The following is a 56361-nucleotide window of genomic DNA, read 5'->3' on the forward strand; positions in this document are numbered from 1 at the left end:
GCCTCAGGCGCTGCCCCCGCAGCATCAGCGAGACATCGACATGGCGGCCATCGATGTCGTGTCCGTTGGCACCGAAGATGGCATCGACCTCATCGCGGCGCTGCGGGTAGCAGGCGCGGAACACGGCGATGCCGAGCCGCCGCACTGCGCGGCGGAAGGCGCCGAGGGGGCTGTGGCGGGATTCAAAGCCGCGCGTGACCAGCAGGCGCAGTTCGGTGGGCAGCAATGCCTGCGTGTCGAGCAGGCTTTGCAGGACCTCTGCTTCCATCTGGACGTGGTTGGAGGGCCAGCGTGGGGCGACAAGCAGCCCGTGGTGGTTGCCGCGTTGCAGGGTCAACATGCGTGAAGCTTCGCATGCCGGAATGCCGTCGGGTAGTGCCGGCCGCTGGCCGGCAGATCCGGATGCCGGCCATCAGCCGGCACTACCATCTTCGGGTCAGATGTCGCGGTATTGGATCTGCAAGGCCAGCACGCGCAGACCGTCGGCATTGCTGGACAGGATGCGCTCTTCGCCGACACCTTTCTGCCGCTTCAACTGGAATCCTTGAGTGGCAGGCAGCTGCGCGGCGATGCTGTCCATGCGCTGCAGTGCATCGGGGCCGCTGCAGTCGAAGTGGCCCCAGTAGGCGCCATTGCGGTGGACCTGCAATCGATAGTTCATCGTGGTGTCTCCGGAAGATCGTGAAGCCAGTGGTCGAACATCGCCGTGGCGGCCGCAGCCAGGGGGGCGCCATAGCGGCGTGCCTGGGTGCGCAGGTCATTGGGATTGATGCCGGCCTGGGCCAGCTCCAGCGTGTGGCCAATCAGCCAGCGCTCGAACTGGCGGGCATCCAGTTCCGGATGGCATTGCAGTGCCAGTGCGTGGTGGCCGATGGCAAAGGCCTGGTGGCGGCAGGCCGGCGTGCTGGCCAGGCGGCGGGCATTGACTGGAAGTTCGAACGCTTCGCCGTGCCAGTGCAGCACCGGAATGCCCTGCAGTGCCTGCAGCGGTGAGCGCTGGCCCTCATCGGTGAGCAGCAGCGGCGCGAAACCGATCTCCTTGCCGCCACTGGGCGCGACGCTGGCGCCCAGCGCACGTGCCATCAGCTGTGCGCCGAGGCAGATGCCAAGGGTGGGGCGCTGCTGCTGCAACCGCCGCTGCAGCAGCGCGATGCTGTCGTTGAGGAACGGGTAGAGATCGACATCATTGACGCTGATCGGCCCCCCCAGCACCACCAGCAGGTCAGCTACTCCGGCCGGGTCGAGCGCGTCTACACCGGCCTGCAGCACCTGTAGTTGCCAGCCCTGGGCCAGCAGCAGCGGTTGCAGGGTGCCAAGGTCTTCGAAACCAACGTGTTGCAGGACAACCGCGTGTTTCATGCCGGAACTCCACTGTTGGGCCAGTAGAAGCTGTCCGGGGTGGCGCGGGCGCCGAAAATGGCCTGGCCGACGCGGACCACGGTGGCACCTTCCTCGATGGCCACTTCGAAATCACCGGACATGCCCATCGACAGCTGCGACAGGTCAAGGCCGGGCGGGGCGGTGCGTTGCAGCTGGTCGCGCAGTTCGCGCAGGCGCACGAAGCAGGCGCGCACGCGCTCGACGTCGGGGGTGAAGATGGCCAGGGTCATCAGGCCGCGCACGTGCAGGCGATCGAAGGCCGGCAGCTGCTGCACGAAGGCCTCGACCGCGTCGGGTTCCAGTCCGTACTTGCTCGGCTCGGCCGAGGTGTTGACCTGCACGAACACATCCAGCGTGCGGTCTTCCAGTTGCAGGCGCTGCTGCAGGGCCTCGGCCACGCGCAGGCTGTCCAGCGCCTGGAACTCGCTGGCAAAGCGCGCCACGTAGCGCGCCTTGTTGGTCTGCAGATGGCCGATCACCGACCAGTGCACGCCCAGGTCGGCCATCGTTTCGGCCTTGCGTTGTGCTTCCTGCACCTTGTTCTCGCCCAGTTCGTGGCAGCCTGCGGCCACCGCCATGCGGATGCGGGCGTCATCGACGGTCTTGCTGACCGGCAGCAGGCGCACGCTGGCCGGGTCCCGGCCAACGCGGGCGCAGGCATCGGCGATGCGTTGGCGCACCGTGACCAGGTTGGCGGCGATCTGTTCAACGGACTGGGCGACGGGCCAGTCGGCAGCGGCAAGGGGCATGCGGGCACCTCCAATGCAGGATGGCCAGGGTGGGATACACTGGCACAGGACAAGAAATATTTTGGCATAGGACAAAATGAAAATCACCGGACATAGCGCCGAGTCGATCTTCGACAGCATCCGTGATGGCATCGGCAAGGGCCGCCTGCCGGCCGGCAGCGTGCTGCCGCCGGTGCGTGAACTGGCCGAGCAGCTGGGCGTGAACCGCAATACGGTGGCCGCTGCCTACAAGCGCCTGGATGCGGCGGGCCTGGCCAGCACGGCGGGCCGCCGTGGCACGGTGGTGCGCGGTTTGCCGCCGACATTGGCGCGCGAGGGCAGTACGCCGGGGCTGGCGCTGCAGGACCTGGCCGGTGGAAATCCGGATCCGCGCCTGCTGCCGAACCTGCGTCTGGCCCCGGCCGCACCACGGCTGTATGGCGTGGGCACGGTCGACCCGAGGTTGCAGGCGCTGGCGCGCGCCTCGCTGGATGCGGACTGCCCGGAGGGCTATGCGTTGGAGCTGACCCATGGCGCAGTTGATGGCATCGAGCGCCTGCTGGCGGCGTGGTTGCTGCCAGGAGACCGCATCGCGGTGGAGGATCCATGCTTCCTCGGCAGCCTCAATGTGCTCAATGCTGTGGGCCACGCGCCGTTGCCGGTGGCGGTGGACGCGCATGGCATGCAGGTCGGTTCGCTGCGGCAGGCGCTGGAGGCGGGCGCACGTGCGGTGCTGCTGACCCCGCGTGCGCACAACCCGACCGGGGCCAGCCTGGATGCGAAGCGGGCGCGAGCGTTGCGGCAGTTGCTGGCGGCCTATCCGCAGGTGGCGGTGCTGATCGACGATCATTACGCACTGCTCTCGCAGCAGGCCTACCACTCGGCACTGCCGCTGGATGGCCGGCGCTGGGCGCTGCTGCGTTCGTTGTCCAAGCCACTGGGTCCGGACCTGCGGCTGGCCTGGCTGGGCTGCGATGAGGAGACCGCATCGCGGTTGCGGCTGCGATTGGCGTCCGGCACCGGCTGGGTCAGCCACCTGCTGCAGGATGCAGCGACTTCGGTGCTGGCGTCGGCGACGCAGCGGGCGAAGATCGCTTCGGCGGGGGAGCGCTATCAGCAGCGGCTGCAGTCGCTGCAGGAACTGCTGCGCGCGCGTGGCATGCTGACGCCGCTGCCGATGGAAGGATTGAACCTGTGGCTGCCGTTGCAGGCCGACAGCCATCCGCAGGTGCTGGCGCTGGCTTCGCGCGGATGGCATGTGCGCGCGGGCGAAGTGTTCGCGGTGGCGGCGCCGGGGCATGGTCTGCGCATCACCTGCGCCGCACTGGGGGCGGCGCAGGTGCGGCAATTGGCCGATGACCTGGCGGCGGTGTGCGGGGTATAGCGTCGAGCAGGGCCCGACGCTACAGAAGCAGATCAGGGCGCGGCGTTGGCACCGGGGCGGACGTAGTAGGACTGGCCACTGTCATCGACAAACATCAGCTCCGGCTTGCCCTGCCAGGACGTGAGCATGGCACCGGTGTTGTTCTGGTGCTTGACCATCAGGCTGGCGCCGCGGTCCGGGTTGGCGACGACCTTGAATACTTCGGTTGTGCCGGTGGCGTCGTCCAGGGTCAGCAGCGCTTCGCCACCCCGGTCGCTGGTGCCATAGCCACCACGTTCGGAACCGTCCGGGCCGAGCAGGATCAGGCCGGACAGCGCGGTGGCGCGTGGTCCCTGGGGGCGGCCTTGGCTGAGCGGATCAGGAACCGGTGCGCCGAGGATCACCCGCGGTTGGCCATTGCCATCGTGGATGACCAGGCCGCGTGCCTCGATGATGCGCTGTGGCGATTGGCTGCGATGCAGGCTCCAGGCGGTCCAGCCGGAAACAAGCAGGGCAAGGGTCGAGACCACCAGGGTGGTCAACAGCAGTGCACGGGGCATCGGATCGTCCTTCCTTGGATGTGCCGACGATAGCGGATGCAAAAGGGGATGGATAGAGCCGGCCGGGTAGAGTCGACTGTTAGTCGACTTGCGCGCGTCAGCGCGGGAATTTCCGCGACCTGATCGAACAGCAGTCGACTAACAGTCGACTCTACCCAATCGCCATCACCCGAACGCCATCACCCAGTAGCCATCACCCAGTAGCCGTTACGTCGTCCTTCCCGGTATCAGTGGAAATCGCGACTGTGGCTGCGCAGTCCCTGCAGCAGTTCATCCAGGCAGTGCATGCGCTGCACGATGACGTGCTGCACGCCATCGACGCGTTCCAGGCGGCCATCGATCTGCATCAGCTGGGTATCGACCAGCACCCGGTGCTGGCGATCAGCCAGGTGCCGCCAGACCACGGCGTTGACCATGCCGGTCTCGTCCTCGAGCGTGAGGAAGGTGACGCCACTGGCGGTCTGCGGGCGCTGGCGCATGCGCACCAGGCCGGCGATGCGCACGCGCCGGCCATGGCCGTGGGCCGCCAGTTGTGCGGCATCCAGGCAGCCACGGCTGCGCAGTTGCGCACGCAGGAACGAGATCGGGTGGCGGCCCAGCGTGGTGCCGGTGCTGCGGTAATCGGCCTGCATGTCTTCCCAGGCGCTGGGCAGGGGCAGCGCCACGCGGGCTTCGGCGGTGGCGCGGGCCTGGTCGAACAGCGGCAGCCGGTTCTCCACGCCGGAGATATCCCAGCGTGCACGATGGCGATGGCCGCTGAGCCCACGCAGCGCCCCGGCATCGGCCAGCAGGCCCTGCTGGCGGCGGTCCAGGGCGGTGCGCTGGCACAGGTCACCCACATCGTCGAACGGGCGCCGCGCACGTTCGCGCATGATGGCCTGCACGGCGGGCTCGTTGCAGCCATCGACCAGGCGCAGGCCGAGCCGGATCGCGGCCGGCCCCTTGCTGAAATCCAGCGTGCAGTCCCAGTCGCTGTGGCGCACGTCCACCGGCAACACGCGGATGCCATGCCGGCGCGCATCCTGCAGCAGCTGGTCGGGGCTGTAGAAACCCAATGGCTGGCTGTTGATCAGGCTGGCGGTGAACGCGGCCGGGTGATGGCACTTCAGCCAGCAACTGTTATAGGTCAGCAGGGCGAAGCTGGCGGCGTGACTTTCCGGAAAACCGTAGTCACCGAAGCCCTTGATCTGTTCGAACAGGTGCTCGCCGTACTCGCGGCTGAAGCCGTTCTTCAGCATGCCGGCCAGCAGCTTCTCGCGATGCGGTTCCAGGCCGCCACGGCGCTTCCACGCCGCCATCGAGCGGCGCAGGGCATCGGCCTGACCCGGCGTGTAGCCGGCCGCTTCCACCGCCAACTGCATGACCTGTTCCTGGAACAGTGGCACGCCGAGGGTGCGCGCGAACACGCGTTCCAGCCGCGCTGGATAGAGTGGATTGTCTGGATCGTTCAACGCGTCAGGACCCTGCTCGCGCAGGATCCTTCGCCGTTCCAGGTAGGGGTGCACCATGTCACCCTGGATCGGGCCAGGGCGCACGATCGCCACTTCGATCACCAGGTCGTAGAAGGTGCGCGGCTGCAGGCGCGGCAGCATCGCCATCTGCGCGCGCGACTCGATCTGGAATACGCCGATGGTGTCGGCGGCGCAGATCATGTCGTAGGTCTTCGTATCCTTGGGAGGAATCGCATCCATGCGTCCTTCGTGCAGGCCATGCTGCTGCAGCATCGCCAGGCACTTGCGGATGGCGGTGAGCATGCCCAGTGCCAGGCAGTCGACCTTCATCAGGCCGGTGGCATCCAGGTCGTCCTTGTCCCATTGGATGACGGTGCGGTCGGCCATCGCCGCGTTTTCCACCGGTACCAGCGTCGACAGCGGGTGCTCGGAGATCACGAAACCGCCCGGATGCTGCGACAGGTGGCGCGGGAAGTCGATCAGCTCGGCGGTCAGTGCCAGCAGCCGCCGCATCAACGGCGTGTCCGGATCGAAACCACGTTCGCGCAGGGTCTCCGGCAGCGGTACGTGGCCGCCCCAGTGGTCCATCGCCGCGCCCAGTTCGTTCACCTGGTCCATGGGTAGGCCAAGCGCACGGGCCACGTCGCGGATCGCGCTGCGGCCGCGGTAGCTGATCGCCACCGCGGTCAGCGCAGCACGTTCGCGGCCATAGCGCTTGAACACGTACTGCAGCACCTCCTCGCGACGCTCGTGCTCGAAATCGATATCGATATCCGGTGGCTCGTCACGCTCGGCGGAGATGAAACGCTCGAACAGCAGATTGCTGCGCGCCGGGTCGATCTCGGTCACGCCCAGCACGAAGCACACCGCCGAGTTGGCAGCCGAGCCACGGCCCTGGCAGAGGATGCCCTGGCTGCGCGCGAAGCGCACGATGTCCTGCACGGTGAGGAAGTAGGAGGCGTAGTTCTTCTGCTTGATCAGCGCAAGTTCGTGTTCTATCTGCGTGCGTTGTGCTGGTTTGATGCCGTCTTTCCAGCGCCACGGGATGCCGCGCTCGACCAGCACGCGCAGCCAGCTGTCCGGATCATGCCCTTCGGGCACCAGCTCACGCGGATAGGTGTACTGCAGCTGCTCCAGCGTGAAGTGGCAGCGCTCGGCGATGCGCAGGGTCTCGGCCAACAGTTCGGTGGGATACAGTTGGGCCAGCGCGCTGCGCGGGCGCAGGTGGCGTTCGCCGTTGGGGAACAGGCGCCAACCGGCTTCGGCCACGCTGCAGCGGTGGCGGATCGCGGTCAGCGTGTCCTGCAGGGCACGGCGGCGACGCACGTGCATGTGTACATCGCCACTGGCCACCAGTGGCAGGCGATGGCGTTCGCCGAAGGCCTGCAGCTGCTGCAGGCGGCGTGTGTCGTCGTGTTCGTGGTGCAGTTCCACCGCCAGCCACAGGCGATCATCGAAGCCGGCGCGCAGCAGTTCCAGGTCGGTGGCGGCCGGTTGCCGGTCCAGCCACAGGCACAGTAGGCTGTCGGGCAGGCCGAGCAGGTCCTCGCGCAGGCAACGGTACTCGCCTTTGGCCGCGCGCCGCCGGCAGGTGGTGATCAATTGGCACAGCCCGGCATAGGCGGCCTGATCGGTACACAGCAGTACCAGTTTCGGCCCATCCTCGACCTGGAATTCTGCGCCGACGATCAGCGCCACGCCATGCGTCTTCGCGGCCTGCCAGGCGCGCACGATGCCGGCCAGCGAGCATTCGTCGGTGATCGCCAGCGCGCGGTAGCCCTGGCCGGCAGCGCGCGCGAACAACTCTTCGGCGATCGAAGCACCGCGCTGGAAACTGAAGGCCGACAGACAGTGCAGTTCGGCGTAGCCGGGCAGTCCGCTGTGCATGGCGGCTCAACCGAACCAGCCGTGCAGCATCCACGGTGCATGCGGATCGTTGCGCTCACGGAACGCCCAGCCGCGCTGGCCGTGTGCGGTTTCCACCACGTAGTAGTCGCGCCGTGCATCGGCCTGGTCCCACCAGCCTGATTCGATCCGCTCCGGCCCGGCGATGATGCGCAGGCGCGGATCACGCAGCGGTTGCGGCGTGTCCAACAGCCAGCCGGGACGCAGCGGCCAGCAAGCCGGTGGCTTGGCCGGCGGCTGGCTGCCACTGGCGCGTTCAGGGCGATGGTCGGCCTGCACCGCCAGCGGCTGCACGGCGTCATCGCCCAGCCGCGCGCGCAGGCGCTCGCGCAGCTGGTTCCAGGGCATCGCCTGCGCCGGCCGGGTATCGAACAGGTCGCGCGCGGCGGGCACGAACGGCGGCAGCTGCTCGGCCTGCAGGCGCAGTGCACGGCTGCCGGTGGGCAGGGCGAAGGCCTCCATGCGGTTTCGCGCGATCTCGAACAGCAGTGCGGGATCGCGTTCGGGGGCCAGCAGGCCGATGGTCAGTACACTGGCCGGCAACAGGTCATGCTCGAAATGCAGGTCGAAGCGTTGCACGCCGCCATCGCGCGAGCACAGGAAGGCGGCCAGGTCCAGCAACAGGCGGCGCAGCGGGAACAACAGGGCCTGGCTGGATTCGATCTCGTACTCGAATTCGATGCGCGCATCGAAACGGTCCGGTGGCTGGTAGTAGCGCAGTGGCGCGGTGGGCAGGCCACGCAATGCATCCAGCTGCTGCAGCACCTCGGGCGCAAAGCGCCGGGCCAGGCTGTCGCGCGGCAGCTCGAGCACCGCGCCCAGCGTGCGCAGGCCGGAGCGGCCCAGTACGGTCACCGCTTCGCTGGGCAGGCCACAGCGCGGCAGGGGCAGCTGTGCCAGTGCCGCCGGCAGCTGCTGCGCATCGATGCCGAGGCCATCGTGGACGTTGGCCAGCACGCGCGCGGCATGCGCGGTGGGTGCGGCCACCAGGCGATGGCGGAAACCCAGTTCATGCAGTTCGTTGCGCAGGCGCTTTTCGATCGTCAGCCAGTCGCCGAACAGGGCGCGGCTGGCGCCGATCTCCAGCACCAGCGCATGTGGGAAATCGAGGCTGACCTGCGAGCTGTAGGCGTAGGCCCAGCTGGCCAGCAGCTGCCGGGTGTGCTGTTCGGTGTTCGGGTCGTAGTCGTGCAGGTGCATGTCCCGCACCAGCACCTGCGCGGCTGACAGCAGCATGCCCGGGCGCAGGCCCACCGCGCGCGCGGCCGGACTGACCGCGCGCAGCACGCGGCGCTGCGTAGGCCCCTGTAACAGCACCAGTGGCCGCTGCGGGTCCGGCTGCAGGCGCAGCACGCTGTCCAGCGCCAGCTGCGGCAACAACAGGCAGGCCCAGTGCATGGCGCGGCCTCAGTGGGCGATGGCCAGCGGCAACGGCTGCGCCGGCGGCAGGCCGCCACGGCACTTCAGCACCTGCACCTGGCCGTGGTCGAGCTGCAGGCGCAGGCTGGCCGGGGATGGATTGCGCGCTGCCTGCGCCTCGCGGAACACGAAGCCCAGGCACTGGCCGCTGTCGGCAGCCACCTGCAGGCGGCGCAGTGAGCGGTCGTCGGCCTGGTGTGGCCAGCACAGTACCGCCGCGCAGGCGGCCGAGCGCAGGCACTGTTCGGCAGCCCACAACGCCTGCTTCGGCGCGGCGTGGATGATCTGCAGCTGGGCCAGGTCCAGCCCGGCTGCAGCCCAGGCCGGGGCATGCGGGCGGTAGGGCGGGGCGACCAGCACGATCGGGCGGTCGCGCTGGCTCAGCTTCGCCAGCGCCGGCCAGACCAGGGCCAGCTCGCCCACGCCGGGCGCGACCTGCAGCACCTCGCACAGCCCGCTGGCCGGCCAGCCACCGCCGGGCAGGCGTGCGTCCAGTGCCGGGTGACCGCTGGCCAGGTGGTCGCTGGCCGGTCCCTGGCGAGCCGGGCCGCGCCACAGCTGGCGGCCGTCAAGCAGCCGGTCGAGGGCGACGACGGCACCCATCAGCCGGTCCTCCAGGGGAGGCGCCGGGTGGGCTGGAAGCGGCAGGAACGGGCGGAAACGGCGGGCATGGCGCGAGTATCGACGGGCCGGTATCAGGGGCTGAGACCGCACATGCTACTCGCCTTGTGAGTAGAATTACTAATGAAATCGGAGGATCGGATTTCAGGTTGCTGAAGGGGGGAGGGGTGCCGATCAAGGTCGGCACCCACCCGGCATGGCCCGGCGCTACCCGGGTATGCCCCCGGTTACGGGCGGACCGGCAACGCGACCGGGCGCAGCGGTGCGGCATCGCCGCCGCGGATCTTCAGCGGGCCGCCGATGAAGGCGAACTCGTAGACCTTGTCGCGGGCCAGTTCGTCCAGCGCCACCAGCTCGATGATCGGCGCACCCTGCTGGGCCAGCAGGTAGGTGTGCAGCGGCACGTAGTCGTCGGACACCTCCGAGGGGAAGGTCTCGAAGCTGAGGTTGTCGGCACCGACGATCATCGCGCCGCTGTCCTCGACCAGGAAGCGGGCCGCGTCCAGGCCCATGCCCGGCGGGTTGGCCATGTACGCCTTGGGCTGCTCGAACAGGCGCATGCGGCCGGTGCGGATCAGCACCACGTCGCCCTGCTGCAGTTTCACCTTCTGGCGTGCCAGCGCATCCTTCAGGTCCTGGCGGGTGACGCGGTAGCTGTCCGGCAGCATGTCCACGCCCTTGGCGCCGGCCACGTCGATCAGCACGCCGCGCGCGATCAGCGGCGGGAATTTCTCGATGCCGGTGACATTCCAGCCACGGTCACCGAGGTGCTTGTCGGCCTCGAAGCCGTTCCAGATCTTCCCGTGGATGCCGAAGTGGTTCAGCGCATCGATGTGGGTGCCGGTGTGGCTGTACATCGAGAACGCGGTGCCGGTATAGCTGCGGGTGAGGTTCATGGTCTCGCCCACGCCCATCGGATCATCCATCACTGTGCCGCGCGGGGTGTGGGTCATCCAGAACTGGTAGTGCGGGTCGCCGGCGTCCTGCCAGCTGGGCATGCCAACGTAGTACTCGGTGGCCAGGTCATAGGCCTTGCCGCCGCTGACCCGCGACAGGATCGCCGCGCGCGAGGCTTCGGTGATCAGGTTGAGGCGGCCGATCTCATCCTTCGGCCCCCAGGGGCTGGTACCGACCTGCTGGCCGGAGGGAACGCGTTCGTGTGCGGAAACGGCGGTGGAAGCGCCAGCACTGGCCAGCAGCAGGGCCAGTGCGGTGGCCAGGGTACGTGGTGTCATGGGAAATCTCCTTGCAGGGTGGGGGATGGCGCGGCTCAGGCCGCGACCAGAGGCGCCAGGGCCTGGCGCAGTTGTGGCAGCGGCAGGGTCTGCAGGCGCAGGCCGTTGCCGCTGATCACGGTGGGAATGGAACGGATGCCGAGGGCGGCGGCTTCGGCGCGATCGGCCTGCACGCGCTGGCGCGCTGCGTCGCTGTGCATGTGGTCAGCGAAGGCGCCACGTGGATGCCCCAGCGATTCAGCGATATCGAGCAGTACTTCGGCATCGCCGATGTTGCGGTGCTGGTGCAGGTGTGCCCACTGCACGGCATCGAACATCGCGCCATGGGCGTCGTTGCCGCCAATCAAGCCTGCGGCCTGGCAGGCCAGTGCGCCCAGCCAGCCGGAGGGATACTCGAAGTCCTGTGCACGCATGCCCTCGATATCGATGCGCGCGGTGTCTTCATGCGCTGCACAGTCGGTCCAGTGGCGCAGGATGATCGCCTTGGCGCGCGCCATCGAGCCGAACACCTCGATCATCTGCGCGCGCGAGTCCTGCAGCACGAAGCTGCGGTGGCGCACCTGGATGCCGAGTTCGGCCGAGACCTGCTGCAGGCGGGGCGCCAGCACGAAGCACCAGCCGCAGACCACGTCGTGGAAGAAATCGACCACCGGCGCGGCGGTGGCGGGGGAAGGAACGGAAGACATCTGCCTGCCATCGGTGAGAGGGGAGGCGGCAGAGTAGGCAGCGCGGCGCGTCTGAAACAGCGCGCCGCGGGCAGCTCAGTTTTCGCTGGCGGTTACGAATCCAGGCCCGCGCAGCCGGGCAGCTCGGCGTGCAGGAAATCGATGAAGGCACGCACCTTGGGCTGCAGGTGGCGCGAGGTGGGGTAGACCGCATGCACGAAACGTGGCGGATAGCGGTGGTCGGGCAGCACCTGCTGCAGTTCGCCACGGGCCAGTGCCGGTGCCGCCAGGAACGAGGGCAGGGCGCCGATGCCCATGCCGGCCACCAGCAGGTCGCGCAGCAGCAGGCTGTTGTTGACGGTCACGCGCGCCGGCAGGGTGATGGTGACCTGGCCATCGGGGCCGAGCAGCGGCCAGCTGCCGGGTGAATCGGACAGGCTGTAGGCCAGCACGCTGTGCGCCTGCAGATCGTCCACCGCCTGCGGTGCCGGATGCTGCTGCAGGTAGGACGGGGCTGCACACAGTACCTGCTGCAGCGAGGCCAGGCGCCGCGCCACCAATCGCGAGTCGTCCAGCTCGGCACGCAGCCGCAGCGATACATCGAAGCCATCGCCGACCGCATCGAGCAGACGGTCTTCCATCACCAGGTCCAGCGACAGCTGCGGATGCTGCTGCAGGAAACGTGGCAGCAGCGGTGACAGCGTGCTCAGCGCGAACGACTGCGGCGCATTGACGCGCAGGCGCCCGGCCACCTCACCACGCTGTTCGGCGATGCCACGTTCCAATGCGTCCAGCTCGTCGAGCAGGCGGCAGCATTCGCGGTAGTACGCATGGCCGGTTTCGGTCAGGCTCATCCGCCGCGTGGTCCGCTGCAGCAGTACCACGCCCAGATGGGTTTCCAGCGTGCGCAGCTGCTTGCTCAGCCCGGCCGGCGACATCCCCAGGTCTTCGGCGGCACGGGCGAGCCCGCCACGTTCGACGATGCGGCGAAAGGCGCGCATCAGGTTGAAGGAGTCCATGCCGGTCCCAGGCGCGATGAGAGCGTCATTGTAGATCCACGCAATGCGTGGATGCAGGAAATGCGGTGTCGACCAGGATCGGCATCTGCCAGCGGCACGCGATTGCGCCGTTTGTTCAAGCCGGCAGCCCACACGCAGCGCCAGCATGCAGGCCCCTCACTTCCCGGGTTGCCCATGAAACACTGGATCCTGCGCCTGTATGCCCCGTTGTTCCTGCTTGGTTTTGTTTCCGCCGCCATCGCCTGGGTGGGTCACCGCCACGGTGAGCCGCTGTGGCTGCTGGCCCTGCTGGCGGTCGCCATCGCGGGCTCGTTCGCCGCCGAGCGTGCCTGGCCGTATGACCCGGCGTTCAACCATGACCATGGCGACAGCGTGCGGGACACCCTGCATGCGCTGGTCAACGAAGGCCTGAACCTGCTGTCGATCGCCGCAGTGCCGCTGCTGGCGGCGATCATCCCGTGGCAGGTGTGGCCCGTGCAGTGGCCATTCGCGGTGCAGGTGCTGGTTGCCATCATCGCTGCCGATCTCGGCATCACCCTGGTGCACTACGCAAGCCATCGCATTGGCTGGTTGTGGCGCCTGCATGCCGTGCATCACAGCGTGACCCGCATGTATGGCTTCAACGGGCTGATGAAACACCCACTGCACCAGGCTGCCGAAGCGGTGGGCGGTGTACTGCCGCTGCTGCTGTTGGGCCTGCCGATGCCGGTGGCTGCGGTGCTGGCCTTCGCCATTGCCATCCAGCTGCTGCTGCAGCACTCCAACGTGGACATGCGTCCCGGCGTGCTGGGCCGGGTGATGGCGTGGGCACCGCTGCACCGTTTCCATCACATGCGTTACGGCACCGCCGGCGACGTCAACTTCGGCCTGTTCCTGACCGTCTGGGATCACCTGCTGGGGACCGCCTTCGATGCGCCGGGCTATCGGCTGCGGCAGCACGACCTCGGCATCGGCAGCCAACCGGATTATCCGCGCGATTACTCCGGGCAGCTGCTGGCGCCTTTCCGCGAACTGCCGCATGGCGAGGTGCCGGAATTGCCCGAAGGCCTGCGCAGGCGCGGATGATCGGCCGTGTCAGGCGGCGTGCAGCTGCAGGCCCTGCAGCTGTGCGGCACCGATGCCGAACATGCGGCGCAGGCTGCGCGAGAGATGGGCCAGGTCGGCGAAGCCGGCGGCATGTGCGCTGTCGGTCAGGCTGTGCCCCTGCAGGTGGTGCGCGAGCGCGGAACGCAAGCGCCGCCACAGCACCCAGCCGCGCAGGGTCACCGCCAGGTCGGACTGGAAGCGCCGGTGCAGCTGGCTGGTCGACAGATGCGCCGCCTCGGCGATGTCGGCGGCCGGCACCGGGCCGGGCAGGTGCTGGCTGATGCGGATCAGCGCGGCCTGCACGCGCCGGTCCAATGGCTGCGCGCGGCTCAATCGCGGCAGCCAGTCCTGCAGTTCCATTGCAGTACCGGGCAGCACGTGCAAGTGCTGCTGGATCTGTTCGAGGTCGGCATGCGCCGGCTCAAGAAACACCGTGCAGCCCGCCTCCGGCGCCGACAGGATCGCGTGCGGCTGGAACGAAGGCAGCCACAGCCGCTGGCCCTGCTGGTGCACGCCGTCGATCTCGACGTGCCAGGGCGTACCGTCGCTCAGCAGCAGTTGATGGGCGTAGTGCGCGTGCGCAGCGCTGTCACCGGCATGACCGTGCAGCACGGCGGCGTGCGCATCCAGCAGCAACGTGCCATTCCAGGGCAGGGCGGGGGAGGACATGGAGGGATTGTAGATCCACGCCATGCGTGGATGAATCTCAATCGAAATCGATTATTTCGAGAGTTGAACGAAGAGCAGCCGAGCATGGGCTCGGCTCTACAGCAGGCCGTGCGGGGAATTGTCGAMGGCGGGGTGGGTCCGGTTGCGGGGGCGTGAGCGCCATGGGCCCGAGGCATGCCTCGGGCGGGTTGGGCAGGACGCCCAACCCCGGTCTTGCCGTGTGCGCAGGACAGCGCACACGAGCAAGCGGCGACCGAGCTTACATGGGTGAGGGCGCTTTGCTTGCGAAGCACTGCTTCGCAAGCGCCCGAACGCCCAGCCGCCAGCGGCTGGGCCGGGCCCCGTAGGGGTACTTGCAGCGTCCCCCGCAGCCGGGCCCATCCCGCCATCCCACGGATAGCCGCCTTTGCTTTTGAGGTTGCCGGCCMGCGGCCGGCACTACCGCGGGTGCGGGGCGCCGCCCGGCCGCGCCGTCACCGCCCGTGTGGATCCGGCCGGTGATGCACGTACTCGACCACCGTGCCATCGGGATGCACCGCATTGAATGCCGCCCCGGTTGGCACCACCTGCAACGGGAAGATGATTTCAGCGCCAGCGGCCACCAGCTTGTCGTGATAGGGCCGAACATCGTCGACCAGCAGCGTGCCGGTGGTCGAGGTGAACGGCGCCAATGCCGCCGCGCTGCCTTCGATCAGCAGGAACGCGCCAACCATCGCCAGGCGCAGCCCGGCTTCGGGAAACGGGAATCCCGCATCGGCCACCACGCCCTGCAGCTGCTCGTAGAAGGCCACGCTGCGCTCCAGCTCGCCCGGTGCCACGAACACCCGGATCAACACGCGCGGCGCGCGCTGGCTGGACGTATCGCAGCGGTCGCGCCAGAGATGGTCGAAGTCGCGGTGTACGGTCATGGATTCGCTTCGTGGCCAGGGATCTGCATTATCGGCACGCTTTCGCGGCCCGCTGATGACCGCCGGTGATGGCCTGATAACCGGCGGCCAGGTTGCCCCTGTGACTTAGGTCCTGTTGACAGTGGTTAACGCCTTCGCACAATCTTCACAGGATTGGGTCGCCCTGCGCGGCCCGGGCAGGCAGGTTGTCACGCCGGGAGGAGGGTCCCAGGCGCAGACCGGCCCGCCCTTCGGCCTGCGGGACGTTGCCTGGCAACCCTTGCGCGGCATGTACGCTGCACCCTTCGGCGGCACTTTCCCTGGACCGATTGCCTTGGCAACGGAATTACGCCTGCCGATGAAAACGTTTACAAAGCCGCTTGCGCTGTCCCTGGCCCTGTCTGCCGTACTGGCCGCTCCAGCCTGGGCCGACCCCGCCGCGTTCACCGTACTGACCCTGGAACAGGCGCCCAACGCCGAGGCGATGCCGGCCCTGGCTGCGCAGCTGAAGAGCCTGAAGGTGGACGCGGTGAGCGTGCGCCAGGTGCAGCGTGGCATCGGCCAGGTGGATCCGCTGCAGGTGCTGGCCGATGGCCTGGGCTATGAGTACCGCTTCATTGCCGCGGGCAAGGACGACGGCCAGACCCAACGCGGCCAGGCCGTGCTGACCCGGTTGCCGATCGCCGCCGAATCCGGTCCGGACCAGCCGGGCCTGAACTACCTGCGGCTGGACGATGGGCGGCACACGGTGGCGGTCTACACCGATGCCGGTGCGGGTGCCTCCCGGTTGCCGTCGCTGGTCACGCGTTCACGGCTGGGTGCACCAGCAGTGCTGCTTGGCGCGGTGGCCGGCGAATCGGCCAAGGCTGCAGGTTTCGATCCGGCGCGTGTGGCGCTGGAAGCAGATGCCAGCTATTTCAGCGACGGCTTCCAGGCCGCCAGCAGTGCACCGTTCAAGGTGGAAGGCAGCACCCTGCGCGCCACGCTGCTGACCCTGGCCTATGCCGCCGGCAAGCACGGCGACACGCCGTGGATGGACACCACCCTCAACGCCGACGCGCGTGCTGCGCTGCTGCTGAAGGCGATGACCGAGGACGAGAAGTTCCAGATGCTGCACAGCTACTTCGGGCTGGGCAAGGATGGCGGGCCGCTGCCGGAAGGTGCGGTCGGTTCGGCTGGCTTCGTGCCGGGCGTGGCGCGCCTGGGCATTCCGTCGCAGCAGTCGGCCGATGCCGGCGTCGGCGTGACCAATCCGGGGGGCATCCGCCCGGGCGACTTCGCCACGGCGATGCCGTCGGGCCCGTCCACCGCATCGAGCTGGAATCCGCAGGTCGCCTTCGCGGGTGGCGCGACCATGGGCCGCGAGGCCTGGCAGCAGCGCTTCAACATCCTGCTGTCGGGCAGCGTCAACCTGCAGCGCGACCCGCGCAACGGCCGTAATTTCGAGTACGCCGGCGAAGACCCGCTGCTGGCCGGTTCGATGGTCGGCGCGCTGATCCAGGGCGTGCAGAGCCAGCATGTGATCTCCTCGATGAAGCACTTCGCGCTGAACGACATGGAGACCCGGCGCAACTTCCACGACGTGCGCATCGGCGAACAGGCCATGCACGAGTCCGACCTGCTGGCCTTCGAGATCGCGCTGGACGCCGGCCGCCCGGGCGTGGCGATGTGCTCGTACAACAAGATCAACGGTACCTACGGCTGCGAGAACGGCTACCTGATGAACCAGGTGCTGAAGCAGGAATGGAAGTTCCCCGGTTTCGTGATGTCCGACTGGGGCGGCGTGCACAGCGGTTCCAAGGCAGCGCTGGCCGGCCTGGACCAGCAGTCGGCCGGTGAAGTGTTCGACGCGGCGGTGTTCTTCGACGAGCCGTTGCGCCTGGCCGTGCATGGTGGCGTGGTGCCGCAGGCGCGCCTGAACGACATGGTCGCGCGCATCCTGCGTACGATGTTCCTGCACGGCAACTTCGACAACCCGCCGCAGCATCAGAAGGTGGATGCCGAGGCCGGCTTCGCCGTCGCCCAGCGCACGGTGGAAGAGGGCAGCGTGCTGCTGCGCAATGAAGGCAACCTGCTGCCGCTGGCCGACAGCGTGAAGCGCATCGTCATCATTGGCGGCCATGCCGACAAGGGCGTGATCGGCGGCGGCGGTTCGTCGATGGTGGGCGTGACCGCCAAGGGCACCAACGCGGTGCCGGGCGTGCTGCCGACCACCTGGCCGGGCCCGGTGATCTTCCACCCGTCCTCGCCGCTGGAATCGCTGCGTGCAGCGCGCCCGGACGCGACTATCGAGTATGTGGACGGCAGCAATGCCGCCGCGGCCGCCAAGGCTGCCGCGCAGGCGGATGTGGCCATCGTGTTCGCCACCCAGTGGGCGGCCGAATCGGTGGACCTGCCGGACATGCAGCTGCCGGACAACCAGGATGCGCTGATCTCTGCGGTGGCCAAGGCCAATCCGAAGACCGTGCTGGTGCTGGAAACCAACGGCCCGGTGCGCACGCCGTGGCTGGCGCAGGTGCCGGCGATGCTGCAGGCGTGGTACCCGGGCATCCGTGGTGGTGAAGGCATTGCCGCGCTGCTGACCGGCCAGGTCAACCCGTCCGGCCGCCTGCCGGTGACCTGGGTGGTGGATGAATCGCAGCTGCCGCGCCCGCACATCGACGGTCTCGGCTTCAAGCCGGCCAAGCCGTTCGGTGATGTGTTCGATTTCGATATCGAAGGCGCCAACGTCGGCTACAAGTGGATGGCGGCCAAGGGCCTGACCCCGACCTTCGCCTTCGGTCATGGCCTCTCCTACACCTCGTTCGCCTATGACAACCTGAAGGTGAGCGTGGAAGGTTCGCGTCTGGTCGCCAGCGTGGACATCCGCAACACCGGCAAGCGCGCCGGTGCCGACGTGGCCCAGCTGTACCTGAAGCTGCCGGCCGGCAGCACCACGCCGATCCGCTTGATCGGCTATGACAAGGTGAACCTGCAGCCGGGCGAACAGCGCCGTATCCGCATCGAAGCCGAGCCGAAGACCCTGGCCCACTACGATGCGCAGGCCCGCCAGTGGAAGATCGACGGTGGCACCTACCAGGTGCAGCTGTCGCGCAACGCGGCCGAACCGCTGCAGAGCGTGGACGTGCAGTTGGTGGAGCAGGTGCTGCGCTGATGCTTGAAGACACGGCCCGCACAGGGCCATGTCTGAAAAAGGGGACGGAGGGGATTAAGTCGTTTATGCACAAACGACTTAATCCCCTCCGTCCCCTTTTTCATTTGCCAAACCACCCGCGCAGGAAATCGATCAGCTGGCGCACCTTCGGTGAGGGCTGCGTGCTGTGCGGATACACCGCGTACACGCTCTGCTGCGGGAAGCGGTGCTGGCGAAGCACCGGTCGTAGGCGACCCAGGGCTAGGTCGTCCTCGATCAGCCAGCGTGGCAGCACGGTGACCCCGGCGCCGGCCACGGCGAACGCGCGCAGGCTGCTGGCGCCATCCACGCGTACCGCCGCGTTGCCCGGGTTGGTGGCGAACAAGGCGTCACTTCCATCCGGTGCGATCACGGGCACATCGGCTAGGCGCGGGTAGCCCAGACGGGGCAGGGAACCCAGCTGCACGGGGTCATCGGCAGCATCTGCAGAAGGCAGGCGTGCCAGCAGCGCGGGCGCAGCCACCGCGCACAACGGGTGGTGCTCCAGTTCACTGGCATGCAGGCCCGAGTCCGGCAGGCGGCCGAGGCGGATCGCCAGGTCGAAGCGTTCGGGAATCAGGTCCGCGGGTGCCGGAGAGGTTGAAAGGTGCAGCTGCAGGGCCGGGTGCCGCGCGCGGAACGCCTCCAGCGCAGGAATCAGGCGCAGGTGTGCGTACTCCGGCGTAGTTGTAAGGCGCAGCACGCCCTGCAGCTGGTGCTGGTCGCGGCGCGCGGCGTCGATGGCCGCCTGTGCAGCATCCAGCGCCTGCACGCAGTGCCGCAGGAACTGCTCGCCGGCTTCGGTCAGGGCCAGGTGGCGGGTACTGCGCAGCAGCAGGGTCACACCCAGCTCCTGCTCCAACCGCTTCAGGTTGAAGCTGACCACCGCGCGGCTGAGGCCGAGGCGATCGGCGGCAGCGGTCAGGCTGCCAGCCTCGACCACGGCGCGGAAGATGTCGAAGCGATCGAGGCTGACCATGGCAATCCATTGTCAAAGCAGGTTTGACAGTGTTGCAGCCGCCGTCGTGTTTTTCCAACAAGGCCCGCACGGCATGCTGCCCGCTTCCCCGCTGGAGCGCCGCCGATGCCGTCCCCCCGCCTGCGCCATGAGGTGATCTTCCTGCTGGTGTTTGCTCTGGACCTGGTCAACATGTTCATCGCCACGGTGGCCTATCCGGCACTGGCGGCGGAACTGCACGCAGACGTCAGTACCCTGGCCTGGGTAGGCACCGCCTACATGCTGGGCCTGAGCGTGGTGATTCCGCTGGCGCCGTGGCTGGCCGCGCGCTGTGGCGAGCGTCGCCTGATGCTGGTGGCGTTGCTGTGGTTCGCGGTTGCCGCTGTGCTGGCCGGCGCTGCGCCGGGTATCGGCTGGCTGCTGGGCTGGCGCCTGCTGCAGGGATTGGCCGGTGGCCTGCTGATTCCAGTGGCGCAGGCCGCGGCCTACCGCCAGTGCATGCCCGCCCAACGTGGCGCACTGACCCGGCGTATCCTGCTGGTGGCGCTGCTGGTGCCGGCCCTGGCGCCGGCACTGGGTGGCCTGCTGGTGCAGTGGCTGTCCTGGCGCGGTGTGCTCTGGGCCAGCCTGCCGTTGGCGGCGGTGGCGATCGGCCTGGTGCTGGCCTGGATGCCCGCCGATGGTGAGCGCAGTGCGCCGCACCTGCAGGCCTATGCGCTCTGCACGGCGATGATGGCGCTGGGCGCACTGCTGCTGGCACTCACGTGGTTGGGTGAGCCTGGCCATCGGGCCGCCGGTACGGTACTGCTGCTGATCGCATCGCTGCTGGCAGCGGCCCACCTGTGGCATGCTCGGCGGCAGGCGCACCCGTTGCTGCGCTGGTCGCTGTTGTCCCATCGCGGCCTGCGCCTGGCGATGCTGATCTATCTGGCCGTACCCGGTGTATTCATCGGCAGCCAGCTGGTCAGCACCCTGCAGCTGCACCAGGCCGGTTTCAGCGCGGCACGCATCGGCGCGCTGATGCTGCCATGGGCGCTGGCCTCGGCGATGGCGATCACGGCCAGCAAACACCTGCTGGCCCGCTTCGGCCCGGGCACGGTACTGCGCGTGGGCATGCTGCTTCAGGCCGGCGGCCTGCTGTTGATGGCGCTGCTGCCGCAGCCGGCTTTTACCTTGGCTGCATTGTTGTTCGCACTGATGGGCGCCGGCGGCAGCCTGTGCAGCAGCACCGCGCAGACGTTGGCCTTCGATGGTGTCGAGGGCGAGGCGCTGGGCGACGCCAGCGCGCTATGGAACCTCAATCGCCAGCTCAGCTTCTGCCTTGGCACTGCCGCCATCGCGCTGCTGCTGGCACTGGCCATGCAATGGCTTCCGGCCCACGCCACCCGCGTGGCGTTGGGGCTGGCTGCCGTGCTGACCCTGCTGCCGATGGCGCTGCTGCGCCGCCCGCAATCGATCTCTCTTTCCCAACCCGAGACAATGCAATGACGATGACCGCAGAGAACGAGTTCCATGATCTGATCGCCAAGCTGCAGGCCTGGTTCCGCGCAGAAGTGGCAACCAGCACGCAGGATGCGTTGATGGATCATTTCTGCACCGACTTCAGCATGGTGGGCATTGCCGGGCAGCGCCTGGACCGCGAGGCCCTGGCCGGCATGTTTGCCAGTGGCCATGGTGCCAGGCCGGGCCTGCGTATCGAGATCGAGGCCCTGCAGTTCATCCAGGTACCGCCTCCGCTGGCGATGCTGCGCTACCGTGAGGGGCAGGCCGTTGCTGAGGGTGTGATGGCCTGGCGTGAGGCACTTGCTGTGCTGCGGCAGGAAGATGGCCGTTGGCGCTGGCTGGCCTTGCACGAAGTGCCGGTAGCCTGATCGGTAGTGCCGACCGCTGGCCGGCAACGCCGTATAGCCCAGGAGACGGGTGAAGTTGCCGGCCAGCGGCCGGCACTATCCGATGCAGCGGCACCGGCTTGCACATGTGCCATCAGTCCTGCCTGCATCCACCGCAGAATGCAAAGCCTGCACACACCTCATGGCTCAAGGCAGGAGTAGGCTTGAGCCTTTCCTGTCGGGAGGGGTTGTCCATGCGTGTGCGCGCCGTTGCTGTAGCTATCGCTCTTTGCCTGTCCAGCAGCGTGCTGGCCGCCGATACACCGCCGATGACCCCGGATATCAGCGGCAAACCCTTCGTTGCACCGGATGTCGGCCGCGACTACGACAAGCGCGTGGTGATGGTGCCGATGCGCGACGGCACCAAGCTGTACACGGTGATCGTGGTTCCCAAGGGCGCCCGCAATGCGCCGATCCTGCTGACCCGCACCCCCTACGATGCCGCCGGCCGTGCCAACCGCAGTGATTCGCCGCGCATGCGTGACCTGCTGCCGCAGGGCGACGAGGTGTTCGTCGACAGCGGCTACATCCGAGTGTTCCAGGACATCCGTGGCAAGTACGGTTCCGAGGGCGATTACGTGATGACCCGGCCCTTGCGCGGGCCGTTGAACAACACCAGGGTCGACCATTCCACCGACGCCTGGGACACCATCGACTGGCTGGTGAAGAACGTGCCGGAGAGCAACGGCAAGGTCGGCATGCTGGGCTCGTCCTATGAAGGCTTCACCGTGGTGATGGCGCTGACCGATCCGCATCCGGCGCTGAAGGTGGCCGCGCCGCAGAGCCCGATGGTCGATGGCTGGATGGGCGACGACTGGCTCAACTACGGCGCGTTCCGCCAGGTCAATTTCAACTACTTCGCGATGCAGACCGAGAAGCGCGGCAAGGGCACACCGCTGCCCAGTCTCGGCTACGACGACTACAGCACCTTCCTGCGCATCGGGTCGGCCGGCGACTACGCGCGATTCACCGGCGTGGACCAGCTGACCTGGTGGAAGAAACTGGTGGAGCACCCGGCCTATGACGGCTTCTGGCAGGGCCAGGCGCTGGACGCGGTGATGGCGAAGACGCCATTGAAGGTGCCGACCATGTGGCTGCAGGGTCTGTGGGACCAGGAGGACATGTGGGGTGCCAACCACGCCTACCAGGCGATGGAAGGGCGCGATAGCGGCAACAACCACAACTACCTGGTGATGGGCCCGTGGCGGCACAGCCAGGTGAACTACAGTGGTGCCGAATTGGGCGCGCTGAAATTCGACGGCGACACCGCGCTGCAGTTCCGCCGCGATGTGCTCAAGCCGTTCTTCGACCAGTATCTGGTGGACGGCGCGCCGAAGGCGGACACACCGCCGGTGCTGATCTACAACACCGGCGAGAACCACTGGGATCGCCTGAAGGGTTGGCCGCGCAGCTGCGACAAGGGCTGTGCTGCCAGCAGCAGGCCGCTGTACCTCCGTGCTGGCGGCAAGCTGGCGTTCCAGGCGCCAGCGGCGGGCGAGGGCGACTTCGAGGAATACGTGTCCGACCCGGCCAAGCCGGTGCCGTTCGTGCCGCGCCCGGTGCGCTTCGGTGACCGTGACATGTGGACCACCTGGCTGGTCAAGGACCAGCGCTTCGTCGATGGCCGCCCCGACGTGCTGACCTTCATCACCGAACCGCTGACCGCGCCGTTGCGCATCGGCGGTGCGCCGGTGGTGCATCTGCAGGCCTCGACCAGTGGCACCGACAGCGACTGGGTGGTGAAGCTGATCGATGTGTATCCGGAGCAGGAAGCCTCGACGCCGGAGATGGGTGGCTACGAGCTGCCGGTGTCGCTGGCGATCTTCCGCGGCCGCTATCGCGAGAGCTTCAGTGATCCGAAGCCGCTGGCGGCGAACCAGGTGCTGCCGTACCGCTTCGACCTGCCCAACGCCAATCACACCTTCCAGAAGGGCCACCGCGTGATGGTGCAGGTGCAGTCCAGCCTGTTCCCGCTGTACGACCGCAATCCGCAGACCTACGTGCCGAACATTTACCTGGCCAAGCCGGGCGATTACCAGAAAGCCACGCAGCGGGTGTGGCACAGCGCTGCGCAGGCCAGCTACATCGATCTGCCGGTGTATTGAAGCGCCCAGGGTGACGCTGGGCCATGCCCGGCGGCGGTGGTAGTGCCGGCCGCTGGCCGGCATCCGCGATGGCGTAAGAGCGTGTCGACCAAGGTCGACACCTACCAGGGCACCAGCCTTCAGCCCACCTTTGAAGGGCCGGTGCGCCAGCGGCTGGGCACAAGGCCGAAGCGCTTGCGGAACGCTGCGGCGAAATTGCTGGGGTGGCGGTAGCCACTGGCGGCAGCGGCCTGTTCGACCGTCCAGCCGTCCTCGCGCAGGCCCTGTTCGGCGTGGCGCATGCGCTGCTCGTGCAGGTAGTCGAATACCGAGCTGCCGTACTGCTGGGCGAAATGGCGCCGCAGCGAGCTCGGGCTCATGCAGGCCAACTGGGCCAGCTCGACCAGACTGTGGGCATGGCTCGGGTCATCATGCAGGTAGGCACGTACGCGCTCCAGCCGCTCGCGCTGGCCCGCACGCAGCGTCCGAACGTGGTCGGTCTGCAGATCCTCGGCCTGCAGGCCTACGGCCAGGAGCTGCAGGGCCACGCCCTCACGCCACAGTGCGTCGATGCCATCCTGCCAGGGACTCTCGAACAACTGGCCCAGCACCGGCAGCAGGGTATGCGGAATCGCCCAGTGACGGCATTCCAGGTGCGCATTGAGCGCGGTCTCCAGCTGCGGCAGCTGGAACAGGTCCGGGTCGATCTGGCCCGGGACCATTACGCTGACGCCACGCATGCGCGTTTCGCCGGGATGCGCGCCCGTCATCTCAACCTGCTCGCGGTGGTGCGCGGTCATCGCGGTGCCGGCGCGCAGAGTGAAACCACCGCGCCGCGGAACGCGGACATCGACCTGCCCCTGCAGCATTACTCGGATGGCCAGCCCGGGGCTCTGCTGGGCGGTCGCGACGTAAGGAAAACGATTGTGGACATCAGACGCGATCAGGCTCATGCCGCCACGCAGGAACTGTTCATTGACTTCGCCGTGGCCGGCCCACTGGTCGTCACGCAGGTGTTCCGGGTCGGCGCGGTAATCAAAGCCGTGGCGCTGGCCGAAGCGGCGGTAATCGGCAAAAGTGAAGTATCGGGACATTGCTCGGCACGTGCGCAGGAGGTGGACGCTGGCAGTACCTCAGCCATGCGCTCTGCATCGCAGATGCTGCAGTTCCGGTCGTGGCCTGTTCAGACCCGCTGCGATGCGGTAGCGGCGGCACGCTGGATGGCTGGGGAAATGCCAGATTGGAATGAGTGTGTCGAAGAATCTGTAAACGTTTCCCATTGTCGCCTTGATTCACCCGCATTTGATTTCGAGATGGTCAAAACGATTGATCATTACGGCCAAGTTGAAATAGCCGTGGAACATACGGCGGCGTTTTGCGTGCATATCCGTACGCAATTCCATACATCAACCGGCGTTGAGGTTTTATGGGTGGAACGATTGTTCATGGACACGCTGTCTGCCGCACCATCACGTGCGAACGCGTAGCGTGAAGGGTTGGTGGCGACAGGCCGCATCGATACCCCACAGATGGAGAGCGCAGATGATCGATTACCAGCTCACTGGCAAGACCGCGATCGTGACCGGCGGCGTATCCGGCATCGGCCTTGCCGTGGCGCAGACCCTGGCGGCTTCCGGTGCACGCGTTTCGGTCTGGGACCTGAAGCAGGACGCAGTGGACAAGACGGTGGCGCAGTTGCAGGGCAGCGGCGTCCAGGCGATCGGGATCGCGCTGGATGTCACCGACGAGGCGGCCGTCGATGCGGCGGTGCAACGTACGGTGAAGGAGCTGGGCGGCGTGCATGTCGCGGTCAACAACGCGGGCATCAGCGGACCGGCGGCCAGCAGTGGTGACTATCCGATTGACGGCTGGCAGCGCGTGATCGACGTCAATCTGACCAGTGTGTTCCTATGCCAGCGCGCGCAGATCCAGGCGATGCGTGCGGCGGGCACGGGTGGCAGCATCATCAACATGGCCTCGATCCTGGGCCAGGTGGGGTATGCCGGGTCCACGGCCTATGTGGCGGCCAAGCACGGCGTGGTCGGGCTGACCCAGACCGCAGCCTGGGAGCATGCGGGCGACGGCATCCGTGTCAATGCGGTCGGCCCGGGCTTCATCAGCACGCCGCTGCTGGAGAAGATGGACCCGAAAGTACGTGCCACGCTGGAAGGCCGCCACGCCTTGAAGCGGCTGGGCACGGCCGAGGAAGTAGCGGCACTGGTGGCCTGGCTGGCCAGCGACGACGCCTCATTCGCGACCGGCGCGTACTACGCCATCGATGGTGGCTACCTGGCGCAATGAGCAGATGCGGTCGGTAGATCCATGCCATGCGTAGATGAGGGCGTGCGGTGAAGAAGGCGTGCCATCGCCTTCACCCCCGTCCCACGATCGCCGCGCGACGCTTCGGAAAATTCCCGGAGCCTGCCCATGGAACTCACCCAGGATGTCTCGATCCTGCTGCGCGTAGCTGCAGCAATGCTGTTCGGTGGCGTGCTTGGCGTCGAACGCGAAATGGGCAAGCACGCAGCCGGCCTGCGTACGCACATGCTGATTGCCGGAGCGGCGGCGTTGATCGTCGGCTTGGGCGATTCGGTGGCTGAGCATTTCCAGCAGGAGCGCTACCGCGATCTGTTGCAGGTCGACCCGGTACGTCTGATCGAGGCCGTTGTGGCCTGCGTTGGCTTTGTTGCCGCCGGCACCATTCTGCGCGGCTCGCGCGAGGACCAGGTCAGCGGGTTGACCACGGCCAGCTCGCTGATCATGGCCGCAGCGATCGGCATCGCCGTGGGCATCGGCAAGTACGTGATTGCGATTGGCGTCAGCGTGCTGTGCGTGCTGGTGCTGGCGGTGATGCGGCGGCTGGAGAAGCGGATTTCGTAGGAAGTCTCGAGTAACCGGCCGGCGGCCGGCACTACCATGGTGACTTTAATGGTCGGACCAATGTGACGTCTAGCCCTATGGTCTAATAGGCTCTCCGCCGGAGTTGCGGTTGAATCCGCTGCACGTGGGCTGATCGGAATCATTATTGGTAAGACCAATAATCGACAGCCACGGCGATCCACCGCCTGCGGTGGGGCACCTTCCGCATCCAGTCGAGAGTCTTCATGCAGCCCTGGCAACACCTGTACGACCCCGCCGGCAACCTGTGGTTGTCCAGCCTGATCGCGCTGCTGCCGATCGCGTTCTTCTTCGTTGCCCTGGCCGTGCTGCGCATGAAGGGCTGGCTGGCCGGCACGATCACCGTGGCCATAGCGCTCGGCGTGGCGCTGCTGTTCTACCGCATGCCGCTGACCCAGGCGCTGGGGGCGGCCGGCTTCGGCTTCGTCTATGGGCTGTGGCCGATCGCCTGGATCATCATCGGCGCGGTGTTCCTGTACAAGGTCTCGGTCAAGACCGGGCAGTTCGACATCATCCGCGCCTCGATCCTGTCGGTCACCGAAGATCAGCGCCTGCAGATGCTGATGGTCGGCTTCGCCTTCGGTGCCTTCCTGGAAGGTGCGGCCGGTTTCGGCGCACCGGTTGCGATCACCGCAGCACTGCTGGTTGGGCTGGGCTTCAAGCCGCTGTACGCGGCCGGACTGTGCCTGATCGTCAACACCGCGCCGGTGGCGTTCGGTGCGATGGGCATTCCGATCATCGTGGCCGGGCAGGTCACCGGCCTGGATGCGTTCGAGATCGGCCAGATGGCCGGTCGCCAGCTGCCCTTCCTCACCATCATCGTGCTGTTCTGGATCATGGCGATCATGGACGGTTGGCGCGGCATCAAGGAAACCTGGCCGGCGGTGCTGGTGGCGGGTGGCTCGTTCGCCATCGCGCAGTACCTCACCTCCAACTTCATCGGCCCGGAACTGCCCGACATCACCGCCTCGCTGGCGTCGCTGGTGTGCCTGACCCTGTTCCTGCGCCACTGGAAGCCGGTGCGGATCTTCCGCTTCGACACCGAAACCAGTGCCGAGGCTGCCGCACAGGCATTGGAAGCGCCGCGCTACAGCGTCGGACAGATCGCCAAGGCGTGGTCGCCGTTCCTGATCCTCACTGCAATGGTCACCCTGTGGAGCATCAAGCCGTTCAAGTCGCTGTTTGCGGCGGGCGGCCCGCTGGAAAGCTGGGTGCTGAAGATCCCGGTGCCGGGGCTGGACCAGATGGTGCAGAAGATGCCGCCGATCGTGGATGCGCCGCTCAGCTATGAAGCGATCTACAAGTTCGACTGGTTCTCGGCCACCGGCACTTCGATCATCCTGGCTGCGGTGATCGCCATCATCGCCCTGCGCATGCCGGCCCGTTCGGCGCTGCAGACCTTCGGCGAGACCGTGCGTGAGCTGCGCACGCCGATCTATTCGATCGGCATGGTGCTGGCGTTCGCCTTCATTGCCAACTACTCGGGCCTGTCGGCCACGTTGGCCCTGGCGCTGGCACATACCGGCGATGCGTTCCCGTTCTTCTCGCCCTTCCTGGGCTGGCTTGGCGTATTCCTGACCGGTTCGGACACCTCGTCCAACGCGCTGTTCTCGGCGCTGCAGGCCACCACCGCGCAGCAGATCGGCGTGTCGGACGTGCTGCTGGTGGCGGCCAATACAACCGGCGGGGTGACCGGCAAGATGATCTCGCCGCAGTCGATCGCCATTGCCTGCGCAGCGGTTGGCCTGGCCGGCAAGGAGTCGGACCTGTTCCGTTTCACGGTCAAGCACAGCCTGATCTTCACCACGATGGTCGGCCTGATCACCCTGGCCCAGGCCTACTGGCTGACCTGGATGATTCCCTGAGCCATGCCAGGCCGACTGACCCTTCGTTGCGTGCTTCGGGCCACAATGGCGGCATGAGCACGCAACGCATTTCGGACAAGGTGGCCGCGCAGCTGCGCGGCCTGGTGCAGGAACAACGGCTGCAGCCGGGCGACCGGCTGCCGGCCGAGCGCACGCTGGCGGTGCAGCTGGGGGTCTCGCGCACGGCGCTGCGCGAGGCCATCGCGCAACTGGCCAGCCAGGGCCTATTGACCGCACGCGTGGGTGGCGGCACCTACGTGGCCGAACCGGCGGCACGGGCGCGGCAGGCGCTGGATGAGCCGCTGGCGCCCTACCTGCCGCTGTTCCAGGGCGACCCGGAATACCGCTTCGACGTGCTGGAAATCCGCCACGCGCTGGAGGGCGCCACCGCCTGGCACGCGGCGCTGCGTGCTACCGATGAGGATCGCACGCGCATCGCGCAGGCGTTCCAGACCATGATGGACGCGCACGGCAAGGACGACCCCACCGGCGAAGCGGAGGCCGACGCGGCCTTCCACCTGTCCATTGCCGAGGCCTCGCACAATCTGGTGCTGCTGCAGGTGATGCGAGGCTTGTTCGAACTGCTGCAGACCAACATCTCGCAGAGCCGCGAGAAGCTCTATACCTCGGCGAGGACCTTCTCGCCGCTGTCCGACCAGCACCGCGAGATGATGGATGCGGTGCTGGCCGGTGACCCGGAACGCGCGCGCGCCGCCGCGCATGCCCACCTCGAGTTCGTGCACACCACGCTGCGCACCCTCGATGACAACGAGGCCCGGCGTGCGCGGGCCTCGCGTCTACCTTCCCCACACGGTTGACCCCATGATCATCTCCGCCTCCACCGATTACCGTGCCGCAGCGCAACGCCGGCTGCCGCCGTTCCTGTTCCACTACATCGATGGCGGCGCGTATGCCGAGCACACGCTGAAGCGCAACGTTTCCGACCTGTCCGACATCGCGCTGCGCCAGCGCATCCTGCGCAACATGTCCGACCTGAGCCTGGAAACCGAGCTGTTCGGTGAAAAGCTGGCGATGCCGGTGGCGCTGGCGCCGGTCGGCCTGACCGGCATGTACGCGCGTCGCGGTGAAGTACAGGCGGCGCGTGCGGCCGACGGCCGCGGCATTCCGTTCACCTTGTCCACCGTCTCGGTGTGCCCGATCGAGGAAGTGGCACCGGCCATCCAGCGGCCGATGTGGTTCCAGCTGTACGTGCTGCGCGACCGTGGTTTCATGCGCAATGCACTGGAGCGGGCGCAGGCCGCCGGTGTGACCACCCTGGTGTTCACCGTGGACATGCCGGTGCCGGGCGCGCGCTACCGTGATGCGCACTCCGGCATGAGCGGCCCGAACGCCTCGCTGCGCCGCATCGGCCAGGCCATCACCCATCCCCACTGGGCGTGGGATGTGGGCCTGTTCGGGCGCCCGCATGACCTGGGCAACATCTCCACCTATCGTGGCAACCCGACCGGGCTGGAGGACTACATCGGCTGGCTGGGCAGCAACTTCGATCCGTCCATTTCATGGAAGGACCTGGAATGGATCCGTGAGTTCTGGAAAGGCCCGATGGTGATCAAGGGCATCCTCGACCCGGACGACGCCCGCGATGCGGTGAAGTTCGGCGCCGATGGCATCGTGGTGTCCAACCATGGTGGCCGCCAGCTGGACGGCGTGCTGTCCACTGCCCGCGCATTGCCGGCGATTGCCGATGCGGTGCAGGGCGATCTGAAGATCCTGGCCGATTCGGGTATCCGCACCGGGCTGGACGTGGTGCGCATGCTGGCGCTGGGCGCCGACACCGTGCTGCTGGGCCGTGCCTTCGTCTATGCGCTGGCCGCGCAGGGCGAGGCGGGCGTGGCCAACCTGCTGGACCTGATCGCCAAGGAAATGCGCGTGGCGATGACGCTGACCGGCGCACGCCGCATCGCTGACATCGGCCGCGATTCGCTGGTCAGCCTGCCATGAGTGGCCACGATGCCGTGCTGGCGGAGTTGCGCGATGCGGTCGGCAGCCGCCATGTACTGACCGGCGACAAGGCCACCCGCCGTTTCCGCCGTGGCTACCGTTTCGGCGACGGCCCGGTGCTGGCGGTGGTGCGCCCGGGTACGCTGCTGGAGCTGTGGCGTGTTCTGCAGGCGGCGGTGCAGGGCGGGGCAGCGATCATCCTGCAGGCGGCCAACACCGGCCTGACCGGTGGCTCGACCCCGGATGGCAACGACTATGGGCGTCCGATCGTGCTGGTCAGCACGCTGCGCCTGACCGGCATCCAGCTGTTGAACGAGGGCCGCCAGGTGCTGTGCCTTCCCGGTGCAACGCTGGACCGCCTGGAGCAGACGCTGGCACCACTGGGCCGCGAACCGCATTCGGTGATCGGCTCGTCCTGCATCGGTGCGTCGGTACTCGGTGGCATCTGCAACAACTCCGGCGGCGCGCTGGTGCGCCGTGGCCCGGCCTACACCGAGCTGGCACTGTATGCGCAGGTCGATGCGCAGGGCCAGCTGCAGCTGGTCAACCATCTGGGCATCGCGCTGGGTGATACGCCTGAGCAGATCCTGCAGCGCCTGCAGGCGGGTGACTACCGTGCTGCCGACGTTGGGGACGGCGATGGCCGCGCCGCCTCCGATCCACGCTACGCCGAGGAAGTGCGCCGGGTCGATGCTGATACGCCGGCACGCTTCAATGCCGACCCCAGCCGTCACTTCGAGGCAGCGGGATCTGCCGGCAAGCTGGCAGTGTTCGCGGTGCGCCTGGACACCTTCGAAAAGGAGGCCGCCGAGGTCTTCTACATCGGCAGCAACCACACCGACAGCCTGACCGCGATCCGGCGCCAACTGCTGACCGGCTTCGAACGCCTGCCGATTGCCGGCGAGTATATCCACCGCGATGCCTATGACATCGGCGAACGCTACGGCAAGGACAGCTTCCTGTTGATCGACCGCCTTGGCACCGCCCGCGTGCCGGCCGCCTTCGCACTGAAGAGCCGCGTTGATGGCTGGTTCGAGCGGCTGGGCCTGCGCGGCGTGACCGACCGGGTGATGCAGGTGCTGACCGGCCTGCTGCCCTCGCACCTGCCCAAGCGCATGGGCGAGTTCCGCCAGCGCTACGAGCATCATCTGCTGCTGAAGGTCTCCGCGCAGGACGCAGCGGACACCGAGGCGTGGCTGCGCGGCTTCTTTGCCGACCATGAGGGCGGCTACTTCCACTGCACGGCCGATGAGGGTCGCAAGGCCTTCCTGCATCGCTTCGCCGTGGCCGGCGCCGCGGTGCGCTACCGCGAGGTACACCGCGACCAGGTGCAGGACATCGTGGCGCTGGACATCGCCCTGCGCCGCGATGATGCCGACTGGTTCGAGCAGTTGCCGGCCGATATCGATGGCCGCCTGCTGCACAAGCTGTATTACGGGCACTTCCTGTGCCACGTGTTCCACCAGGACTACATCGCGCGCAAGGGCGAAGACCCGATGGCGATCGAGCACGCAATGTGGGCCTTGCTGGACCAGCGTGGCGCCGAGTATCCGGCCGAGCACAACGTCGGCCACCTGTATCCGGCCAAGCCGGCGCTGGCCGGGTTCTACCGGCAGCTGGATCCGAGCAACACCTTCAATCCCGGCATCGGCCAGACATCGAAGGCCAAGGGTTGGGGGGGCTGCGACTGCGTTGGACATTGAGCTTTGCGGAAGAGCCATGCTCGGCTGCTGTCTGACGAATGGCACGGCAGAGCAGGCTCGACTCCATGCGGGCAGCGGTTACCATCGGGGTTCCACATGGAGGAGTCTCGCCGATGCCCATCACTGTTGCGCGCAGCCTGTTGTGTACCGCATGGCTGGCCACGCCGTTTCTGGCGCTGGCGCAGACCTCGATCCTGCCACAGCAGCGTGACGCGGCCGGCAATGTGCTGGAGCCGCTGGGTCAGGTGCTCGATGCAACCGGTGTGCGCAACTGCACCGCCGATGGCGCATGGTGCGTACGCGTGCAGCCGGTGGCCAACGATGGTGACCGGCCCACGACGCTGGAAGTGCTGGAACGGGTGCCGGGCGAGGACACGCCGCACAGCTATCGCGTCAGCATCGACGCGCCGTCGGAGACCGAACTGTCGCTATGGCCGTGGATCGTGCGGCTCGCGCCGGGCGTGGGCGCGGATGCGCCCGTGCAGGATCCGCATCAGCGCGCACGGCAGAACGTGCTGGTGGGTGGCATCGTCAAATTCAGCACCATGTACTCCGGCGGTGGCGCCGATGCGTCCACCCTGCAGCTGGCGCGTGTGCGCCACCTGGAGGACGACATCCAGGTTGATGATGACGTGCTGACCGTGCCGTGGCTGGGCAACGCGATGATCCGCGCCTGCTTCAGCGAGCAGGACATCAAGCTGCGCGCCGGTGCCTGCCACGATGAGTATGGGTTCTCGGCGAAGCTGGGGCTGGAGACGGCGGCCGAGGGGATGCCGGTACTGCGTTACCAGACCGTGGCCACGCGGTTTCCGGCCGGTGTCTCGCGCTTCGAGGATTCGCTGGCCAAAGGGCCGCTGAAGAAGAAGGACCTGCGCACCGAGCAGGACCCAGCGTGCAGCTACACGCGGCTGTTTCGTTTCAGTGATGGGGTGTTCCACCCCGACCAGGCGCTGCCGGATTGCGCGGGGTATACCGAACCCTGAACCCTGTAGAGCCGAGCCTACGCTCGGCTGGCTTTCCGTGTGGCCTGGCCGGAGAGCAGCCGAGCGTAGGCTCGGCTCTACAGAAACCTGTGGCGGTGCTTATTCGCAGCGGGTTGCGGTGATGATGTTGTCCTTGTCCACGTACACGCGCAGGCGGTCCTGGCGGATGTCCTTGGTGGTGATGGTGCTGGGGCCGATCGGGTTGACCAGGCCGGCACCGCTTTCGCTGGACAGTCGGCGGATGTTGGGTTCATTGGCTGGCTGGCCGATCGCCCAGCCCAGCTGGCTGGCATTACAGCGGCCCGTGCCCTTCACCTCCGGGCCTGGCGTGCTGACACAGGCGGCCAACAACAGGGGCGAGGCGAGGGCGGCCAGGGCAAGGCGGGTGGGACGGTATCGGTTCATGGTTGCAACTCCTGAGGGCATGATGGCGCCACGATAGCATCGCGCCCGTGGCGACGGCATGCGCTGGATCAAGCCGTGTCGTTCAGCGTGTGCAGGCATTGTCGGGATCGAAGTGTTCCGGACCGCGGTAGCGGGCGGCAGCCCGCTCGAAGTGCAGTGCAATCGTTTCCCGGCCGCCCGGACAGTCACGCGATGCCTCCAGCGCCGGCCACGCCGGATGCGGTGCCGGAGGTGCGGCCAGCGTGGTGAACCGTCCCTCCAGCAGGCGCGCATAGGTTCCGTCCGGGCACTGCGCCAGCACCAGTTTATGGGTGACGTCGATGTCACCGTAGCTGCTGCCGAAGTGGGTGAGGATCGCGTCGGCGCGACCATCGTTGTTGAGGTCGGGCGTAGCGTCGAGCATGGTCTGCCCGCTGCCTTACGCGCAGCCGTCGCCGACGCCAGGTGCGCAGGCGCTTACATGCCTGCCGTCCGCGAACCGCAACTCGATACGTTCCTCGATGTCGGCCGCGCAGGCGCGTTGCAGTGGACTGGGCGGCGGCGTGCGCGCGATGGCAGCGTTTGCGGCAGCCGAAAGCACCAGCAGGAGCACGGGCGGATGCAGGCGCTGGCACCATGGCGCGGTCATGGTGAACTCCCGCGCTTGATCGCTTCCCATACGCTGTCGATGTGCGCACGCAACGGCGCCGCAGCTGATGCCAGCGCAGGATCGTTCTGACGCTCGCCGCCGAAAGGTTCATCGCCTTCCACGTGTACCAGCGATTCGCCACGTACTTCGTAGTACTGCTCGCCCTGGCGAAGCCCGATGCGCAGCTGCTGCGGGTCAATGCCGCCGCCACAGACGCTGTGGCTGGCCAGCGTCAACTCGGCTCGGCCGTCGTTGTCCAGGTCGGTGGCTGTCACCTGATCCAGGAAATAGCCGGCCTCCAGATCCAGGCCTTCGCATTGAACCGGATCTTCGACGCTCCAGCGCGAAACCCAAGGACTCGCCTCATCGGTGCGCCGGAACAGCTCTGCACGCAGCGTGATCTGATCCAGCGGTCCTGCGTCGCCCTGCGCCGGCAATGCCTGTGCGCTGCGCGAAAGCAGCAGCAGGCCCGGGCCGTCTACGTCCTTGAAAGCCAGTTGCTTCAGCAGTGTGCCAGGGTAGAGCTCTTTCAGTTCCGCTTCGGGCAGCGATGGCATGGTCATGAATGCCGATGGCACGTGATGCGAACCACAGCCGGCCGCAGTCAGTATGAGTACGAACAGCAGCGTGAAACGAGAGGAACCTGTCTGCGAAACCGCGGGTTCAACGCGCATCATCACGTCCCGGGCCAAACTCGATCTCATACGGGGTGCTGTCATAACGACGATCATCGACGCCGAAGTAGGTGCTGGCATGGATGAATCGGGCATCCCTGCGGCTTGCGGTGCAGAGATTGATACCACGGTTGCAGTCGATGCGCAGCCGATCATTGCTCAGCTGCGCGATGTCCCCGACACGTGTATTGCTGTCCACTTTCACGCCACTGACCGCGACAGTGCCCGTGTAGTCCTTACCCGGACGAACGCCTTCACCGGGCGCAATGTAGGCCAGCGCGTCCTCAGGCAGGCCCTTCAGGGTGACGGCGACGGTGCGGACCGTCAGATCCTTTGGGTAGTTCGTATAGACACGGATGCCCAGGTCGTCCCAGACAACGATGTCCGAGGCATCCGAAAGCGCGTTGCGGTGCGTGGAGCCAAGTACCTTTTCCCAGGCGGCAAGATCCTGCTTGAACGTCAGGCGATGTCCTTTGTACTCGACGTAGTCTTCGTTGAACGCCAGGTCCGCCGCAGCACTGGTTCCACCACGCGCAGGGTCTGCCGTCCGTGCATCGCTGCACGCGCCAAGAACGAGAACAAGGAGTGAGGCGAGCAGATGTCTTCTGATCATTTCTTTGGCTTCACCTGGTTCTTCTCCCCAAGCAGATCGCCGTAGCAGGTCCGCCTGTCGAAGGGATCCTCGTGCCACTGACGACTGCGCACTATGGTCTTGATCGTACTTGATGAATTTCAATGAGCCGGGTTGCTGCCAGGGCCGAATTCGATGACATAGGGGGTGCTGTCGTACCGTCGGTCATCCACTCCGAAATACATCTTCATCTGGATGAACTTTTCATCGTTCCTGCTTGCGCCACAGATGCTTATGCCGCGGCTGCAATCAATGCGTAGCTGTCCTCCGCTCAGGTGTGCGATGTCGCCTACGCGAGTGCCCTTGTTTACGCGGACACCGTTGACCAGAACGGAGTAGGCATAGTCTTGGCGAGGTCGAACGCCTTCGCCTGGTGGGATGTAGGACAGCGAATCCTCGGGTTCTCCGCGAAGGGTGACTGATGCTGTGACCACACGTTGATTCCTGGGATGGTTGGTGTAGACACGGATGCCCAGATCGTCCCAGACCACAATGCCAGGGTCATCGGGAAACGCGGTGCGATGGTTGGGGCCAAGCACGTTGATCCAGTTGGACAGGTCCTGAGTGAAATCCAGGCGCTGTCCGTTGTACTTGACGTAGTCATCCTGGAAAGCCAAAGGGGCTGCATTGCTTTCGCCTGAGCCCGGGGCATGCTTGGCATCGCAGGCAGCAAATGCAAGCACAGAAAACGAAATCAGGAGGATTCTCGATGGCACCGCAGCGTACATCAGTTGGTCTCGCGGCTGACTTCGATGGTGTACGGGAGGCGATCGTATCGCCTTTCGTCAGCCCTGAAGTAGATGGAGCAGCCACGAGTAGTGCCATCAACCCGATTTCTGATGCATGTGCCGATGCCCTCGCTGCAGTGAATCTCAAACATCGTGCATCGGGCGGCCGGGATGTCGCAGATCTTCATGTCGCCGTTGAATTGCCCGCTGTCGATGATGAGGCCGAGTGGTCACTGCTTGTGAAGGTGGTTCCGTGCCTCCTCAATCTGGAGCGTCGTCTTTCTCGATGTTGAGTTTGTATATGTAGCTGCTGTAGCGCTTATCGTCCACGGAGAAATAGAAGGAGTAATCCAGCTTCGCCTGATCTGTCCTGTTCGCGCTACAGAGGGCAATTCCCTGGCTGCAGTGTACTTCCAGTAAACCTCCGCTCAGTCGGGGTATGTCATCAACCTGCGTCGTATTGTTCACAGGAGTGCCCGAGAACGAGACCGCACCCGAAAAAGTCTTGCGTGGCTGAATTCCTTCTCCTGGAGGTTCATAGCCGCCAGATGACCTGGGAGGGACACGGAGGACGAATGAGACTGAGTTGACGCGATGTTCTTTCGTTGGGCCCGTGTAGGCAGCGATCCCCAGTTCATCCCAGATCATCATGATCGGTAACTCAGGATCGGCGAAGCGATAGTCGCTACCAAGGACGGCAATCCATGCCTTGACGGGGGCGCCAAGTTCAACGCGCTGTGAGCCGATGAGGATCGAGCCATTCTCGAAAATGGCCGCTGGCTTCTGCTTCGGCTGCTCATCTTGAGGTGCGGCGTTACATGCGGCAAAGAGCGATGAAAGCGCTATCGCCAGAAAACGTCGTGAGTTGGTCGCGAAGAGAGCCGTCGCCGTACGCTGGGGCTCAGCGGGTGCCATCACGTCCTGGACCAAACTCGATCTCATAAGGGATGCTGTCATATCGACGATCGTCGACGCCGAAGTACGTGCTGACATCCTTGAACCGGTCATCCTTGCGGCTTGCCGTGCAGAGATCAATGCCGCGGCTGCAGTCGATGCGCAGCCGATCATTGCTCAGACGCGCGATGTCCCCGACCCGAGTATTCTTGTCCACTTTCACCGCACTGACCGAGACAGCTCCCTTGTAGTCGGCGCGGGGACGAACGCCTTCCCCCGGTGCGATGTAGGCCAGCGAGTCCTCCGGCAGGCCCTTCAGGGTGACGGCGACGGTGCGGACCGTCAGGTCCTTGGGGTAGTTCGTATAGACGCGGATGCCCAGATCGTCCCAGACAACGATGTCCGATGCCTCCGAAAGCGCGTTGCGGTGCGTGGGTCCAAGTACCTTTTCCCATGCGGCAAGGTCCTGTTTGAAGGTCAGGCGTTTCCCTTTGTACTCGACGTAGTCTTCGTTGAGCGCGAGATGCGGCGCTGCATTGGCCTCGCCACGCGCGGGAGCTGCCGTCTGGGCATCGCTGCACGCGCCGAAGCCAAGGACGAGAAGCGAGGCAAGAAAGAGATTCCTGATCATTTCTTTGGCTTCACCTGATTCTTTTCACCAAACAGATCTTCGTAGAACTTGGTGATGTAGTCCCAACTCTTGGATCCATAGCGACCCACCCGGCGAATTTCCTCCAGAGCGTGCTTGCCGTGTTCCTCATGCAAGTGCTCAAGCTCGGTCGCTGACGCAGCACGCCGGATGTCGGCAGGGTGCTTTTTCGCCCAGGCGCCCACCAGTCCATCCTGCCAGGAGGTGTCTTGCGGGTGCACCAGGTAGGACTTTGCGATCGTGGCCGGACTGGTCGTGGGCATTCCTCGCCAGTGCTTGTACATGGCAGCTCCCACTTGTTGCACCGCGCTGCTGGCCAGGGTGGCAGCGAGCGTATGCAAGGGGTGCACATCGTGATCCTTGGCGAGCTGGGAGTGGCTGGGGTCCGTAGATCCATTCTTGTTCGGATCAGAGTCGAACATGGTCTGGGCATCGTCAACGCTGTTGCCCACCAGCAACAGCAGTTGCTGGTACACGAAGTTGTATGAGTTCAGCACAAGGCGCATCGGGGCGCTGGCAATCCAGCCAGCACGTTCAAGATACTCATGGCCTGGAATGCTTGCGATGCGATCACGAAGTTTGAGGAACTTCTCGAAGGCTTCGTAGTATCTCTTGTCACTGTGTTCCGACAGCAGTATCAGCATGATCTTCTCGCCATCCGAGCGATCACCGGGCTTGCTGGCTTTGAATTCCCAGCTTTCAATGCCAAAGACCTTGTGTGCGATGGGTTCGGCCAGGCTGGCGATCACATCGGTGGAGCCGAACATGCCGGTGACGACTGGGTACGAATGCTTGCAGGTTGCCGCTGCAGTCCAGGGCAGCACCTTGCCATGCCCGAGCTTTCGAAGGCTCAGTTCGCAGAAATTGGAATGGGCGAAGTAATCCTCAAGCACATGAAGTGCCGAACCGAAATGACGCATGCCATCAGGTGTCATTCCCAATGACATGGCCTTGCGAAGCTCGACCTCCATGAATTCGCTGGAACGGATGATGTAGCGCTTCATCGATCGGTCTGGGTCGATCTTGAGCAGATCGCTGCCAGGCGTAACCCATGGCTCGAAGTCCGGATCGATGGTTCTGGGGTCCGGAGGCGACGGCTTGATGTTCTTGGGATTGTCGATGTGTTCGCTGGGACGATACACGCCCAATCGTTCAGTGGTTACGCCGTAGTTGCGATAGTTTCCTCGACGCAGTTCGTAGAACTCGCTGCCAGCCAGGACGTCGACAACCTTTGTCAATGCAGATCGGGAGATGTGCTTTCCAAGATCCTTTGGGAGATTCGGCGGACGCACGATCTTCGGATCCAGCAGCTGCGAGTAGTCGCGCAGCCAGTTGCCGAAATAGATCGCGTTCATTTCAGCGCGGCTGAAGCCGACCTTGCCCAGCACCGCCTCAATCGATCGATGCCCAAACGACTCGTTGGGTCGCTTGTCATGGTTCTGGCCATCACCCGCACTGAACCCCTCGTAGCGCCCATCCTCGCTCTTGTTGGTTTCCTGGGCCACGGGCCCCTGTTGCTTCAGTGCAGCCTGTACTTCCGCATAGTTCACCTTCAACGCACCGTTGAACTCGGGCGAGGTGTACTGCGCATACTCGGTTTCGTGCGTGCCTTCCAGGTCGAAGAACGCCAGGCGATAGGCGAGTGCAGTGCCTTCTTCCTTGCCGCTGTCCGCAGCGAGGGTCGGCTTGCCGTTCGCATCCTTCTCCGCCAGATCATTGCGCAGCACGTTGTCGACGTGGTGCCCGAACTCATGCAGCAGCACCGCCAGCAGTTCGCGTGACGCCTCGATGGTCGTCGCCGCGCGGTCTGCCGCCATGCTGTTCACGCGGATGATGCGCTTGCTGTTGTCGTAGTCGGCCGGGTAGGGCGCGCCTGCCATCACCTTGTGTTCGGGCGCCTGCAGGCTGCCATTCTTCAGTGCGTCCTGCAGCTTCATGTAGGTCCGCGCCGGAACATCGAAGCCGAAGGTCGGCGCCATCATCATGACGAACTCGACCGGTGTGGACTGCTCGGCGATGCTGCGCAGCTGGTCGTAGGCGAACGTGCTTTCGAAGGTGCGGCCCGGATCAGGCTTGATCGTGAAAGCGGGCAGCGGCGGCAGGCTGGCCGGGGTGCTGCCTCCCCCCATGAACGGATGTTCGCCCGCCTTGACCTTGAACTCGCCGGGGCAGCTGAAGGTGATGTTGCCGCCCTCCAGCGTGATCGCACTGCTGCCGGCCTGCAGCACCACCTTGGTCTGCGCCAGCACGTCGATGCGGTCGTCGGTGGCGGTGATGGTCAACGCCTGATCGCTCAGCAGTTCCAGCTCGCCGTCGTGGGCCTGCAGGCTGACCGGGCCCTGCGCGGCGATCACCCGCAGCGGACCGCTCTGCGCGAACAGCGAGACATGCTCGCCGGACACCGTGGCGATGGTCTCGCCAGCGCTGACGTGCAGGTCCTGCTGCACCGTCATCTGCAGGTTCTGCCCGGCGTAGGCCACCGCGCTGGCCGGGGTGGTCCAGGCCACATGGTGCGGTGCCTCGGCCAGCAGCAGTGGCGTGCCCAGCCGTTCCACCGGCTGATCGCCGGGGCTGCGGCCATCACTGCCGGGCTTCATCGCACTCTGCCCGTTCACCTCACCCTGGAAGCGCCCCTGCGCCTTCGGGTCGATCTGCTCGCGCAGCTGCTTGGTGCGCTCGAACTCGGCCAGCCCCGGCACCTGCTGCTGGGCCAGGGTCTGCTGCATCTGTTCCAGGCTGCGCTCGGCGCCCTTCAGCTGGGCCACCACGCTGGCGTTGTCCATCACCGTGGATGCCGCGCGCTCCTGCAGGCTGGCCGACAGCAGCAGGCCTTCGCCGGCATGCACGTTGCCCCAGCCCTGGGTGGCCAGTTCAAAGCCCTCGCCACGCAGCGCGCCACGGGCGGTGTCCTGGTGCGCGATCAGGTAGCCCAGCTCCAGCCGGCTGTCGGCCAGCGAGCTGTGCAGGCGCGTGCGCAGCTGCCCGGGCGTGTCGTCGATCACCCATTGCTGGGTGCCGCTACCGTCATGGGCCTGGGTGTGCAGGCCGCTGAGTACGCCGGGGTGGCGTGCGTTCTCGTCGATGCCGCCGCCGAAGGGCGGAGCGACTTCGCCGTTGTAGAGCTGGCCGGTGATGCGCGGCTGGTCGATGTCGCCGTGCAGGAATTCCACCAGTACTTCGCTGCCCACGCGGGGCAGGAAGGCCGTGCCCCAGTTGGGGCCGGCCACCCACTCGGCTACCGGCACCCAGCTGCCACTGGTGTGGTCGCCGGGAGCGTGTCCGGGCTGGGCGCTGCCGGTGTCGGTCAGGCCGCCGGGATTGGGCCTGCTGCCGCGCTGCCAGCCGAACTGGATGCGTACCTGGTGCTCGCGGTTGGGAGTCACGGCGGTGTTGGCAATGCCCACCACGCGCGCGGTCTGCGGGCCATGCAGGGTCGGCCGGTCCTGCGGCAGGGCGCGCAGCGGCACCCCGGCGCCGGTGGCCAGGAAACTGTTGCGGTAGGCGCCGCGCTCCAGTGCGGGGCTGCCCAGCAGTTCGGCGATGCCCTGGTCCAGGTTGTTCAGCGCCACGTGCTGCACCGCCAGCAGCTGGAAGGCCTGGCCTTCGTGCTGCGGGTGCTGGGCCAGGGTGAAGGTGCTGCCGGCGGCCAGCTGGCGTTCGCTGCCGCTGCCGCTGTAGAGCACCTGACCCACGCGCAGCGCGTCCAGCCGCGCCTGTGCTTCGGCATCGGCCCAGCCGGCCTGGGTGAAGCGCCCGGCGCGCGGCTGCACGTAGACTTCCAAGGCGGGCAGGGTGCCGGCATCGGYGCTGGAGTGCGCGGCCACGGCAGCAACCTGCTCGCTGTGCCAGCTGGCCACGGTGCTGGCGTTGGGCACCAGCTGCTGGCGTTCGGCAAAAGCGGTGATGCCGTCATTGGCCTCGGCCATGTCGGCGCGATGGAAGCGCACGCGGCCGGCGTCGGGCAGCTCGGCGCCCGGCTCGAACACCACCAGCGTGTGCGCGGCCTCATCGCCCTGCGCCTGCTCGATGCGCCAGGCCAGGCCAGCCTCGGCCAGCAGGCGGGTGATGAAGGCCCAGTCGGTCTCGCGGTACTGGGTGGTGATCGCACGCGCCGGCAGTGCGGCCTGCACGTCGAAGCGGAACAGCGCCTGCGGGTAGTCGGCGAAGATCTGCTCGCAGATCGCGCGGGTGTCCAGGTCCTGGAAGATCACCGCGTTGCGGCGCAGGCGCAGCAGCGCGGTCCACGGCTCCAGGATCAGCCGGTAGCGGGCCAGGCCGCCATCGCTGCCCAGCTGCGCAGCCTCGGTACACAGCCCGTGCCACTGGCGCAGCGAACCGTCGGCCTGGCGCAGCTGCAGGGTCAGCGGCTGTTCCAGCCACGGCTCCAGGTCCAGGAACGCGTCGGTGGACAGGCAGTCGATCTGCAGCCGGTTGTCGCCGCAGACTGATTCAATGCCTTCGAAGCGCTCGACCACCAGGCCCGCATCGGGGCCCTTCAGCTGGATCAGGCGGTCGCGGTGCGACAGCGAGGCGAGGGAAGCGAGCAGTGCGGAGCTTGGGATGTCCATATCATCAGGCTCATGGCAGGGTGATCGTGATGTGGGCGGTGCGCTCGGGCATCTGCACCACGTCGTTGTAGGCGGCCAGTTGCTGCTGCGTCTCGTGGCCGAGGTAGGTGCGCATGCCGAAGAAGGCGACGATGCCGAAGCAGCCCACCACCACCGCAGGCAGCCACAGCGGCACCACGCGGCGCAGGCTGTGGCGTACGTTGTCCGGCGGCAGTGCGTGCGGCGCGAAGCCGTGGCGCTTGCCCTTCAGGTAGACGATTTCATCGCCCAGCCGCGCGGTCAGGTAGCCCAGCTTTTCGGTGCCTTCCAGCCGGTACTTGCCTTCGAAACCCATCAGCAGGCAGTAGTGGTAGACCTCCAGCGAGGGCAGGCGCGCCGCACCCTGGCGGCGCAGCTCCTCCAGCCGGTCGAAGAAGTGCTCGCCGGCCAGGTGCTCACCGAACAGGCGCAGCTGCAGCGGGTTGCGCTCCCAGGTTTCGTGCAGCGGCGACGGCTGCGACAGGATCGCCTCGTCCACTGCGGCGCAGAAGGCGTATTTTGCGGCGTACACATCTTCCGATGCCACGCCCAGGCGCATCGCGTTGCGCTCCACGCCATCGAGGAACTTCTGCACGGTCTGCACGAAGCCTTCGGCATCGTGCGGCAGCTGGCCGCGCTTGAGCAGCAGCAGCAGGTAGAAGCCGTCGGACATCAGGTCCTGCAGGCTCTGTGGATTGGCCGCCTGCGGGGTGGGATTGACCATCGCGCCGTTGGCGGTCAGCGATGGCATCGGGCCCGGAGTCGGGGGCAGGGGAGAGTTCATCATGAGGTCACCGCCACAAGTTCCATCTTCAGCTCGGCAATGCCGGCCGGCACGTAGATCATCACTGACTGCGCCTTGAGCATGCGCTCATACAGCGCACCGCGCGCATCCAGTTCGAAGTAGTGACTGCCCGGGCGTACCGGAATCGCCGCCGGTACCTGCGCGGCATGGGTCAGCTTCACGCCTGGCAACGCGGACAGCACGCACTTCTCGACATCGTCCGGCGCACCCACCTTGAAGCGGACCGGCACGCTCTGGATCAGCTCCTGCGCCGGCAGCGATGCCGATACCGACAGGTAGAACGAGGCATTGCCATCGATGCGCTGCGAGTCCAGCCGGCCCAGGTGGTAGGACGGCTTGATCTCGTTGAGCGCGATCTTGAAGTACCGCGTGGAGATGACCGTATCGAGCAGGGCGCGCACGATCTCCAGCAGCTTGCGGAACGAGGCCTCGGGCTGATCGTGGCGATACACCGGCAGGTCGCCCAGCTGGTAGGCGTTGGAGAACGTCAGCAGCGAGCCGGCCATGCGCAGCAGCTCCTGGTGCAGGCGCTCGGGATGCAGCTGCGGATGATGCAGCAGGTGCGCCAGCGCGCTGAACGAGCTGTTGATGGTGTGCAGCAGCCAGAACGATGCGATGTCGCCGGAGCGGAATTCGATGATGTTCTGCGATGTCTGGCGGTGCAGGCCATACAGCGCGTCGACCTTGGCCTGCAGTGCATCGAGCACGGCACGGAGTTCACGATGCAGGAACGGTGATGCCTGCAGCTGTGCACAGGGGGGAATGAACTCGTCATCCAGCTCGAAACCGCCACTGGACGTACGGCGAACGCGCGCCACCGGCACTGTTGCATAGGCGTCGCGCGGCTGATCGTCGGTGAGCAGCTTCACCGCCTTGCTGAGAAAGGCCAGTTCGGCTTCCACTGCATCGGTGAACAGATCCTGGGTGTCGCGGTTGGCCTGCCGGTAGCGGGCCAGCACGGTGCCCTCGGCATCAGCGCAGTTGGCCCCGTCGTCGCGCAGCAGCGGCAGCGCCAGGTAGACCACCGTGGATTGCACGCCAGGGGGCAGATCCTGCAGCGAAACCGCGTCGGGCAGGCTGTCGTGAGCCGGCGCGTCGTAAGTCTCGCCATCGGGAAACACCGCGGACAGGTCGAGTGGGCGCAAAGTGCCACCCGACAGCGCATGCGGATCGAACCGCACCCGGCGTGCACCCCAGGCGTAGGGATGCAGCGTCTGCGAAAGATCCTGCAGCCGCGCTTCATGGTAGGCGTCCTGACGCTGGAAATGCTGGGGGCGCAGGAACAATCCTTCACCCCAGAGAACCTTCGACATCCTGCTTACATAAGCCACGTTCAATCCTTGGAAATAGCTCGAAAATATCGCCCGCGAGGGCTGATCCCGCCACTGTCGCGTTCTGCTCCGGCGAGCGCCCCTGTCCAGCAATGTGAAAATGTGAGGTGCATCCCACATCCGGCGCGCGGGGCAAGCGTTGCGTCCGGGGATACTATCGCATCGGCGAAAACGAGTGCCAGAATTCCGGCGCGACGTTACTTCGCACCTGCACAGCGGATGGAGGCAAGACTGCCGGGATCGCCGGAAATACGTGTCAGCAGGGCCTTGCTGTCACTGGTCAACGCACAGGCATGGACGCCGATGGTGACGCCGTCCTGCGGAAGCGTCTTGCCCTTGGTGTCGAATGCCAGCCGCCAGCGGTTCTCCGCCGGTGCGCGGAACAGGGCGACCACGCCGAGCACTGCACTTCCTTCACTCAGCTGCTCGGACAATTCCTGCCGGGCACCGGGGGTGAGTATCACTTCGTTGACCGACAACAGGTCCGCACCGAGCGCTGCCTGCTCGCCGGCCTGGTCCAGGAAGGCGTTGAAGGGGGCCTGTTCGAAGCGCTGCAGGCTGCGCAGGTGGTAGATCTTGATCACCGCGGCCGTGGCGCGCTTGTCGTTTCCGGCATTGAGGTTGCTGCCGGCGTACAGGCGCAGTGGAACCGCTGGCGGAGTTGCGGGCTTCTCCTCGCGGATGCCAACGGCCTGCAGCGTCTTGTCCATCGCTTTACCCAGCTTGCTGTCGCTGGCGCATCCGGCCAGTGAGCTGGAGATAATCAGGGAGAAAATAGTGACGGAGATCACGCGTTGGAATCGGAAGAGTTGCGCATTCATGTGTAGTCGGCGGGCTCGCGGTGCGGGGGTGAAAGTTACGCGTACAAGGGTTTCTGCTCGCGAATATCACATCGGGATGTGAAGAAGATGTCTAACGAATTCGCCACATTCTTGACGAAATTCACTATACCGAGGCGTATTCGCGAATGTACACTGCCGCCGACAGGGGCAGGAATCCCGTGTGTTGTATCGGCGGAGATTCGGCTTCCTTTAGGAACTAATTTCGACGAGGGATCACTATGGAAGTGAAGGCAATGGGGAAGGCTGTGTACCGGCCGATGTTCGCGCTGATGTTGCTGTCGGGCCTGGCGGCCTGCTCATCGACGCCGAAGAAGGCCGAGGTCGTGCCGTTCGAAACGACGCTCAGCGAAGCAGAGGCGCAGGTCACCACCGGTGGCGCCGATGCCGCGATCAGTGCGTTCGAACTGGCGGCCAAGGCCGACCCGACACGCAAGGAGCCGTGGGTGCGCATCGCACAGCTGCAGTTCGACCAGGGCCAGTACGCCCGTGCGATCGTGGCTGCCGAGGAGGTTCTGCAGCGTGATCCGAATGATCTCGTTGCCGATGGCGTGATCACCGTGGCCGGCTTCCGTGTCGCCAACCAGTCGCTGACCCGCCTGCAGGGCCGCGGTGCACTGGCTTCGGACACCGCACGCAAGGAAGCGCAGACCCTGGCCACCACCCTGCGCAACACCATGGGTGACGCCATCCTCGATCCCACGCCCAAGCCCAAGGCGACGCGCACCCGCAGCCGTGGCAGCCGCGCCGCTGCACAGCCGGTCGCGCAGCCCGCCGCACAGCCGGCCAAGCCCGCCGCCCGTTCGAACAACTCCGATCCGTTCCAGAACATCGGCAACTGATCCGGAGCCGGCCCCAGTCAGGAGACACTCATGGCCAAGAAGGAAAGCATTCAGAAGCGGCTGCAGAAGATCCGCCCGCCGCGCGTCCAGCTCACCTACGACGTGGAGAAGGGTGACGCGATCGAGCAGAAGGAACTGCCGTTCGTGGTCGGCGTGATGGGCGATTTCAGTGGCAATCCGGAGCAGCCGCTGCCGAAGGTCAAGGATCGCAAGTTCGTCAATGTCGATCTGGACAACTTCGATGAAGTGATGGAAGGCGTAGCGCCTCGCGCGGTCTATCGCGTGCCGAACAAGATCAGCGACGACGGTGGCGAGTTCGGAGTCGAGCTGAAGTTCAATTCCATCGACGACTTCCGCCCCGAGGCGGTGGTGCAGCAGATCGAGCCGCTGCGGCGCCTGCTCGAATCGCGCACCAAGCTGGCTGATCTCCGCAACAAGCTGGCCGGTAACGAGAAGCTGGAAGATCTGTTGACCGATGTGCTCAACAACACCGAGCAGCTGAAGAAGCTCGGCGTGACCAAGGAGGACTGATCGATGTCAGCCGAAGCCAGCCAACTGGCCACCCAGGCCGCCGTTGCCGAAGAGGTGGGCCTGCTCGACCAGATCGTTGAGAAGAGCAAGGTCGCCAAGTCGCAGACCGAACATGATCGTGCCAAGGACATCATTGCCGCGCTGGCGAAGGAAGTCCTGGACGGTACCGTGGTGGTCTCCGACAACCTCAACCTCACCCTTGATGCACGCATCGCCGAGATCGACCGGATCATTTCCGAGCAGCTCAGCGCGGTCATGCATGCGGAAGCCTTCCAGAAGCTGGAAGGCAGCTGGCGGGGCCTGCACTACCTGTGCCAGCAGACCTCCACCGGCCCGAACATGAAGATCAAGGTCTTCAATTCGCCGCAGAAGGATCTGGTCAAGGACTTCAAGTCGGCCATCGATTTCGACCAGAGCGCGCTGTTCAAGAAGGTCTATGAAGAGGAATTCGGCACCTTCGGTGGTGCGCCGTTCGGCGCCCTGATCGGTGACTATTTCCTTGGCCGCCAGCCGGAGGACATGTACTTCATCGAGCAGATGTCGCACGTCGCCGCTGCCGCGCACGCGCCGTTCATCTCCGCCGCCAGCGAAGGCATGTTCGGCCTGGAGACGTTCACCGACCTGGGCAAGCCGCGCGACCTGGCCAAGGTGTTCGACACGGTCGAGTACGCCAAGTGGAAGTCGTTCCGCGAGAGCGAGGACAGCCGCTACGTCGGCCTGACCATGCCGCGCTTCCTGGGGCGCCTGCCGTACAACCCGAAGGACGGCACCACTGTCGAGGGTTTCAACTTCGTCGAAGAGATCGAAGCGGCCGACCACAGCAAGTTCCTGTGGTGCAACACCGCCTACGCGATGGGCGCCCGGCTGACCCAGGCGTTCGAGAGCTTTGGCTGGTGTGCAGCGATCCGCGGCGTGGAAGGTGGCGGCCTGGTCGAGGATCTGCCGACCCATACCTTCCGTACCGACGACGGCGAAGTGGCGCTGAAGTGCCCGACCGAGGTGGCCATCACCGACCGTCGTGAGAAGGAACTCAGTGACCTCGGCTTCATGCCGCTGGTGCACTGCAAGAATACCGACTACGCCGCGTTCTTCGGCGCACAGTCGGCACAGAAGCCGAAGAAGTACAACACCGATTCGGCCAATGCCAACGCGATCCTGTCTGCCCAGCTGCAGTACATCTTCGCGGTCTCGCGTATCGCCCATTACCTCAAGGCGATGATGCGCGAGAAGATCGGCAGCTTCGCTTCGGCGGGCAACGTCGAGGAATTCCTGAACCGTTGGATCGCCCAGTACGTGTTGCTGGACGACAACGCTTCGCAGGAAGCCAAGGCGCAGTTCCCGCTGCGTGAAGCCTCTGTGCAGGTTTCGGAGGTGCCGGGCAAGCCCGGTGTCTACCGCGCGGTGGCCTTCATCAGGCCGCATTTCCAGCTCGATGAGCTGTCTGTTTCGTTGCGTCTGGTCGCCGAACTGCCGGCGTCCGCGAAAAAGTCGTAACGATTTGCTGTAACTGAAGCGTCCAGGGGAGTCCGCTCCCCGGATTGCAGTGACGCTTATTTCAAGAGGGCGTAGCCCCCCTTAACCGCCAGGCCCGCGCCTGGCACATCAAATCTCACGGAAGAACGGAATTTAGGAGACCAGATATGCAGCACGCTTTCCTCTCGATTGACACCATCAAGGGCGAGTCGCACGACGACAAGCACAAGGACTGGATCGAAATCCAGTCGTTCTCGCAGGATCTGTTGCAGCCGCGTTCGGCCACCGCGTCGACCTCCGGCGGCACCACCGCAGCCCGCGTGAACCTGTCCCCGATCGAAATCACCAAGTCGATCGACCTCGCCTCCACGGCCCTCAACCAGGCCGCCTCCAACGGCACCACCTTCCCGAAGGCGCAGATCCAGTTCATGCGCGCCGACAAGGACGGCAACGCGATCAATTACTACACGGTCGAGCTGCTGAACGTGCTGGTCCACCGCGTCACCACGACCGTGGACAAGGAAGGCATGCCGCAGGAAGTTGTTCAGTTGAGCTTCGGCGCCATCAAGTGGACTTACCAGCAGCAGAAGCCGGAAGGCGGAGTTGGTGGCAAGACCGTGGCGCAGTGGAGCGCAACCAAGAACATCCCGAACTACACCGTGTGATGTTGTGTCGCTGCGATGGCGCCTCGTGCGCCATCGCAGTCTGATCGCCGGGCAGGGCCAGGAACGGCCTTGCCTTTGCTGCACCGCTGCCGCCCGCACGGATGCCGAACCTGAGTGGATCGACCAATGAAGGGACTCGAACCCAGCCTGCTGGAAAAACTGTTCGACGACGCCCCCAAGCAACCGGGCGCCGGGCCGGTATTCAAGTCCGTCTCGCTGGAGCAGTACAAGGAATCCATCGCCCGCGACCTGGAGGGGCTGTTGAACTCGCGCGCCGCGTTCCAGGAAGGCGACATGAAGGAATTCCCCAATTGCCGGCAATCGCTGCTGACCTACGGGTTGGCGGACTTCTCCGCGATGAGCCTGGCCAACGCCTACGATCGTGCCGCCATCTGCCGCTCGCTGGAGCAGGCCGTGGCGCGCCATGAGCGCCGCCTGCGCAACGTCAACGTCCATCTGGACGCGGGCAACCAGTTCGCCGGTGGGCTGCATTTCACCATCCATGCGCTGCTCGACCTGGAGCCTGCACGCGAGCCGGTCAGCTTCGACGCGATGCTGCAACCCTCGACCCTGCAGTACCAGGTCACCCGCGCACGCCGCACGCAGGCCGCCTGATGCAGGACCTGCTGCCTTACTACGAACGCGAGCTTGGCTACCTTCGCCGTTACGGGCGCGAGTTCGCCGAGCGCTACCCGAAGATTGCCGGTCGCCTGCAGCTCTCCGCCGAGGGCAGCCAGGACCCGCATGTCGAGCGCCTGATCGAGGCCTTCGCGCTGCTCAGTGCGCGCGTGTCCAAGCGCATCGAAGATGACTATCCCGAATTCACCGACGCGCTGCTGGACGTGCTTTATCCGCACTACCTGCGGCCGTTCCCGTCCTGTTCGATTGCCCATTTCGACCTGGAAGGGGTGGCATCCAAGCTGAGTGCGCCGGTGCGCGTGCCACGCGGCACCGCCCTGCAGAGCCGGCCGGTGCGTGGCGTACCGTGCGAGTTCCGCACTGCCTACGACGTCGTGCTCGCGCCGATCGGCGTGCAGCAGGTGGTCTACCGCAGTGTGGCGGATGCACCGATGGCCACGACGCTGCCGGCCGGAACCGGTGGCCAGATCTCGATGGGGTTCCAGCTGCTGTCCGATCAGCTGGGTTTCCACCAGTTGGGAACCGATCACCTGCGCCTGTTCCTCGATGGCGAGCCCTCGGTGCGCGCGGCCCTGCGTGATGCGCTGATGCTGGGGGTGAAGGCGGCATACGTCGAGTCCGACGGGGATGGCCGCTGGCGCCGCCTCGACAAGGTGCCGTTGAGCGCGGTCGGGTTTGCCGATGACGAGGCGCTGATCGATTTCCCGGCGCGTTCGCATCCTGCCTATCGCCTGCTGACCGAGCTGTTCGCCTATCCGGAGAAGTTCGGCTTCGTCGACCTGCACCTGCCCTCGGTGACGGCAGGTGCCAGCCGCCGTTTCACCCTGCATCTGGTGCTGCAGGCGCACGGCCAGGACCGTGGCAACACGATGGTGCTGGACGAGCTGGGTGTGCACAACGTGCGGTTGGGCTGCACGCCCATCGTCAATCTGTTCCGCACCAGTGGCGAGCCGATCCGTGTCACCCATCGTACGGTGAACTACCCGGTGCTGGCCGATGCCCGCCGCGCGTTCGCCTATGAAGTGCACTCAATCGATTCGGTGCATCGCATCCGGCAGACCCCGCAGGGTGAACTGATCCAGGCCTTCCGCCCGTTCTATTCGCTGCATCACGGGGAAGACCCCGAGCGCACCGGTCAGTACTGGGTGGCGCGCCGTGACGAGGACGTGGCGCGGCAGAGCCCGGGCTTCGAGACCGAGATCAGCTTCGTCGACCTGTCGTTCAACCCGGTGCTGCCGCAGACCGATACGGTCAGCCTGGAGCTGACCTGCAACAACCGGGACCTGCCCAACCAGCTGGCCTTCGGTGTGGCGGGCGGTGACCTGAGCATCGAAGGTGGCAGCCCGGCCAAGGCGATCAGCCTGCTGCGCAAGCCGACCAAGCCGCTGCGTTTCCGTCACGGCCGCAACGCCCAGTGGCGCCTGATCTCGCACCTGTCGTTGAACCAGTTGTCGCTGACCGCCAGCGGCCTGCCTGCGCTGAAGGAGATGCTGCGCCTGTACGACCTGTCCGGCAGCAACGTCTCGGCGCGGCAGATCGACGGCATCCTCGAGCTGCAGCAGACGCCGGTGACCACCTGGATGCACGGCCGCCAGTTCGCCTCGGTGGTGCGCGGCCTGGAGATCCGCCTGACGATCAATGAAGCCCATTTCGTGGGCACCGGTGTGGCCGCCTTCGCCCAGGTGATGGACCACTTCTTCGCACTCTACGTGCATGCCAACAGCTTTACCCGACTGGTGCTGGTTTCCGGCGACAGCGGGGAGGAGATCGTCCGATGCCCAGCGCGCAGCGGCGAATCGATCCTGGCGTAGCCCAGCAGCTGCTCACCGAACCGCACCGCTTCCAGTTCTTCCAGGCGGTGCGGTTGCTTGAGCAGGTGTTCCAGCGGCAGGGCGTCAAGCCCGGCCAGGCCGTGCCGATGCGCGTGCGGTTCCGCAACTCGCTGTCGCTCGGATTCCCGGCCACCGAATTGTCGGCCGAGGGCGAAGTGTATTCGCTCAAGGGCGAGCGGCTGCAGGATCGCGAGGCCATCGAACAGGCCCTGCATGGCGAGGAGCTGGCCGAAGTCCACCTGACCCCGCAGTTCATGGGCCTGCTCGGCACCGCCGGCGCCTTGCCGCTGCACTACACCGAAACCCTGCAGCTTCGGGAGTTGTACCAGCGCGACCGTACTGCACGCGCGTTTCTGGACATCTTCTCCACCCGCGCGGTGTCGCTGCACTACGCCGCCTGGAAGAAGCACAGGCTGGCGCTGCAGTACGAGCTGGACCGTCGCGAGCGCTTCCTGCCGCTGGTGCTGTCGCTGCTCGGCATGGGCATGAGCGAGCTGCGCGACCGCCTGCACGAAGGCGAGGGCGAGATCTTCGACCAGGCCGTGGCCTATTACGCGGGCGCGGTGCGCCAGCGACCGGTGTCGGCGGCGCTGATGCAGCGCGTGCTGTCGGACTACTTCCAGGTGCCGCTGCACCTGGAGCAGTTCGTGGGCGCGTGGTACCGGGTCCCGACCGGGCAGGCCACGCGGCTGGGCCAGGCCAATGCCGTGCTGGGCGCCAGCGCGTTGGCCGGCGATCGCGTCTGGCAGCGCGACCTGCGCCTGCGACTGCGCATCGGCCCGCTGCGCCGCGACCAGTTCGACGCCTTCCTGCCGGGCGGCAGTGCGGCCGAAGCGCTGTCCAAGTGGTTGTCGCTGCTGACCGGCGGCATCCTCGAATACGAAGTGCGCCTGGTCCTGCGCGCGGAAGATGTGGAGGGCAGTTCACTCGGCATGGGCGGCGGTGTGCGCCTGGGCTGGGACAGCTACCTGTGCACCGCGCCACAGGCGACCCCGCGTGAGGACACCACGTATGGCATCCACACGCTGCAATGACATCGTGCCGGTGGTGTTGGTGCCGCCGGCCCCCGAACGGTTCCAGCAAGGAGTGCGCGTTTCCGCATGAGCATCAACCTCAAAACCCTGATCAGCAAGCTGGACGACACCTGCCGCCAGGCGGCCGAGCGCGCTGCGAACCTGTGCATGGCGCGCGGCAACTACGAGGTCGACCTGGAGCACCTGTTCCTGGCGCTGCTCGAGCAGCCGCAGAGCGATTTCGTGTTGATCGCACGGCGCAGCGGCATCCTGCCCGAGTCGCTGGAGCGCGATCTCAATGATGAGATCAGCCAGTTCAAGACCGGCAACAGCCGCACGCCGGTGTTCTCCCAGCACATTCCGAAGCTGTTCGAGCACGCCTGGCTGATCGCCTCGCTGGACTCGGAAACCACCCGCATCCGCAGTGGCCACCTGCTGCTGGCGCTGCTGACCGAGCCCGATCTGGCCCAGCTGGCCTATCGTGGCTCGAAGCTGTTCGTGCGCTTCAAGCGCGATGAGCTCAAGCACGACTTCGCCAAGCTCACCGAGGGCTCGCAGGAAGCAGTCCAGACCGTGCGTTTCGCCGATGCTTCGGCCGGCGGTGAAGCCGGCGAGGGCGACGACGCGGCGCCGGCTGAGGCCAAGGGCGGCCTGTCGAAGACGCCTGCGCTGGATCAGTTCACCACCAACCTGACCCAGCGTGCGCGCGAGGGCAAGATCGATCCGGTGATCGGCCGCGATGGCGAGATCCGCCAGGTGATCGACATCCTGATGCGACGCCGCCAGAACAATCCGATCCTCACCGGCGAAGCCGGCGTCGGCAAGACCGCGGTGGTCGAGGGCCTGGCCCGTCGCATCGCCGACAAGGATGTGCCGGACGTGCTGCAGGGCGTGGAGCTGCACACCCTGGACATGGGCCTGCTGCAGGCCGGTGCCAGCGTCAAGGGCGAGTTCGAGAACCGCCTGAAGAACGTGATCGACGAGGTCAAGAAGAGCGCTCACCCGATCATCCTGTTCATCGATGAAGCCCACACCATGATCGGTGCCGGCGGTACTGCCGGCCAGAACGATGCAGCCAACCTGCTGAAGCCCGCGCTGGCGCGTGGTGAACTGCGTACCATCGCTGCCACGACCTGGAGCGAGTACAAGAAGTACTTCGAGAAGGACGCCGCACTGGCCCGTCGCTTCCAGGTGGTGAAGGTCGAGGAACCGAGCGAGTCACTGGCCGCGGCGATGCTGCGCGGCATGGTCGGGCTGATGGAATCGCACTTCAACATCCGCGTGCTGGATGAGGCGGTGACCGAGGCGGTGCGCCTGTCGCACCGCTACATCAGCGGTCGCCAGCTGCCGGACAAGGCGGTGAGCGTGCTCGATACCGCGTGCGCCAAGGTGGCATTGGGGCAGAGCGCCACGCCGGCCATCATCGAAGACACCCGCAAGCACCTGGACCGCCTGCAGGCGGAGATCGGTGCACTGCAGCGCGAGACCGCTGGCGGCAGTGACCAGCATGGGGAGCGCCTGGCCGAACTGCATGCGCAGCAGGCCGAAGCGCAGGCCGTGCTGGCCAGCAACGAAGAGCGCCTGGGCCGCGAACGTGACCTTGCCGGCCGCATCGCCGCACTGCGCCAGCAGATGGAGCAGGGCGAAGCCGCGTCGGGCGAGGCCGAGCCGGCCAGCGACGAGGGCGACGGTGATGTCGCCGTGGCCAAGCCGGCCGCCAAGCGTGGCAAGGCCAAGCCGGAACTCTCGCCGCAGCACGCCGAACTGGCGCGGCTGCAGGCCGAGCTGCGCGAGCTGCAGGGCGAGACGCCGATGGTGCCGCTGCAGGTGGATGGCACCGTGGTGGCCGAGATCGTCTCGGCGTGGACCGGCGTGCCGCTGGGCCGCATGGTCAAGGACGAGATCCGTACCGTGCGCACGCTGGGCAACCTGCTGGTCGAGCGCGTGATCGGCCAGGATCATGCGCTGGATGCGATCGCACAGCGCGTGCGTACCGCCACCGCCAAGCTGGAAGATCCGAACAAGCCGCGCGGCGTGTTCATGTTCGTCGGCCCGTCCGGTGTCGGCAAGACCGAGACCGCACTGGCGCTGGCCGACATCCTGTACGGCGGCGAGCGCAAGCTGGTCACCATCAACATGAGCGAGTACCAGGAAGCGCACAGCGTGTCCGGCCTGAAGGGCTCGCCGCCTGGCTACGTCGGCTACGGCGAAGGTGGCGTGCTGACCGAGGCCGTGCGCCGCAATCCCTACAGCGTGGTGCTGCTTGACGAAGTCGAGAAGGCCCATCCGGACGTGCTGGAGATGTTCTTCCAGGTGTTCGACAAGGGCATGATGGATGATGCCGAAGGTCGCGAGATCGACTTCCGCAACACCCTCATCATCCTCACCTCCAACATCGGCTCGTCGCAGATCATGCAGGCCTGCCTGAACAAGCCGGCCGAAGAGATCCCGGGTGCCGAAGCGCTGTCCGATGCGTTGCGCCCGGTGCTGATGCGCACCTTCAAGCCGGCCTTCCTGGGCCGCCTGAAGGTGGTGCCGTACTACCCCATCAACGATGACGTGCTGGCGCAGATCATCACGCTCAAGCTCGGCCGCATCCGCGACCGCGTCATCGCCAACCACAAGGCCACCTTCAGCTGGGACGACAGCCTGGTGGAGGCCGTGCTTGCGCGTTGCACCGAAGTGGACTCGGGTGCGCGCAACGTTGACCACATCCTCAACGGAACCCTGCTGCCGGAAATCGCCGAGAGCGTGCTGGCGGCAATGGCCGAGGGGAACCGGATCAACGCCATCAAGGTCACCGCCGGCAAGAAGGGTGACTTCAAATACAAAGTGTCTTGACACTGAGCATAAGGAGAACGCTATGGAATTCTATGGATTTGACCGCGAAGCCGCCCTCAACCACTGCGACAGCCTGGAACTGGGCCTGGGTCGTGAACTGGACCGTGTACGTGCCTGGAACCGCCTGCGCCCCGAGCACGTGATCGAACTGCTGGACACCGCTTTGCCGGCCGCGCGCCAGGATGCACGCAACATCGCCGCGCAGATCAGCCGCGGTTCCTGGCGCATCCACATGGATGCCCCGGTGGTCGGCAAGCCGCAGCTGGTGAGCAACGTGCGCGAGCTGCAGATCACCGCCGGCGGCCGCGACTACCGCCTGAAGATCAGCGAAGGCGTGCGCCTGCAGCTGGAAGAGATCGTCCAGGCTGCCTGATGGCCGTGCGTGCCTGTCGCCCCTGCAGGGGCGCAGGCCGCGCGGAAGCGGGAAGCGGAGTACACCGATGCGCATGCCGCATGCAGACCACCTTGAAGCACGGGAAGCCGGGGAAGCACCATGGATCTGGTAAACAACCTGCGGGCCGCGCTGGCCGGCCCTTCGCACGCACAGCGCTTCCTGCGGCTGCACACGTCGCTGGGCAGCGACGTGCTGGTCGCCGAAACCCTCGATGGCGTCGAGCAGATCGACGGCATCGGTTTCCAGTGGACGATCACCGCCCTGTCAATGGACGCCGGCCTGGCGCTGGCGCCGCTGATCGGGCAGGGCGCCCTGCTGCAGCTGCAACAGGCCGATGGTAGCGTGCGGCCGCTGCATGGCCGTATCACCGCCGCCGAGCGGCTGGGCAGCAACGGCGGCCTGGCCCGCTATCGGCTGCGTCTGCAGCCGTGGCTGGCCTTCCTGTCGCAGCGGGTGGACAGCTACGTCTTCCATGACAAGACTGTGGTCGAGATCGTCGAGGACCTGTTCGCCGACTACGGCGGACTGGCACCGGCCTGGCGCTGGTCGCTGGGTGACGCCAGCCAGTACGCGCGGCGCAGCCTGACCACGCAATACCAGGAAAGCGACCTGGCCTTCGTTCAGCGCCTGCTGGCCGAAGAGGGCATCTATTACTGGTTCGAGCATGCCGGCGAGCCCGGCAGCGCGGACTTCGGCACGCACACCCTGGTGCTGGCCGACCACAGCCATGACACGGCCGAACTGGGCAGCGTGCGCTTCCACCGCCGTGACGAGAGCGAGCGCAGCGACAGCGTGCAGCAGTGGTCGACCGCGCACCGCTGGCGGCCGGGCAAGGTCGAGCGTGCGACCTGGGATTACCGCACGCTGGAACGCCGCCAGGCCAGTGCCGAGGCCGGGCAGGGCAACGACCTGGGCATCGTCGACCGCGACACCTGCGGCCCGTATGGCTGGCAGGACAACGCCCGCGGCCAGCGGCGCGCGCAGCAGCATCTGGATGCGCTGCGCGTGCGCGCGCACACGATCGAAGGCGCCGGCCAGTGGCGAGCGCTGGCGCCGGGCGCGCGCTTCAGCCTGTCGCAGCATCCGCAGGTGGGCGAGGACGCGTCGTTCCTGTGCCTGTCGGTGCGGCACCAGGCGCGCAACAACCTGGATGCCGACGTGTTCGACGCGCTGGAACAGACCCTCGGACCGGCCAGCGTCACCGTACCGACGCTGCCTGGCGCACTGTCCGGGCTGGCCTATGGCGATGCGCCCGATGACGTGTCCGCCGCGTTCTACGACAACCGCTTCGTCGCCATCCCGGCCGAAGTGAACTATCGACCCCAGACCGAGGACGGCCATGGTGCACACCTGCATCCGCGGCCGACCATCACCGGCACGCTCAGTGCCATCGTGGTCAGCGACGGTGACCCGCTGCTGTCCGACCGCGATCACCGCATCAAGGTGCAGTTCCCGTGGC

General features: G+C 66.1%; 52 protein-coding genes (2 of these 52 running past the window's edge). 25 read left to right on the forward strand and 27 right to left on the reverse strand.

The features are described 5' to 3' along the window. From D7Y61_RS15350 to D7Y61_RS15365, 4 genes are all read right to left on the reverse strand, one after another. Positions 1-340: the 5' portion of a hypothetical protein gene (locus D7Y61_RS15350; RefSeq protein ID WP_180867434.1), read on the reverse strand. It extends 167 nt beyond the left edge of the window; 340 of the gene's 507 nt are visible here — the first part of the coding sequence; it begins with the start codon at positions 338-340; its stop codon lies off the left edge, out of view. 96 nt (positions 341-436) lie between these two features. Next, entirely contained in the window at positions 437-661 is a 225-nt protein-coding gene (locus tag D7Y61_RS15355) for a hypothetical protein (RefSeq protein WP_180867436.1), read from the reverse strand. Beyond that, positions 658-1359 (reverse strand): glutamine amidotransferase, encoded by a 702-nt coding sequence (locus tag D7Y61_RS15360; RefSeq protein WP_180867439.1) that lies wholly within the window; start codon positions 1357-1359, stop codon positions 658-660. Before D7Y61_RS15360 ends, D7Y61_RS15355 begins: the two co-directional genes overlap by 4 nt. Further along, the gene (locus D7Y61_RS15365) at positions 1356-2129 is read right to left on the reverse strand and encodes a YggS family pyridoxal phosphate-dependent enzyme (RefSeq protein WP_180867442.1); all 774 of its coding nucleotides are present in this window, start codon (positions 2127-2129) and stop codon (positions 1356-1358) included. Before D7Y61_RS15365 ends, D7Y61_RS15360 begins: the two co-directional genes overlap by 4 nt. A 76-nt stretch (positions 2130-2205) precedes the next feature. On the opposite strand from D7Y61_RS15365, the gene ptsJ reads away from it, so the two are divergent. After that, positions 2206-3492, forward strand: coding sequence for a transcriptional regulator PtsJ (ptsJ, locus tag D7Y61_RS15370; RefSeq protein ID WP_180867445.1), 1287 nt, complete (start codon positions 2206-2208; stop codon positions 3490-3492). Between the two features lie 32 nt (positions 3493-3524). Here ptsJ and D7Y61_RS15375 read toward each other — a convergent pair whose 3' ends face one another. The 7 genes from D7Y61_RS15375 to D7Y61_RS15405 form a co-directional block, all read right to left on the reverse strand. Continuing rightward, positions 3525-4031 (reverse strand): hypothetical protein, encoded by a 507-nt coding sequence (locus tag D7Y61_RS15375; RefSeq protein WP_180867447.1) that lies wholly within the window; start codon positions 4029-4031, stop codon positions 3525-3527. Positions 4032-4258: 227 nt separating this feature from the next. Beyond that, positions 4259-7369, reverse strand: a complete 3111-nt coding sequence (locus D7Y61_RS15380; RefSeq protein ID WP_180867450.1) for an error-prone DNA polymerase — start codon at positions 7367-7369, stop codon at positions 4259-4261. A gap of 6 nt (positions 7370-7375) precedes the next feature. Next, complete coding sequence (locus D7Y61_RS15385) at positions 7376-8785, reverse strand: Y-family DNA polymerase (protein WP_180867453.1); 1410 nt, start codon at positions 8783-8785, stop codon at positions 7376-7378. Between the two features lie 9 nt (positions 8786-8794). Further along, entirely contained in the window at positions 8795-9409 is a 615-nt protein-coding gene (gene imuA / locus D7Y61_RS15390) for a translesion DNA synthesis-associated protein ImuA (protein ID WP_180867455.1), read from the reverse strand. 245 nt (positions 9410-9654) lie between these two features. Next, a complete protein-coding gene (locus D7Y61_RS15395; RefSeq protein WP_180867458.1) occupies positions 9655-10662 on the reverse strand; it encodes a cyclase family protein in 1008 nt (335 codons plus the stop codon). Positions 10663-10697: 35 nt separating this feature from the next. Further along, on the reverse strand, positions 10698-11348 hold the full coding sequence (locus D7Y61_RS15400) for a DsbA family oxidoreductase (RefSeq protein ID WP_180867461.1): 651 nt from the start codon (positions 11346-11348) through the stop codon (positions 10698-10700). Between the two features lie 92 nt (positions 11349-11440). Further along, a complete protein-coding gene (locus tag D7Y61_RS15405) occupies positions 11441-12346 on the reverse strand; it encodes a LysR family transcriptional regulator (protein ID WP_180867463.1) in 906 nt (301 codons plus the stop codon). A gap of 174 nt (positions 12347-12520) precedes the next feature. Between D7Y61_RS15405 and D7Y61_RS15410 the strand changes: the two genes are divergently transcribed. Beyond that, positions 12521-13411 carry a sterol desaturase family protein gene (locus D7Y61_RS15410; protein WP_180867466.1) on the forward strand — a complete coding sequence of 297 codons (891 nt, stop codon included), beginning with the start codon at positions 12521-12523 and terminating at the stop codon, positions 13409-13411. A gap of 9 nt (positions 13412-13420) precedes the next feature. Here the strand turns inward: D7Y61_RS15410 and D7Y61_RS15415 are convergent, their stop codons facing one another. Beyond that, complete coding sequence (locus tag D7Y61_RS15415) at positions 13421-14125, reverse strand: helix-turn-helix domain-containing protein (RefSeq protein WP_180867468.1); 705 nt, start codon at positions 14123-14125, stop codon at positions 13421-13423. Positions 14126-14574: 449 nt separating this feature from the next. Further along, positions 14575-15009: a VOC family protein gene (locus D7Y61_RS15420; protein WP_180867470.1), complete on the reverse strand. Its 435-nt coding sequence runs from the start codon at positions 15007-15009 to the stop codon at positions 14575-14577. Between the two features lie 337 nt (positions 15010-15346). Here D7Y61_RS15420 and D7Y61_RS15425 point away from each other — a divergent pair, with 337 nt between their 5' ends. Next, entirely contained in the window at positions 15347-18142 is a 2796-nt protein-coding gene (locus tag D7Y61_RS15425; RefSeq protein WP_180867473.1) for a beta-glucosidase family protein, read from the forward strand. A 100-nt stretch (positions 18143-18242) separates the two neighbouring features. Here the strand turns inward: D7Y61_RS15425 and D7Y61_RS15430 are convergent, their stop codons facing one another. Next, positions 18243-19139, reverse strand: coding sequence for a LysR family transcriptional regulator (locus D7Y61_RS15430; RefSeq protein ID WP_180867475.1), 897 nt, complete (start codon positions 19137-19139; stop codon positions 18243-18245). A gap of 105 nt (positions 19140-19244) precedes the next feature. On the opposite strand from D7Y61_RS15430, the gene D7Y61_RS15435 reads away from it, so the two are divergent. From D7Y61_RS15435 to D7Y61_RS15445, 3 genes are all read left to right on the forward strand, one after another. Next, positions 19245-20606, forward strand: a complete 1362-nt coding sequence (locus D7Y61_RS15435; RefSeq protein ID WP_180867477.1) for an MFS transporter — start codon at positions 19245-19247, stop codon at positions 20604-20606. Further along, a complete protein-coding gene (locus D7Y61_RS15440; RefSeq protein ID WP_180867479.1) occupies positions 20603-20989 on the forward strand; it encodes a DUF4440 domain-containing protein in 387 nt (128 codons plus the stop codon). Before D7Y61_RS15435 ends, D7Y61_RS15440 begins: the two co-directional genes overlap by 4 nt. A 212-nt stretch (positions 20990-21201) precedes the next feature. Beyond that, positions 21202-23112, forward strand: coding sequence for a CocE/NonD family hydrolase (locus tag D7Y61_RS15445; protein WP_180867481.1), 1911 nt, complete (start codon positions 21202-21204; stop codon positions 23110-23112). 119 nt (positions 23113-23231) lie between these two features. On the opposite strand, the gene D7Y61_RS15450 is transcribed toward D7Y61_RS15445, so the two are convergent. Then, on the reverse strand, positions 23232-24185 hold the full coding sequence (locus D7Y61_RS15450; protein WP_180867483.1) for a helix-turn-helix transcriptional regulator: 954 nt from the start codon (positions 24183-24185) through the stop codon (positions 23232-23234). Between the two features lie 45 nt (positions 24186-24230). Between D7Y61_RS15450 and D7Y61_RS15455 the strand changes: the two genes are divergently transcribed. The 8 genes from D7Y61_RS15455 (at position 24231) to D7Y61_RS15490 (ending at position 32502) form a co-directional block, all read left to right on the forward strand. Next, positions 24231-24578, forward strand: a complete 348-nt coding sequence (locus D7Y61_RS15455; protein ID WP_180867485.1) for a hypothetical protein — start codon at positions 24231-24233, stop codon at positions 24576-24578. Between the two features lie 55 nt (positions 24579-24633). Then, positions 24634-25392 carry an SDR family NAD(P)-dependent oxidoreductase gene (locus D7Y61_RS15460; protein ID WP_180867487.1) on the forward strand — a complete coding sequence of 253 codons (759 nt, stop codon included), beginning with the start codon at positions 24634-24636 and terminating at the stop codon, positions 25390-25392. A 126-nt stretch (positions 25393-25518) separates the two neighbouring features. Continuing rightward, positions 25519-25971 (forward strand): MgtC/SapB family protein, encoded by a 453-nt coding sequence (locus D7Y61_RS15465; protein ID WP_005410036.1) that lies wholly within the window; start codon positions 25519-25521, stop codon positions 25969-25971. A gap of 224 nt (positions 25972-26195) precedes the next feature. Further along, positions 26196-27854, forward strand: coding sequence for an L-lactate permease (gene lldP, locus D7Y61_RS15470; protein ID WP_180867490.1), 1659 nt, complete (start codon positions 26196-26198; stop codon positions 27852-27854). A gap of 53 nt (positions 27855-27907) precedes the next feature. Then, positions 27908-28672, forward strand: a complete 765-nt coding sequence (gene lldR, locus D7Y61_RS15475) for a transcriptional regulator LldR (protein ID WP_012480578.1) — start codon at positions 27908-27910, stop codon at positions 28670-28672. A gap of 4 nt (positions 28673-28676) precedes the next feature. After that, positions 28677-29816 carry an FMN-dependent L-lactate dehydrogenase LldD gene (lldD, locus tag D7Y61_RS15480; RefSeq protein ID WP_180867502.1) on the forward strand — a complete coding sequence of 380 codons (1140 nt, stop codon included), beginning with the start codon at positions 28677-28679 and terminating at the stop codon, positions 29814-29816. After that, positions 29813-31519, forward strand: coding sequence for a D-lactate dehydrogenase (dld, locus tag D7Y61_RS15485; RefSeq protein ID WP_180867505.1), 1707 nt, complete (start codon positions 29813-29815; stop codon positions 31517-31519). The genes lldD and dld overlap by 4 nt, the downstream gene beginning before the upstream one ends. 113 nt (positions 31520-31632) lie before the next feature. Next, a complete protein-coding gene (locus D7Y61_RS15490; RefSeq protein WP_180867508.1) occupies positions 31633-32502 on the forward strand; it encodes a hypothetical protein in 870 nt (289 codons plus the stop codon). Between the two features lie 99 nt (positions 32503-32601). Here the strand turns inward: D7Y61_RS15490 and D7Y61_RS15495 are convergent, their stop codons facing one another. The 6 genes from D7Y61_RS15495 to D7Y61_RS15520 all read right to left on the reverse strand — a co-directional run bounded on the left by D7Y61_RS15495 (position 32602) and on the right by D7Y61_RS15520 (position 35568). After that, positions 32602-32907: a hypothetical protein gene (locus D7Y61_RS15495; RefSeq protein ID WP_180867510.1), complete on the reverse strand. Its 306-nt coding sequence runs from the start codon at positions 32905-32907 to the stop codon at positions 32602-32604. Positions 32908-32989: 82 nt separating this feature from the next. Then, positions 32990-33310 (reverse strand): hypothetical protein, encoded by a 321-nt coding sequence (locus tag D7Y61_RS15500; protein ID WP_180867513.1) that lies wholly within the window; start codon positions 33308-33310, stop codon positions 32990-32992. A 15-nt stretch (positions 33311-33325) separates the two neighbouring features. Beyond that, positions 33326-33535: a hypothetical protein gene (locus D7Y61_RS15505; RefSeq protein WP_180867516.1), complete on the reverse strand. Its 210-nt coding sequence runs from the start codon at positions 33533-33535 to the stop codon at positions 33326-33328. Then, positions 33532-34092 carry a M949_RS01915 family surface polysaccharide biosynthesis protein gene (locus tag D7Y61_RS15510; protein ID WP_180867519.1) on the reverse strand — a complete coding sequence of 187 codons (561 nt, stop codon included), beginning with the start codon at positions 34090-34092 and terminating at the stop codon, positions 33532-33534. The genes D7Y61_RS15505 and D7Y61_RS15510 overlap by 4 nt, the downstream gene beginning before the upstream one ends. 106 nt (positions 34093-34198) lie before the next feature. Beyond that, the gene (locus D7Y61_RS15515; RefSeq protein WP_180867521.1) at positions 34199-34945 is read right to left on the reverse strand and encodes a hypothetical protein; all 747 of its coding nucleotides are present in this window, start codon (positions 34943-34945) and stop codon (positions 34199-34201) included. Then, positions 34942-35568: a hypothetical protein gene (locus D7Y61_RS15520; RefSeq protein ID WP_180867524.1), complete on the reverse strand. Its 627-nt coding sequence runs from the start codon at positions 35566-35568 to the stop codon at positions 34942-34944. Before D7Y61_RS15520 ends, D7Y61_RS15515 begins: the two co-directional genes overlap by 4 nt. On the opposite strand from D7Y61_RS15520, the gene D7Y61_RS15525 reads away from it, so the two are divergent. Next, positions 35550-35861, forward strand: coding sequence for a hypothetical protein (locus tag D7Y61_RS15525; RefSeq protein ID WP_153856119.1), 312 nt, complete (start codon positions 35550-35552; stop codon positions 35859-35861). The two genes, D7Y61_RS15520 and D7Y61_RS15525, sit on opposite strands and share 19 nt — an antisense overlap. On the opposite strand, the gene D7Y61_RS15530 is transcribed toward D7Y61_RS15525, so the two are convergent. From D7Y61_RS15530 to tssJ, 6 genes are all read right to left on the reverse strand, one after another. Continuing rightward, positions 35830-36483, reverse strand: coding sequence for a hypothetical protein (locus tag D7Y61_RS15530; protein WP_180867527.1), 654 nt, complete (start codon positions 36481-36483; stop codon positions 35830-35832). The two genes, D7Y61_RS15525 and D7Y61_RS15530, sit on opposite strands and share 32 nt — an antisense overlap. Next, entirely contained in the window at positions 36470-37093 is a 624-nt protein-coding gene (locus D7Y61_RS15535) for a hypothetical protein (RefSeq protein ID WP_180867530.1), read from the reverse strand. Before D7Y61_RS15535 ends, D7Y61_RS15530 begins: the two co-directional genes overlap by 14 nt. After that, a complete protein-coding gene (gene tssI, locus D7Y61_RS15540) occupies positions 37090-41679 on the reverse strand; it encodes a type VI secretion system tip protein TssI/VgrG (RefSeq protein WP_180867540.1) in 4590 nt (1529 codons plus the stop codon). The genes D7Y61_RS15535 and tssI overlap by 4 nt, the downstream gene beginning before the upstream one ends. 10 nt (positions 41680-41689) lie before the next feature. Then, positions 41690-42481: a type IVB secretion system protein IcmH/DotU gene (gene icmH, locus D7Y61_RS15545; protein ID WP_258010388.1), complete on the reverse strand. Its 792-nt coding sequence runs from the start codon at positions 42479-42481 to the stop codon at positions 41690-41692. Continuing rightward, positions 42481-43815, reverse strand: coding sequence for a type VI secretion system baseplate subunit TssK (tssK, locus tag D7Y61_RS15550; RefSeq protein WP_180867551.1), 1335 nt, complete (start codon positions 43813-43815; stop codon positions 42481-42483). The genes icmH and tssK overlap by 1 nt, the downstream gene beginning before the upstream one ends. A 215-nt stretch (positions 43816-44030) precedes the next feature. Then, entirely contained in the window at positions 44031-44654 is a 624-nt protein-coding gene (gene tssJ / locus D7Y61_RS15555; RefSeq protein ID WP_258010389.1) for a type VI secretion system lipoprotein TssJ, read from the reverse strand. A 239-nt stretch (positions 44655-44893) separates the two neighbouring features. Here tssJ and D7Y61_RS15560 point away from each other — a divergent pair, with 239 nt between their 5' ends. The 10 genes from D7Y61_RS15560 to D7Y61_RS15605 form a co-directional block, all read left to right on the forward strand. Then, positions 44894-45514, forward strand: coding sequence for a tetratricopeptide repeat protein (locus D7Y61_RS15560; RefSeq protein WP_180867556.1), 621 nt, complete (start codon positions 44894-44896; stop codon positions 45512-45514). Between the two features lie 30 nt (positions 45515-45544). Continuing rightward, positions 45545-46045 carry a type VI secretion system contractile sheath small subunit gene (tssB, locus tag D7Y61_RS15565; RefSeq protein WP_110712667.1) on the forward strand — a complete coding sequence of 167 codons (501 nt, stop codon included), beginning with the start codon at positions 45545-45547 and terminating at the stop codon, positions 46043-46045. Positions 46046-46048: 3 nt separating this feature from the next. Then, positions 46049-47539, forward strand: coding sequence for a type VI secretion system contractile sheath large subunit (tssC, locus tag D7Y61_RS15570; RefSeq protein WP_110712666.1), 1491 nt, complete (start codon positions 46049-46051; stop codon positions 47537-47539). Between the two features lie 146 nt (positions 47540-47685). Continuing rightward, positions 47686-48183, forward strand: coding sequence for an Hcp family type VI secretion system effector (locus tag D7Y61_RS15575; RefSeq protein ID WP_006465355.1), 498 nt, complete (start codon positions 47686-47688; stop codon positions 48181-48183). A gap of 126 nt (positions 48184-48309) precedes the next feature. Further along, on the forward strand, positions 48310-48798 hold the full coding sequence (gene tssE, locus D7Y61_RS15580; protein ID WP_057496761.1) for a type VI secretion system baseplate subunit TssE: 489 nt from the start codon (positions 48310-48312) through the stop codon (positions 48796-48798). Next, entirely contained in the window at positions 48798-50633 is a 1836-nt protein-coding gene (gene tssF / locus D7Y61_RS15585; protein WP_153856123.1) for a type VI secretion system baseplate subunit TssF, read from the forward strand. Before tssE ends, tssF begins: the two co-directional genes overlap by 1 nt. Beyond that, positions 50597-51688, forward strand: a complete 1092-nt coding sequence (gene tssG / locus D7Y61_RS15590) for a type VI secretion system baseplate subunit TssG (protein WP_110712663.1) — start codon at positions 50597-50599, stop codon at positions 51686-51688. Before tssF ends, tssG begins: the two co-directional genes overlap by 37 nt. Positions 51689-51754: 66 nt before the next feature. Further along, entirely contained in the window at positions 51755-54508 is a 2754-nt protein-coding gene (gene tssH / locus D7Y61_RS15595) for a type VI secretion system ATPase TssH (RefSeq protein ID WP_180867559.1), read from the forward strand. 22 nt (positions 54509-54530) lie between these two features. Next, positions 54531-54881 (forward strand): hypothetical protein, encoded by a 351-nt coding sequence (locus D7Y61_RS15600; protein WP_180867562.1) that lies wholly within the window; start codon positions 54531-54533, stop codon positions 54879-54881. Positions 54882-55001: 120 nt separating this feature from the next. Next, positions 55002-56361: the 5' portion of a type VI secretion system Vgr family protein gene (locus tag D7Y61_RS15605; RefSeq protein WP_180867564.1), read on the forward strand. The gene runs 1370 nt beyond the window's last position; 1360 of the gene's 2730 nt are visible here — the first part of the coding sequence; it begins with the start codon at positions 55002-55004; its stop codon lies beyond the right edge, outside the window.

It is taken from the genome of Stenotrophomonas maltophilia (assembly GCF_013464485.1).
Taxonomy (GTDB): domain Bacteria; phylum Pseudomonadota; class Gammaproteobacteria; order Xanthomonadales; family Xanthomonadaceae; genus Stenotrophomonas; species Stenotrophomonas maltophilia_AW.

Coding starts and splice junctions, on each gene's coding strand:
- D7Y61_RS15355 (WP_180867436.1), bottom strand. CDS start 661: ATGAACTATCGATTGCAGGTCCACCGCAATGGCGCCTACTGGGGCCAC.
- D7Y61_RS15360 (WP_180867439.1), bottom strand. CDS start 1,359: ATGAAACACGCGGTTGTCCTGCAACACGTTGGTTTCGAAGACCTTGGC.
- D7Y61_RS15365 (WP_180867442.1), bottom strand. CDS start 2,129: ATGCCCCTTGCCGCTGCCGACTGGCCCGTCGCCCAGTCCGTTGAACAG.
- ptsJ (WP_180867445.1), top strand. CDS start 2,206: ATGAAAATCACCGGACATAGCGCCGAGTCGATCTTCGACAGCATCCGT.
- D7Y61_RS15375 (WP_180867447.1), bottom strand. CDS start 4,031: ATGCCCCGTGCACTGCTGTTGACCACCCTGGTGGTCTCGACCCTTGCC.
- D7Y61_RS15380 (WP_180867450.1), bottom strand. CDS start 7,369: ATGCACAGCGGACTGCCCGGCTACGCCGAACTGCACTGTCTGTCGGCC.
- D7Y61_RS15385 (WP_180867453.1), bottom strand. CDS start 8,785: ATGCACTGGGCCTGCCTGTTGTTGCCGCAGCTGGCGCTGGACAGCGTG.
- imuA (WP_180867455.1), bottom strand. CDS start 9,409: ATGGGTGCCGTCGTCGCCCTCGACCGGCTGCTTGACGGCCGCCAGCTG.
- D7Y61_RS15395 (WP_180867458.1), bottom strand. CDS start 10,662: ATGACACCACGTACCCTGGCCACCGCACTGGCCCTGCTGCTGGCCAGT.
- D7Y61_RS15400 (WP_180867461.1), bottom strand. CDS start 11,348: ATGTCTTCCGTTCCTTCCCCCGCCACCGCCGCGCCGGTGGTCGATTTC.
- D7Y61_RS15405 (WP_180867463.1), bottom strand. CDS start 12,346: ATGGACTCCTTCAACCTGATGCGCGCCTTTCGCCGCATCGTCGAACGT.
- D7Y61_RS15410 (WP_180867466.1), top strand. CDS start 12,521: ATGAAACACTGGATCCTGCGCCTGTATGCCCCGTTGTTCCTGCTTGGT.
- D7Y61_RS15415 (WP_180867468.1), bottom strand. CDS start 14,125: ATGGCGTGGATCTACAATCCCTCCATGTCCTCCCCCGCCCTGCCCTGG.
- D7Y61_RS15420 (WP_180867470.1), bottom strand. CDS start 15,009: ATGACCGTACACCGCGACTTCGACCATCTCTGGCGCGACCGCTGCGAT.
- D7Y61_RS15425 (WP_180867473.1), top strand. CDS start 15,347: ATGAAAACGTTTACAAAGCCGCTTGCGCTGTCCCTGGCCCTGTCTGCC.
- D7Y61_RS15430 (WP_180867475.1), bottom strand. CDS start 19,139: ATGGTCAGCCTCGATCGCTTCGACATCTTCCGCGCCGTGGTCGAGGCT.
- D7Y61_RS15435 (WP_180867477.1), top strand. CDS start 19,245: ATGCCGTCCCCCCGCCTGCGCCATGAGGTGATCTTCCTGCTGGTGTTT.
- D7Y61_RS15440 (WP_180867479.1), top strand. CDS start 20,603: ATGACGATGACCGCAGAGAACGAGTTCCATGATCTGATCGCCAAGCTG.
- D7Y61_RS15445 (WP_180867481.1), top strand. CDS start 21,202: ATGCGTGTGCGCGCCGTTGCTGTAGCTATCGCTCTTTGCCTGTCCAGC.
- D7Y61_RS15450 (WP_180867483.1), bottom strand. CDS start 24,185: ATGTCCCGATACTTCACTTTTGCCGATTACCGCCGCTTCGGCCAGCGC.
- D7Y61_RS15455 (WP_180867485.1), top strand. CDS start 24,231: ATGCGCTCTGCATCGCAGATGCTGCAGTTCCGGTCGTGGCCTGTTCAG.
- D7Y61_RS15460 (WP_180867487.1), top strand. CDS start 24,634: ATGATCGATTACCAGCTCACTGGCAAGACCGCGATCGTGACCGGCGGC.
- D7Y61_RS15465 (WP_005410036.1), top strand. CDS start 25,519: ATGGAACTCACCCAGGATGTCTCGATCCTGCTGCGCGTAGCTGCAGCA.
- lldP (WP_180867490.1), top strand. CDS start 26,196: ATGCAGCCCTGGCAACACCTGTACGACCCCGCCGGCAACCTGTGGTTG.
- lldR (WP_012480578.1), top strand. CDS start 27,908: ATGAGCACGCAACGCATTTCGGACAAGGTGGCCGCGCAGCTGCGCGGC.
- lldD (WP_180867502.1), top strand. CDS start 28,677: ATGATCATCTCCGCCTCCACCGATTACCGTGCCGCAGCGCAACGCCGG.
- dld (WP_180867505.1), top strand. CDS start 29,813: ATGAGTGGCCACGATGCCGTGCTGGCGGAGTTGCGCGATGCGGTCGGC.
- D7Y61_RS15490 (WP_180867508.1), top strand. CDS start 31,633: ATGCCCATCACTGTTGCGCGCAGCCTGTTGTGTACCGCATGGCTGGCC.
- D7Y61_RS15495 (WP_180867510.1), bottom strand. CDS start 32,907: ATGAACCGATACCGTCCCACCCGCCTTGCCCTGGCCGCCCTCGCCTCG.
- D7Y61_RS15500 (WP_180867513.1), bottom strand. CDS start 33,310: ATGCTCGACGCTACGCCCGACCTCAACAACGATGGTCGCGCCGACGCG.
- D7Y61_RS15505 (WP_180867516.1), bottom strand. CDS start 33,535: ATGACCGCGCCATGGTGCCAGCGCCTGCATCCGCCCGTGCTCCTGCTG.
- D7Y61_RS15510 (WP_180867519.1), bottom strand. CDS start 34,092: ATGCCATCGCTGCCCGAAGCGGAACTGAAAGAGCTCTACCCTGGCACA.
- D7Y61_RS15525 (WP_153856119.1), top strand. CDS start 35,550: ATGGCACCGCAGCGTACATCAGTTGGTCTCGCGGCTGACTTCGATGGT.
- D7Y61_RS15520 (WP_180867524.1), bottom strand. CDS start 35,568: ATGTACGCTGCGGTGCCATCGAGAATCCTCCTGATTTCGTTTTCTGTG.
- D7Y61_RS15530 (WP_180867527.1), bottom strand. CDS start 36,483: ATGGCACCCGCTGAGCCCCAGCGTACGGCGACGGCTCTCTTCGCGACC.
- D7Y61_RS15535 (WP_180867530.1), bottom strand. CDS start 37,093: ATGATCAGGAATCTCTTTCTTGCCTCGCTTCTCGTCCTTGGCTTCGGC.
- icmH (WP_258010388.1), bottom strand. CDS start 42,481: ATGAACTCTCCCCTGCCCCCGACTCCGGGCCCGATGCCATCGCTGACC.
- tssK (WP_180867551.1), bottom strand. CDS start 43,815: ATGTCGAAGGTTCTCTGGGGTGAAGGATTGTTCCTGCGCCCCCAGCAT.
- tssJ (WP_258010389.1), bottom strand. CDS start 44,654: ATGAATGCGCAACTCTTCCGATTCCAACGCGTGATCTCCGTCACTATT.
- D7Y61_RS15560 (WP_180867556.1), top strand. CDS start 44,894: ATGGAAGTGAAGGCAATGGGGAAGGCTGTGTACCGGCCGATGTTCGCG.
- tssB (WP_110712667.1), top strand. CDS start 45,545: ATGGCCAAGAAGGAAAGCATTCAGAAGCGGCTGCAGAAGATCCGCCCG.
- tssC (WP_110712666.1), top strand. CDS start 46,049: ATGTCAGCCGAAGCCAGCCAACTGGCCACCCAGGCCGCCGTTGCCGAA.
- D7Y61_RS15575 (WP_006465355.1), top strand. CDS start 47,686: ATGCAGCACGCTTTCCTCTCGATTGACACCATCAAGGGCGAGTCGCAC.
- tssE (WP_057496761.1), top strand. CDS start 48,310: ATGAAGGGACTCGAACCCAGCCTGCTGGAAAAACTGTTCGACGACGCC.
- tssF (WP_153856123.1), top strand. CDS start 48,798: ATGCAGGACCTGCTGCCTTACTACGAACGCGAGCTTGGCTACCTTCGC.
- tssG (WP_110712663.1), top strand. CDS start 50,597: ATGCCCAGCGCGCAGCGGCGAATCGATCCTGGCGTAGCCCAGCAGCTG.
- tssH (WP_180867559.1), top strand. CDS start 51,755: ATGAGCATCAACCTCAAAACCCTGATCAGCAAGCTGGACGACACCTGC.
- D7Y61_RS15600 (WP_180867562.1), top strand. CDS start 54,531: ATGGAATTCTATGGATTTGACCGCGAAGCCGCCCTCAACCACTGCGAC.